Genomic DNA, 45,153 nt, shown 5'->3' on the forward strand with positions numbered 1-45,153 from the left:
GGTTCCAGCACCCTGCGTGCACGAAACAGGTTCCAGGTTCCTTGAAGGAACCTGGAACCTTTTTCGTGCACGCAGGGAGCTGGAACCCTCTGTCTAGTGTTTTGACGGGTGGAAGGTTTTTGGAGTTTGTGGGGAGGCGGGAAGGATTTTAGGCCGCTGGCGCGTGGCACTGGGCTTGCTCATTAGGGAGGTAGCTCAGGGGGAGTTATGAAAATATTCACTATCGTTTTTATCAGTGCTTTATTTGCTGGAAATGCTTTTGCTAAACCTAAAAGTCTTAGCGACGCCTTTCGAAAAGCCATCAATCAGTCCGAAGTTGAGAAAACTCAAACTAAAATCACTTTAGATATCGAGAAAAAAAGTCGTGCCTCCTCTTGGAAGGATCGCGGGAATTCTCCGTACTTAGTCAAAGTGGACTCCGACATCATCGCCGAAGCTCCAGTGACAATCATTCACACACGTAAGGCCCCTAAATTTGATTCTTCGGGTGAAGCTGAAAGAGCTCTCGCTCGAGAACTCAACGATCTTCAGTAAATTGAACTTTAAATCGGCCAAAATAGGGTGGGAACTATGAAATCAGTTTTAGCATTAATCACTGTATTGACGGTAAACCTAAGTCACGCGGACCTAGCGTCCGAGCTAGCCAGTGCTTTAAAACAATCAGCGGCGGATAAAGACGCCACTCGCTTAAATTTGCAGATCGACGACAGTTCGGTCGACGCCAAATGGAAGACGGCCGAAGTCAGCGTTTTAAAAGAGTCCTCGGTGATCGTAACTGAAGAGGTGGCGAGAGTGGATGCCAATACCTTTACTCCGGAATCTGAGGATGAAGAAGTCGTTGGGGATGAAGTGAGAAACATCGCTCGTGAAGTGAAAACCTCACAGGCAGTGGCCAGAGACGCCGTACAACCGAAGCCCGTGAGTGCTCGCTAAAATATTGACAGATTTTACCTCGTAAAACCGTCTCACTCTCGAGCGCACCTTAGCTCAAGTCCCATTCCTTAGAGATGGTCCTTGTGGCTGTTGATTATATATTCAGTTGTCCAAACTTTATTGTCTCAGAATCCATCTTGAGACACTAGGACACCTCTATACTGTTTTTAAAGTTGGTCCCTTCCTTGCTCATAGGTATTGGTAAGTGGGGTATCAATGAAAACTTTAATTCTTGTAATGACGATCTTAACTTCGAATATCTGTAAAGCCGATTTAGCAGCTCAATTAGCGGCGGCATTAAACCAGTCGGCCGAGGACAAAAAAGCGACAACACAAAACTTACAAGTGGATGATGGATCCGTCAAAGCATCATTCTCTCGCGGTGGCGTTTCTACCATTAAAGATGCAGAAACAGCAGCCCAAATTGAACAGGCTCCGAGCCAACTCTCTGCTGACAGTGAAGAGGTTGAAGTTCAAGACGGATTGCAAGAAACCATTGCTGCGGAAATTCAAGAGGCTCGCGCAGTGGCACTACAAAAAAATGGAAAATAGAATTTAAGTGATGGGGGGTCGCTGCCTCGACTCTGAATGGAGCGAGGCAGTGACAATCACTTTAAAATTGAATACCAAACCACTTAGGGGCCGTCAGATGACGGCTCTTTTTTTTAGGGAATCGCTTGGGAATCAGTGACAAGCGCTGTCCTCTTTTGGTACCGTCTCGGTATGAACTCTTTTATAGAAAAAGTACGTGTGGGATGGAAAACATCGGCGCTTTGCGTGGGACTTGATTCCGATCTGAATAAACTTCCTCCCCATTTAGGCCAGCAACCCTCGGCACTTTTCGAGTTCAATACAGCGATCATCGATGCAACTCATGATCTTGTCTGTGCTTATAAACCCCAGATCGCTTATTACGCCGCGATCGGTGCGGAAGAGCAACTTAAGAAAACTATTAATTACATTCATCAAAAGTATCCTCAGATTCCCGTGATTCTCGATGCCAAACGTGGAGATATTGAGGATACGGCCGAGATGTACGCGCGTGAAGCGTTTGAAGTTTATAAGGCGGATGCCGTCACCGTAAATCCCTACATGGGGGGAGACACTCTTCAGCCATTTCTAAAATATAAAGATAAGGGCATTATCATCTTATGCAAAACTTCCAATGCCGGGAGTGCTGAGCTTCAAAATCTAAAGGTGGGAGGTCAGCCACTTTACCAAGTGGTTGCGCAGAAAGCGGCCGGAGAATGGAATGCTCATAAAAACACGCTTCTGGTTGTCGGTGGAACCCATGCTTCTGAGCTCAAGGAGATTCGCAAAGTTGTAGGTGAAGAGATGATTTTCTTGGTTCCGGGAGTGGGAGCTCAAGGGGGATCAGCGAAAGATGTGATTCAAAATGGAGCCAATTCTCAAGGCCAAGGTTTGATCATCAATAGTTCGCGAGCCATCATTTACGCGTCCTCGGGACAAGACTTTGCCGAGGCGGCTCGCCAGGCTGCGCTGAAAACGATTGAGAGTTTTAAATTTTGAAATTTCTCCTCTGTAACATAATTCTTTTTTTAATGATGGACTCGTCGTTGGCGGCTCCGTTGTTGAGCTCTCAGGATATTGAAGAGAGCATCTCTAAGATAAAAGCTCAAAAAAGAATTCCCAATCACGCGGTGGATATCCTCTTTGATTTCTATAAGAACAATCGAGAAAGCACGGGGGATCGACTTCGGAATCCCTCTTGTGTTGAAAAACGAGACTACCGCATTCGTCACCAAGATCGCGGACTCAAGATCGCGGATCTCAAAAAAGGGATACGTAACGAAAAATGTCTTTGCGTTATGGATTACACTCAATCCAAAGATCAAAAGCGCGGTCACTGCATCTTCCTCGAGAAATCAAAGGATCCCACGATCGAGAGTTTTTTCGTGGCCCACGGAGCAGGTTCTCAAGAGTCCAAAGGCGTACCGACACTTTTTACGAATAAACTTTCATCGACCGGCACAACGCTCAGTGGGCTTCATCTCACGGCGGAGAAAATTTATCAGTTTCAAGGCAAAGCCAAGGCTTATGGACATTACACATCTCCGGGGTTAGGTCTCTACGGAGTGGAAAGTGTGAATTGGACGGCAGCCGCGGTGGGCAAGGTGACGCACGGGGCCCCTTATGTCAGCGATGATCCCAAAAAATTCTTTATTGGGCGATCTCATGGTTGTCCCGCCATGACCATGGAGCAAGCGAAAAGTATTCTACCACGGTGTGTGGGCGGTGCAGCTTGGCTGAATTATACTCGGGCCTCGGCGGCGCAAGTTCAAACAAAGTCGGCTCAATACTGTAATTAGTAAGCCCAAGCTCTGTAAAAGACCGATTTCAGCGACTCTATAGCAACCTGATTCCATTCGATGGCCAACTGACGTCCGATGGTTCCGCGAGGGTAAATTTGAATATTACGAGGAAAATGCGCTCGAAACGTTTTTAAAGAACGGTACATATGTAACCGTGACGTAATGAGGATCACGTCCTTACAGTTCATCGCTTCAATCAAAGGTAATGTTTGTTGAGCATTTCCATAGGTGGTCTTAGACGTTTTTTCGAGGATCACATCTTCGAGGTTGAGATCACCATAAAAAACAATATTTGGGAAAATCTCTTCGAGATGAGAGTCGGGATTAACGCCCGCGATGATCAGTTTACGAATTTGTTTTTGGTAAAGGAGATCGAAGCCTTCGTTGATGCGATTAGGTCCTCCTGTCAATACGATCGCGCAATCACTTTGCTGAAGGTCTGTCCAAGCGTTAATGGGATGGCTTATGACTCGTTTCATTTCCTCAAACCAAAGTTTGAGGAAAACACTCACCATTAAAATGCACAAAACGCCAAAGGCGAACGCAGCAAAACGTCTCATTATAGGCGACTTGCAATAACCTCGATTTCAACGTTTACACCCTTCGGTAAAGCTGAAACCTGGACGGTCGAGCGCGCGGGAGGAAGTTCTTTAAAATAAGTTCCGTAAATCGCATTCACCGTGGCGAAGTCCTGCATGTTGGTCAAAAAAATTGTTGTTTTGATCACATGATCCCAAGTGTAACCGCCACCTTCGAGCACCGCTTGGATGTTCTTCATGACCTGCTGGGTTTGACTCTCGACGCTTCCAGTGTTCACTTCGTTGGTTTCGGGAACGATAGCGATCTGACCTGAGCAATAGAGTGTGTTGTTCACTTCGATCGCTTGAGAGTAAGGACCGACGGGAGCGGGGGCTTTTGCGGTGTGAATCACTTTTTTCATAATAAACTCCTTAAGAATTAAAAATAGAAAACGATACCTGCGCGAAACGGGTGATCACCGATGGTGCGGAATCGACTTCCGCCATCGCCAGTCTGAACACTGATTCCAGTCTCGAAAGAAAAACCAAGACTATCTAAGCCGGTAAAGAAAAATTCTCCACCAATGAGGGCCATCATCTCGAAATTGGAGCGATCTTCGACAGTAGTTCCTGTCATGAGCTCGTGATTGGAATACCCTACCGCCCCGCCCATGTAAAAGTTCATTTGATTTTCGGCAAAAATAATTCGGTGGGCTTTGAGTAATGCGCCAAATTTGGATTCGTCTTTTTTGGTATCTATGCCCACTCCACCGGAGAGACCAAAACGGCTATTGGGATAGTAGTGCGCCGTGATCAGTGGGACTTCGGTGGCGCCGATCTGTTGAGAGTAGCCGAGACCGAGTCGATTCGCTAAGTCGACAGCGAAAACAGAACTCGCCATCAATGTGACAAAGGCAAAAGTAAAGAGGTGTTTAAGCATGAAAAATCCTTTTTGCGTCGCAATGCATTTGATGAAAAACTTGTACACCCATAGATAAAACAATCTTTCGCCGAGATTCAATCAAATTGTGGGTGCGTTTGATCTTTATTCGGGTCAGTAGGCCACCAAGGGCTAAACGAGGAGGGGATCGAGTCCGTCTTCCAGTTTGAAAACTCTGCGGGATCCACGCTTCTTTGGAGGATCGATCCCCAGTAATTGGCCAGAAATTGTTGGCGTTTTTGATCAATCTCTGCGCGTAGAGTTAGGTCTTGGTAGGATTGGGTTCTCATTACATCAATGTCGTAACCGAATTGCGCGACCTCCATCAGTCTCCAACAGGCGTATTTTGAGGACGGTTTGGCTTGCTCCTTAAGAGCTCTCGCCCATTCGTGGGCCGTCAGTTGATCGGTGTGCTCATGCTTCCAAAAATTCATCCCGTTTTTCTTAATCCAAGTGAAGCCGTATTTTTCGGCATTGCGATCAAATTCGCTCAGAAAAAGTCCGGTTTTATTTTTGGAAATATTGAGCCCGGTCCAATTGATTTGATGGGCTCCTTGATCGATCAGCCATTGATTGGAATCTTTAAGCTCTTCAAAAGTTTCTGGAGGGAGACCGGCAATCATCCCCACATTGAAGGCGACTTTTCGCTCCCACAACTGGTTCATGAGTTTGGGTAAAAACTCTTTTCCTTTTTGCGCGTGCCAAGCTTTTTTGATCAGCACTGAGGCTTTGAGATTAAACGTTTCGACACCGCAGAAGATGCCCCGAAGCCCTGACTCGTAGAGAACCTCTTCGCTCCCCGGGCGGCTGGCAATCAGATCCAGGCGGCAATAGCTCGAGTAATTAATTTTAAAGGGGAGTCGTCGGGTCACTTCCAGAAAACTTTTATTGCGCTCCAAGGAGGCGTTAAAAGTCTCGTCGAGCATGATGTAATTTGTGACACCCCATTTTTCGTAGTTGTGACGCAACTCTCTTTCGATGCAGTCGCAGTGGCGATCATTCACGTACATTTGTTTACCGGTATAAGGGTACGCGCAAAAGCGACAGGAGAAAATGCAGCCGCGAGAGAGCTCCAACGGCAGCGTCTCGCCCGGTTGAATGTGATCTTCGTCGCTCCACAGAAAATTATAGTTGGTCGGGGAGAAGCGAATGCGTTGAGGATCCGCGTTTTTCTCGGTGAGCGCCACATTCCCGGCGTTGAGTTCCGATTTCGGCGCAGGTCCCCCACGGTAGAGATGGTCGCACAGCTCGAGCAATATGTTTTCCGAAAAACCGGTGAAGACGTAATCAAAGAGAGTGCCGTTGGGATAGGCCGCCGAATTGATGGTGGCTGCGGGTCCCCCGGCGACAAACTTCACCTGAGGATAAGTCTCTCTGACCCAAGCAAAAAGAGCTTCGATTTTAGGTCGAATCCGCCGAAAGTCTTTGATATTGGCAATCATGCTGAGGCCCAAGAGGCGCGTCTGAGGAGTGAGGTGCTTTTGTAAGGCCTCTTGGAGGATGCCGATGGGTGCCGTGTTGAGAAAATTAAAGACTTTGGCCTGATAACCATGCTGGCGAAGATGCCATGCTAAGAGATGCGACCCGTAGGTTCGCTGCACCGACATCTTCGGCGTAAAACACCCTGTGAGAAATATCATATCCACAGGGTGAGTCTCTAGCAGGCTCGAGATTTATGCAATTTTTTATACGCTTCGACGCAGGCCATGCTGGCGGAAATCGGCATGGCGCATCTCTCATTTACGAAGCCTTTGCAGAGCTCCCTTTGAATATTTTTCGGAGCGCGGCGAGGCAGTCTCGATCCACGCGGCTACCATAAACGCGTTCGATGTGTTCGATCGCACCTAGTGCTGGTTTGCCAGTGGCTCCGTGTCCCGGCAAGGTGTGCTCGACAAAGATATTCGCGCATTGAAGAATTTTCGACAATGGATGTTGTTCCGAGCCCTTTTTTCCGTAGGGGAAACCGAGGCCCTCTTGCTCCTCGTGATGTTCCAGCACCACCTGGATGGCGTCCGTGGGAATATTGCCCATGGCCTCGAGAATCTCCTGGCTGCGAACCACATGGCTTTCGATGATTTTCCGTTCGTCACTACTTAATAGGTATCGGGGTTTATCGGTCAGGGTTTTGTCGATTTCCTTTTTCCCGATATCGTGAAAGAGGCCCGCGATGCTAAGTTTAAAAAGCACCGAATTGGACGTAAAGCCGATCTCTCGAGCGATCATGATTGCATAAATTGTAACTCCGAGGGCGTGCGCATAGAGATGATCGGAATGTGTATTCAGCACGTTGAGAAGGTCGAGGCTCTCTTTATTTTGCGTCAGCGTGCTCATCGTCATGTCGAGGAAGGCCCGAGTTTCGTAAAGCGTGGTTTTGTCGACGCCTTCGACAAACGTCTTTTCGAGAATTGTTTCGCCGGTGTATTTTAGAAAATTCATCTTTTTCTCAATAGAAATATCGTCTCGGTCCTTAATAAGGCGAGCCACTCCCATATTAAATTCAATGAGCTTTCCAAAATCTTCTTTAAGAATGTACAAATATCTCACGCCCTTAGACTTATACTGTTCGACTTTATCTCGAGGGATCTCCTGTCCTTTGTTGGCGATTTTAATGACCTTGGTGTCTGACAGCTTAATGTAAACATCAAAATCAATTTGCGGTTTTGCGACAAACTCATCAATAGAAACTTTGCAGTAAGTTTGTTCGCACTCTCCGATGAGATGTTTGGTGTCCTGAGACTCTTGGAGAATCGACGTGATGGCGGAGACGAGTTCGCTGGTTTTAAAAGGTTTTGTCAGAAATGCTTTTGCTCCCAGCTCAAAAGCGCTCTGGGTTTCAAGGAGCATACTGAATCCGGTCATTATAATGACCGGCACCTTGTGTCTCGATTTTGTCCATTCGAGGAGGTCAATCCCAGAATACTGTGGCATTTGAATGTCCGAGAGAACGACATCGATTTTTTGATGCGACAACACTTCCTTTGCGGCAGGAACTCCATCCACCTCGACAGTAGAGTATTTATTCTTGAGTATATCGCGGAGAGTATCTCGAAAAAATTTGTTATCTTCAACAATAAGCACTCTGGGTTTCAATTCGCACCTCCTGATGTGATGGATCGGCTTATTCTCGGAAAAGTTAATAGACTCCTAAAGAATTAATTTTTCTTAGCCATTCACGCTGCAGTCTTAAGTTTTCTAAACATATAAGGACTAACTATTTTTTTTAGTCGATTCATTATGTTTAGAAAATTTTCTTCCGATGGATGGAGGACAAAATGAGGTTGTAGGTATGAAGTTCGCCTTTTTATTTTGTGGATGGATCGCCGTTGTGGCGGTGGGAATGAAAGCTCGCGGTGCCGAACTCTATGACTCGGAACCATTAATGCCTATTCCTGAAATAACTCTGGAGGGAGATCAAGATAAAGTCCTATTGGGGGCACTCTTATTTTATGACAAACGTCTTTCAAAAGATAACACGGTCTCCTGTACCACTTGTCACGATCTCAACAAGGGCGGCGCCGACGGAAAAATTCACTCTCACGGTGTGAGCGGAAGTGAGGGTGAGATCAACGCTCCTACAGTGTTTAACAGCACTTTTAATTTTCGCCAGTTTTGGGATGGTCGAGCAAAAACCTTAGAAGAGCAGATCGATGGTCCGTTGCAAAATCCCAAGGAAATGGGCTCGATTTGGTCAGATGTGGTTTTAAAACTCAAAGCGGACCCCAAAATCCAACAGCTTTTTAAGCAACTGTATAAAGAAGGCGTTACCGCAGCCAATATTAAAAATGCAATTGCGACCTTCGAGCGCACTTTGATCACACCGCACGCCCGATTTGATAAATTCCTAAAGGGAGATACCAAGGCCCTGAGTGACTTCGAAAAGTTAGGCTATCAACGGTTTAAAATTTATGGTTGCGTCGCCTGCCATCAGGGAGTGAATGTTGGTGGTAACATGTTTCAAAATATGGGTGTCATGGGAAACTATTTTAAAGATAGGGGCACTCCTTTAACAAATTCCGATTTTGGTCGCTTTCGTGTCACCCGCGAGGAACAGGATCGTTTTGTTTTTCGCGTTCCTACACTGAGAAACATCGAGCTGACGCCTCCCTATTTCCACGACGGATCTGCGAAGACTTTAGAAGACGCAGTCACAGTGATGACCAAATATCAACTGGGGCGGAAAATATCCAAAGAGGAGCGAGACTCCATCGTCGCCTTTTTAAAAACATTGACGGGGCAACCGCCGAAGAGCCTTAAGCTCCTAAAGAGGGTGGAGCGCCCTTGAGGAATTATATCTACTTATCGATTTTTGTGACGGTATCACTGGGGGCTTTATTTTATTTCTTTCAACGCACTCAGAGCCGGCTTACGGTAAAGCATGAGCAAGTTCTAAATCTTCTCGCGTCAGCCCGCCAAGCTGAGGCGACTTTGGATAAAGATGTTTTAAAGTCTCGTGGTTTTTTTCATCTTAATTATGATCCTTTAGTGGCTAGTGAAAAAAGTTTTGAAGACGTATGCTCAAAATTAAAATCTTTAGAAAACATCTCTCCTGAACTCGCTCATGCATTGCAAGACCCGATCACAAAGTATTGCCTGGCTGCGGAGGCCAAACTTGCTCAAATCGAGCGATTTAAATCACATAATGCCGTCTATAGGAACTCCATCTATTTTATTCAAAAGCTAGCGACAGAGGACGCCGGTCGATTTCAGCTTTCGAGACGGACTCCGACGGATCGTTTAAAGAAGGTCTTGGTCAGAGTGAGCCTGGCCTATTCTGTGGTGTCCACCGATGATGCAAAAAAAGAACTTGAGACCCTATTAGTCAGGACTAAGGAGTATTCTTCTAATGAGGACCTTGATATCATCCACACTCACGCACGGCGACTCCTAACGGCGAAAGCCAAGCTTGATGAAATTACTTCCAGTGTGCTCCACTCGCCCTCCCCGCAGATTCTTGAAGAGATTCGAGTTAAATATTTTAAAAATTATAAATCTGCCGAAGCCTTTGCTCATTTTAATCGCAGGATGCTTTTGGGCATGTGCATTCTCTTCCTGTTGTTCATTTTAAGAAATATCGTGTTATTGTGGCGAGCCGCCCAAAAGCTCGCCGAAGCGAATTCGGATCTCGAACACAAAGTACATCTCAGGACGCGAGAGCTTGAAAAATCCAATGAGACCATCATTCAGCAGCAACAAAAAATGATCTTCTCCGCAAAAATATCGTCCCTAGGCGAAATGGCGGGAGGGATAGCTCATGAAATCAATACTCCCTTAGCTGTGATCGTAATGCGCGCCGATCAGCTTATGGATTGTGCCCAAGAGAGTGAACTTCACCCGGAAGAGGTGGTTCGTTCTTTAGAAATTATCCGACGAACTACTGATCGCATCGCAAAGATTATTAATGGGTTAAGATTTTTTGCCCGAGACGGAAGTAAATGTGTGGTGCAGGAGTCCTAGATCAATTCAATCATCGCTGACACTTTAAGTTTTTGTCATGAGAGATTCGCGGTACATGGGGTTCAACTCGAGTTCGTGGATGAAACGAGCGGTGACATTAAAATTCAATGCCGGTCGGTGGAAATCTCTCAGGTTTTTCTCAATCTGCTCGACAATGCCTTTGATGCCATTCATCAGTTAGAAGAAAAGTGGGTCCGTGTGGAACTTCGAGATCTCGATGAGTCTATTGAAATGAGTTTTACTGATAGCGGTTGGGGAATACCAGAGTGTCTCAAAGATAAAATCATGCAACCCTTTTTTACCACGAAAGAGGTGGGGAAGGGGACGGGGTTAGGTTTAAGCATTGCTCATGGAATCATCGAAGCCCATCAGGGTCAGCTGTTTTTAGATTCCACTTCGACTCACACTCGGTTTGCTGTCCGCCTCCCTAAACAACAAGGGTCCCTGTCGGCCCCGTCCGCCGCAGCATCCTGAAGTCCCCTGGTCTCGGGCGCTGAAAGTATGGATAGGCATTCACCGGCAATGCGTTGGGGAGCGAGTGTCGTTGCGGAGCTCCGTGAGCTCGGCTAAAAGTTGATCACGACACTCGATTTTGGCACATTCGTTCAATTCGACGGTCGAAGAGTATCAAATCCGTTGCATTTAATGACTAAACTCGTTAAGCCATTGGAGAAATTCGTCAGTAAGGGCGTGTAGCTCAGTTGGGAGAGCATCAGCATGGCATGTTGAGGGTCGCAGGTTCAACTCCTGTCACGTCCACCAATCCCTTCCTTTCCTCAAAACAGAAGCCTTTCTCCGGAATGCCGATTCAAGACTCATAAGTACGAAATGGTCTCCAGAAGTTGTAAATTGTAAATACAGATTATTTATAATGACTCAGAAAAATCTGATCAAAGGAGCCATCGTATTGCCACCAGAGAAGAACGGCGTCTCCGGCATTGTTCACGGTGCCGCGAGAAAAATCGATATAGGCATCGCCGCCGTCGGGAGAAATGGCATCCCCATCGACAGAAGATGGATGCGCCCACGAGTTGTTCGAATATTCGCTTTTTAAGATGCGAGTATAGGTGGCGCCAATCTGATCCCAATAGATGAGGGCCTTGGTTCCGTTTTTGTTTAGAGAAACATAGGGCTGGTAAACAACGGATGAACCATCTGGGCTGATGTTGTCGGTTAAGCTAGTGGGGTGGGTCCAAGTGTTATTTCGGTATTCGCTCTTAAATATCTGCGAATCGGAGCCAACATACTGAACCCACGCGATGAGGGAGTTACCAGCGTCGTCCATAGCAACGTCGCAGCTGTACCCACTTTGGCCGTCGGGGCTAATGTTGTCGTTTAAGTTTGCGGGATGTGTCCATGCTCCGTTTCTATACTCACTCTTAAAAATCTGCGAGCGAGTTCCGTCAGACTGGTACCAAACGATGATCGCGACACCATTGTTGTTCATGGTGACTTTTGGATACCATGCGGCTCGTCCATCGGGGCTAATATTGTCACTCAAGCTCGTCGGGTGAATCCAAGTTCCATTGCGGTATTCGCTTTTAAATATTTGGTAATCTCCCACAGAATCCTCTTGCATCCATGCGACGATGATATTCCCCGCTGCGTCGATAGCGCTCGAAGCGTAATAAGAAGGGGTTCCGTCCACCGAAATATTATCTGACAGGGCTTTGGGGTGATACCAGGCGGGAGGGACGGTCGGGGTATCGGTTGGTTCATCGGAGTTTGTTGGGAATAATCGAGTCTTGTTGAGTCCAATCCCGCCGAAAGCATCAGAGTTCTCAAATTGTTGTTTGCTTTTGATACATTTTTAATTCGACCGCGATCTTTCGTAGGCTAAAAGCCTCGGGAGATATGTGCCAAATTGGCTTTGAGAAAAAGTTTAATATGTATTAAACTGCGAGGCCTATGATGAAGGAGCAGGAATGAACACGTCTCATCCACCAGTGGTGATTATAGGGGCGGGCCTTGCGGGCTTAGCCTGTGCAATAACACTGCATAAAAGCAGTGTGCCTGTAGTTCTTTTAGAAAAATCAGATCAAGTTGGGGGGCGAGTGCGAACCTTCCGCGATCAAGGTTATTTGCTGGATCATGGTTTTCAGGTTCTGTTAACGACCTATCCTGAACTTAAAAATTTTTTAGATCTCGATCAGCTGGACATGAAGTATTTTAACTCTGGCGCGCTGATCTACACTCCCGACAAATTGCGGTTACTGGCAAATCCGCTGATACATCCGAGTCATCTGATCAACGAAAGTTTTTCCGATATCGTCAGCTTTAAAGACAAGGCTTTGGTTCTCAAGCTGATCACAAAACTACTGATGTTCTCAGACGATAACTCAAGGGAAATGAGGACCATCGATTTTTTGCGAAACTTTGGATTTTCCGACCACTTTATCGAAATTTTTTGGCGCCCTTTCCTGGCCGGTGTTTATCTTGATTTGGATCTGGAAGTTGATGCGGGATATTTTATGTTTCTGATGCGCAATTTTAGTAAAGGGCGTGTCGGTGTGCCCGCCCAGGGAATGCAGGAGATTCCGCTGCAAATGCTTGGTCAGCTTCCGAAATCTCAGGTGGAGGTGAATGCTCAAATCGAGTTCTTTTCAGCAAACGAGGTTCGCATGAGAGATGGGCGAGTGCTTCCCGCAAAAGCGGTTGTGGTCGCTCATTCCGAGGAGAAAGATTCTACAGATTCGATGACCAATCCAGCTTTTAGAGGAGTGGTAAATTATTACTTTAGCACAACTACGGATCTGAATTGGGACGCTTGGCTTCTGCTCGTTCCGCCCCAATTTGGATTACAAATCAATAATGTGAGTGTGATGAGCAATGTATCCGCAGACTACGCTCCTCCCGGTGAGCAACTGATCTCTGTGAGTTTGGTCGGCCATTCCGATCCCGGTCAGGAGGTCGTGAAGGCCGAGTTGCAAAAGATTGCGGGTGTTCCGGTTCCGCTGAAATTTATTCGAAAATTTCATATTAAAAAGGCTCTGCCAAAAAGTTATAGCGGCACTCACACCGAGATTAAAGACGGAGTTTATTTTTGTGGAGACCACTTAAGTAGCCCGTCACTTAATGGAGCTTTACAGTCGGGACGGCTCACGGCTCAAAAAATTATGGAGAATATGGGCCATCGAGTTTGAGGGCAGAGTGGAAGAGTCATCAATGAAAAGTGCCATTTGGTTTACCAACGATCTTCGGGTGTATGATAATAAGGTGGTCGCGAAGGCCATTGAGCAGAGCTCCAGCATGATCGGATTTTTTATTCTCCCAAACTTGCAATCGCAGCCTCAGAAGACGTTTTTAATGGAGTCTTTGGAGGATCTTGCCTTGCAACTTAAGGCAAAAGAGATACCGTTATTTTTGTTTAACGATGCGGAAGTTTCGGTCGTGGCCGATCTTGTAAGGAAAAATAACATCACTCGTGTTTATTCGGCCAAAGCACTCAACTCTCGAAAAAAGTCTTGGCAGAGGGAGGTGGTTCAAACAATTCCCGATGTGCAATTTAAAGAGCTTAGCTCCGAAATCTTACTGGATCTCCCCTCGTTAGAAATGTCTGAAAACAGCATCGACGATCATTTTACTTCGTTTCGAAAAAAAGTGGAGTCCCGCTGGTTTGTTCCCGCGTGCACGGAAACTCCAAAGTCGATTCCACAACCTTGGCCTTTGGATGACGATCATAAAAAGTATGTCGTTCTCCCTGGAGAGGTCAAACAAAGATCCCTCAGTTTTACCGGCGGCCGCAGTGCCGGACTGAACCGTCTTCATTATTACCTTTTCGAGTCTCAAAGAATTAAAACTTATAAAGAAACGCGAAATGGAATGCTGGCATTTGATGATTCCTCAAAGCTGTCGCCGTGGCTCGCACAAGGATGTATTTCTCCTCGGGAAGTGTATTGGGCGATCAAAAAGTTCGAGGGCGAAGTTCAAGCCAACGAATCGACCTATTGGCTGGTGTTCGAACTACTATGGAGAGACTATTTTAAATTTTTATCGGTGAAATACCAGGATAAATTTTTTCGCCGCCAAGGGATATCTTCGAAGCCTTATTTGTCAGAAAATTCGCAGGACAGTGAAAACGTCTTTGAGCTCTGGAAGGCCGGGAAGACAAAAAATGACTTTATCAATGCGAACATGATCGAGTTATTAAAAACCGGTTGGATGTCGAATCGGGGGCGTCAGAACGTGGCGAGCTATCTCGTCAAAACCTTAAAGATCGATTGGACTTGGGGCGCAGATTGGTTTGAAAGAAACTTGATGGATTACGATTGTGAAAACAATTGGGGAAACTGGCTTTACCAGTCGGGTCGGGGCACTGATCCTCGAGATCGGGTTTTCAATCCTGATTTACAAGCCGAGATGTATGATCCTCAAGGGGAGTACCGCAGAAAGTGGCTTCAGGGATGATCGGTGAGTGAGCCCTCTTTTAACTTTCTGGGGATCGACCAAACCGGAGCGGTGAATTCAAAAGGGAAACCCAAGCCCTTGCCCGCCTGTTTAATTTCTGGTGATGTTGTTTCCGTATTTTACATCAATTCATTTTCCAAAGAATTGATTAAAAGCTATAAGCCCGATCTTATTTGTTTAGATTGTGTCCTGGGGTTACCACTATCGACCTCCGTAGGCCTTCGAGAGGCCCTTACAAGAGCCGATCGGGTCGAAAAGTTCGGCCGCAGTGAGGCGCAGAGATTTTTTGCGGAGCTGGCGCAGGGGCGAAAACACACTCGTGGAGTTGAGGTGGCTTTAGGAGCCAATTCGGTTTTTACGGTTTATCCTTTTCAGAAAAATATCCAAACCGGGACCTTTCGCTTTTGGAAAGAGATGGCCGCCGATCCCCACTGGTTTTATTTTCCCGCTCTGCCTCGAGAGAAAAAGTATGCTGGCCGCCGAATTCCTATCGTCGAAGGATATCCTAGTTACTACTGGAACGTTTTATTTAAAGAAAAAAATCGAAATCCACTGAAAATTCTAGATCGGCTTCGTCTGTTTTATCCTCAGCTTAGAATCAGTCGCAAAGATAAAGAAATTCTTCTGAAGGATGTAAATTTAGCCGATGCGATTTTGCTGGCGCTCGCAGCGTATGAGTTTCGGCACGAAACTCATAGGACTTCGCATACCGAAGGATGGATTTTAGGTTATCATTCTAAAATCTAAACTGCGAGGCCGAAGATCGTGCCGATCCCAGCGGTGAGAGCCATGGCCAGAGCTCCCCAGAGACCGACCCTTGCGGCCCCTTTCCATACGTTGGCGCCACCCACACGGGCCGCGACAGCGCCAAGGATGCCGAGAAAAATGAGAGAAGCCAATGAAACAAAGGTGATCAAGTTTTTCTGAGGAGAGACGAGAACCAGGAGTAGGGGGAGCGCGGCACCGATCGAAAAAGCTCCGGCAGAGGCGAATGCCGCCTGAAGAGGGCGAGCCCGGAGAGGCCCCATAATTCCAAGTTCGTCGCGAGCATGACTTCCAAGGGCATCATGCTCCATCAACTGTTCGGAAACGCGGGCGGCGAGATCGGGGTCTAGGCCGCGCGAGATATAAATCTGGGCCAATTCCTCACGCTCAAACTCAACATTCGACTCCAGCTCAGCCTGTTCTTTGGCGAGATCCGCATTTTCTGTATCGGCTTGAGAACTCACAGACACATATTCTCCTGCCGCCATGGACATCGCACCGGCGGCAAGACCGGCAATCCCTGTCAGTAGAATACTTTGATGAGAAGAGTTTGCGGCGGCGACTCCGACAATAAGACTTGCCGTAGAAACGATTCCGTCGTTGGCGCCGAGGACCGCGGCGCGCAGCCAACCTATATGTTCGGAGCGGTGAGATTCTGGGAGCATCGGCGAGTTAGAGGTTTTCGATTTTGTGATCATTTTGGCGAGCCTATCTTAAATTTTTTAAACACGCATCCTTATAATAAATTGTGTTCGAAATCTCAAGACTGTCTCAAACTCGTCTCAAATTTGTCTCAAAACGGGAAGGGCTTCTGATCCTCTCTAGGGATCGTAAATTGTATGATAGTTTTAATAAACGCTGCAGATGACCGATAAGACTTTTATCTGTAACGTTTTTATGGGGGTAGCTTTGCAAAATTCACAAAAGAAACTATTATTTGGAATCACGATGACGTGTGCAACACTTGTGGCTCTCCTTGTGTTTCAAAACTGTGGGTCCAAGAAGTTCAATGGGAGTTCGTCGGAAGCCTCATTAGACGCGCCTTTGGATGAAAACGGGCAGCCTTACTGTCGCGAGGATCAAAGGCTCGTTTCTGGAATTTGCGTCAATTATAACTCAACGAAAGATTGCAATGCGACAGCCCTCGCTCGTTATCGTGCGGATGCCAAAACCAGCGACGATGCTAAGCTGACTTTTTCTTACTGCCATTTTTTAGGACGAATGCCAGAGAAAGAAGGGTATGACTTTTGGTTATCCTCTTTTTCGACGTACGGCCGTTCCTATCAGTTCGCGGGCCTGTTCGTAGGTGCAGGGATCAGTTGGGAAAAGTGTAAAAGTAAAAGTTCATCAAATCCCACATCACCGAATTCATGTAATGACAGTGCTTCGGTGGCTGTCGCCAACATGTACAATGTGGCTCTTAAGCGCAATGGAGCCTCTTCGGAGATTTCTTATTGGGTGAATCAGTGGCCCAATATTGGCTCGAACTTTCGCGAGCGAGCTGGAAACTTAGGGCTTAACTTTGCGAATTCTCCGGAATTTCAGAGTATGTACGGAGATGTGTTCTAGTTTGTTTAGAGATTAGAGGCTTTTTTTAAGGGGGACGTTTTGATTAAAAAAATCATTTTATTAATGGTTGTGTTGCCGGTCGGTGTTTCAATTTTCCAAAACTGCGGTCAGTTCAGTTCGAACAAAGGCTTTTCAAGCACTCAAGGCTTTGTCACGGATTACTCCCTTAACGAGATTGTACCAAACACGTCAATCCCGGTGGGTGTTCCGATGGCCAACAATAGTTGTGTGAACGGAAGCAAGTGGTTTACTGAGTTGGATACCAATGCATATACCGTCAACGAAAACGATCCCACCTGTTCTACTCAACAAGTTAAAGTGGTTTATGCTGTCGATGCCGAGTACGAATGTATTTTGGGTTCGGGTCAGCCCACTGGTCAAACTCGCCGCGGAAAGCGTCTGCGCACTTTAGGAGTGTGTTCAGTTCCCGTCAGTAATAACCCTGCACCCAAAGACTGTGTCGGTGCAAAACATAAAGAGATCATTCTTAAAGACATCGATCCTCAAAAACGCTCGGACAACTGCGGCGACGGTGGAGTGAGAGAAATTCTCGCACATCGCCAACAGCAGTATGTTTGTACGGATGGCGAATTGGTCCCCAACGGAAATATTATTGTTGTTAAAGAAGAGGTGATCAAGCAATGCGTGCAAGTTCCCCGCGATTGCCAGGGATTAGCGCACAACTCTCGCACCACGCTTTCGGTCGAGGATTTCCGCGAAACTCAAAAGTGTGCCAATGGCTCGGACAAAGTGGTCTTAAGATCGCAGACCGCCGAGTTCCAATGTATCAATGGTTCGATCATGAGGCTCACCAATAGCGAAAAATTAGGGGCTGTCCGTCAAACCATCACGCAATGTATGCCCGATCAACCGAAGCCAACGATGTGCGAAGGTGGGATTCTCCACGGAAATACGATTGAAAAAGATACGGATGGAGTTCAGTCTCAAGAGGCCTGCCTCAACGGACGCGGTAACTATCTATTTATTGATCTTTATAAGCAAACTTACCGCTGCGACAACAAGAAGCTGGTGAAGGTGGGATTACCTCGAAAAATTTCCCGAAAGAATTTAACCGAATGCGAAGACACTCCGGTGGATCCCGATGATATTTATGGAAACTGGAATGTCCAGTCGACAAACAACTTACCCAACCATCGTGGAAATTGGTCGACCTCCATTAACGCGGCGAAGCCCAACACACGTGTGAGCTATCAGCTTGCAGATTTAAAAATAGATAACATGACTCAAGCTGGGTTTAGCCGAGCGAAAATGGCTTTAGGTCAAACGGATAGTCAAGGCTCTCTCTATTGGGGAGGCTTTACTGCCGGTGGCTTTGATCAGAATGGACAGATGGTGCCTGGCTGTGGAATGGCACAGACGTGTGTCTTCACTTGGAATATCGAAGTCGAAGGCTATGCGCCAAAGCAGCTCACGGTGAGCGTGTTCCCATTGGCCTTTGAAGGGATGAGAGCGAATGGAGCGACGACCGGTACGGCGTCTTGGAGTATTTCAACTTCAAATAATGCATCTAACAACCGAGGAAAGTGGACCAATCGCATTTACAATGCGCGAGCCAACGCATCGGTTTATTTCACTCATACGCGTTTTCTGATTGATGGAAATCCTCAGCCCTTAGATTCCATGCGCTATCTTCAGGCCACGCCGGTCAACTCCAGTGGAGAGTACTATTGGGGTGGCTACATGCAAAGTTGCCCAGCGTCCTCAACTTGTGTGTACACTTGGAAAGTGGAAGTGGAAGGTCAAGGCTCTAAAGATATGACGGTGACTGTACATCCAGAGATGACGGCGTCTCCGGTGGCTTCACCCAACACTCCATCGACGCCGACGTCGAATCAGTATAAGAATTGGGCTCTCTCTGTGGTGAACAATTTGCCCAATGGTCGCGGTCAATGGACTTCGAGCATTACAGGGGCGCAACCGGGAGCCACCGCTTATTATAAGCACATCGTTTACAAACTGAATGGTGTCAGTCAACCGGTGACCCATTCGCGAACCGTCCTTGGTGTCATCGCTGGCGATGGGAAATATGTTTGGGGAGGCACGATCGCTTGTCCTGAGCAATCGACGTGCGAATATCAGTGGGAGATTGATATTCCCGGATACGGAATGAAAATTCAAACGGCGAGAATCACTCCGTAGAAATCTCGTTTTGAGTCATATCCAACGTGAAGGGCCTTCGGGCCCTTTTTCGTTTTAATGTGAAACACTTCTTGTGAGTTCAATTTGAGATTCCAAAATCTGGATCATCAATCATGGATCAATTTGTTTAAATTTCTTATTATTAAAAAAAACTGCCGAAAAGTCTTACATGAGTCAAATCAGCAAATTAAAGTATTTGAGTGTCGTATTTTTCAGTTTTGTCCTATTGAGCTGCTCAAAACAGATGGATTACGAAGATCTAAGATCGGGTGAGATCCAGTTTGGCTTAGAAAAAAGTATGTTCACAAATCAGTCCGAGGTGGAATTTGATGTGAACACGTCCCTCGCCGGTCACTTTGGCAAAGGCGATATTTCGCTGGCGGTTTATGAATCTGAAGACTGTACGGGTGAATTCGTAGAACAGTCGCAAGATTCTTTTAAACAGATGAGAGCTTCGGCCCTCCAAGATGGGAAAGTTTATTCCTTCCGAATTTTACTTGCGATCGAAAAAAAGAATTACCGATCTCCATGTACACCTTGGGTCGGCGTGGATCAACAGCCTCCCAATCCAGTGACTCCGGTGATGCCTCCCACTGATGGTTTTATTACAGAACGACGGATGACCGCGCGATGGAATCCCACCAATGATAACGGGATTTCTGGTCTCAGCGATAAGCCCTATAGAATTAAGCTGTTCGACCAAAATGGTTGTACGGGGACTGTTTTACGCGTGATCGATACGGACTCTCTTCTTGAGGAGTTTGCTGATCTTTCTCACGGGAACTTTTATTCTTATCAAGTGTTAGCTCTTGACCGAGCCAATAACGAAAGCCCAGTCTCTTGTTCTCCTTCGACAGAAATCGATATTTATGCTCCAGGAATGTCCATGGCAGATGTCGGTGCGGATTCGGGCTTTTCGAACTCGGTGACCGTGGATGTCAGTTTTGTGAACGACTCCTGGGCGGGTTATTGGTGTATTTCGACCGACTCCAATTTTGCTCCAACATCTCCCGCCGACGCGTGTCCAGGTGGGCAGGGGCCGAGCAATGGTTGGCACACCTCTCGACCGTCTTCCTACAATTTGACAGGGGCTGATGGTCTTAAGCAGATTTATTCCTATCTCCTCAATCAAGATGGAGATCCTCGGACCAATAAAGTTCCGATGGTGGCGATCGAATTGGATCGAGTGGCTCCAGCGGCATTTGCTATCACCGGAATTACGGGTGGAACAGATAACGTGCTCGACGCTTATTTAAATGATAACGACGATCCAGTGGTTCATTTTACGGCCTCTGCAGATCTTAAAAATTACACCGTCAGCATTTTAAATCCAGACACGTCGGTGAATTGCCAACGAGTGGTGAATGCGGCAGCGGTGGACGCTCTCCTTGAGAATTGCACTTTGACCAACGGAACGACTTACACCGCACGAGTGCGCGCTGTGGACTACGCCAGTAACGAAACATTAGCGACAGATTTTCCGTTCGTGGTCGACTTAACGCCTCCGGGTCCATTCACGATTTTGGGTGTTCGTAGTAATAATGACGGAAACGTCGATAATTGGGTGTCGGGAAGTCCTGATGTGGTGTGGACCGCGTCTTCCGATGCAGTGGACTATCAAGCCTCTATTCGTACGGCTGCCGGTTCTCTTGCGGTATGCCCTCAACACACGATTCCGAGTGTGAGTTTAAACTTTGATTTTAATAGTTTAGTGTGTGCACCTTGGACGGACGGTGAGAATTACGAAGCCATGTTGAGCTCTCGAGATGATGCCTCCCTATTTACAGCGGCGTCCAATCAACCGTTCGCTTTCCGTGCGGATTTGACTCCTCCGGTATTAGCCATCGACGCTTCGCCTGCGGCGCTAAATAACAACACAACAGCGACATATGATTTTAGCTACTCGGATCCTTTAAGTGGAATTCAGACAGTGGAATGTCGCTGGAATGCAGGCCCTTATGCGGATTGCATTTCTCCCTATATTCAAGCGAGTTTAGCTCAAGGTCACTATGATTTTGACGTCCGAGTTATCGATAATGTGGGTAACACTTCCATCCAGTCTCATAGTTTTGATCTCGATATTACGCCACCAACTGTCACGATCACTTCTGCTCCCGCATCGTATGTGAATGTCTCTACGGCCAACTTTACCTTTACGTCTGTTGATTCCGGCGCTGCCGGCGTCCTGGATATTGAGTGTCGTCTTGACGGTGGAATTTGGATGGTTTGCACTTCGCCTCATAGCGAAATGCTGCTGTCTGAAGGTCCTCACTTATTTGAAGTTCGCTCTCAAGATAATTTGAATCAAATGAGCGCTACGGTGTCGCACACTTGGAGTGTGGACGTGACTCCTCCGGTCATGAGTTTTACTTCAGTCCCTGCGGATTTAATTGGCGTGAATTCATCGAGCCATTCATTTACGGTGAGCGACGCTCTTAGCGGTATTGCTTCCGTGCAATGTCGAATCGACGGAGGGGCTTACAGTGCCTGTACCTCTCCGCGTGCCTACGGATCCTTATCTCATGGCAATCACACGGTGGACGTGCGGGCTGTGGATAATGTCGGAAACATCACTGTTATCACTGACACGTTCGAGGTGGATTTAAATCCTCCTACGGTGACAATTACAAGTGCACCTCCGACCTATACAAATCTGCCTGCAGCTTCATTCTCATTCACAGCGGTCGATTCGGGAAGCGCTGGCGTAGCGTCGATCGAGTGCAGTCTGGACGGCGGTGCATTTGCTCCGTGCACATCTCCGCATGCAGTGGTGATTGTGAGTTTAGGTTCGCATAACATGAGAATTCGCGCGAGTGATAACTTTGGTCGCATGAGCGCCATCGCTCAACACAACTGGAACTATGATACAACTCCTCCGAATTTAACGATCACGTCGAATCCAGGAGCATCAACAACGTCGACCTCCGCAACATTTACATTTAGTTCGTCCGATGCGGAATCGACCATCGTAAGTACGGAATGTCGTTGGAATGGTGGCTCTTGGACACCTTGCTCTTCGGGTGTCAGTCAGTCGAGCCTACCGGTGACCACGAACACATTTGATGTTCGGGTGACGAACGGTATCGGTCTTACTTCGACGGCCTCGCACACCTGGTTGATCTACTATACTTATAGCTGGTATCAGTCCGGTTGGTATGGCTGTACGGCGAGCCCGTACTGGTCTGGATATAGTGCGTGCAGTGCAGCCTGTGGTGGCGGTACACGTTCGCGCACTTGCATGAACGAGTGGGGCACCGAATATCAGACTGTTTATTGTTTAAGAAACGACGGAGCGTCTGTACCTGATGGCTTCTGCGGCGGTGGTAAACCGAGCACGTCTCAAAGTTGCTACGCCACTTGTAGTGGTGGAGCTTGGGACACTTGTAACAACTTCTCGTGTACCATCGGTGGTGGAAGTTGTACTCCCTATGCCTGCGGCGGAAATCCTAACCTCGGCTGTGGCGGAGGCTGGGAAGGCGCGACGTATTGCCCAAGCACTTGGTCCTTCTGGGGATCAGGTACAGGTGGTGGATGCTCATCCGGGTCATTAACCGTAATGTCTTCGGTACCATCGGGAATGACTTCGTTCGAATGCCGAATGAGTCCATAGTTATCAAGAGGGAGCACAAGTAAATGTACTATGCTCCAACCCAGTACTTGAATTCTCCATATTTTCAATTGCGTGTATCAATCTGATACACGCGCCTCCTTCGATCCCAGAGATGGAACAGTAAACCTTTTAAGAATATGTAAAAAAGTCCGATAAGATTACATACTTAAAAGAGGTGTGGCCTTGATGACGAAATCGAAAAATTTAATTTTCTTAATTTTAGTTTTGTCTCCAGGTTTTCTCAGCGCCCAGACGGTTCCTGCGAGTTTTACTTATCAAGGCCAGATCACTAAAAGTGGCGGAGTTCCCCTCGAAGCGAACCCGGTCATGTTCAACGTGCGCGTTTACTCTCCGGTGAATGATTGTTTGCTCTACGAAGAGCAGCACTCCATTAACATGACTGGAAGTGAAGGGATGTTTAGTTTAAGTGTGGGGGCTGGGATTCGGACTGGATCGGACTTTGAGGACAGTTCCTCTTTAATCAGTGTCATGCAAAATGGCGTCAACTTTACGGGAATCACAAATTGTAGTTCGGGCACGAGCTATAACGCATTGGTGGGACATACGCGCAAGGTCCGGATCAGCTATAACGATGGATCGGGCCTAGTAACTTTGGCTCAAGACTTTCACCTTCAGAGTGTGCCCTATGCTTGGTACGCGAATAGTCTTCAAGGATTGACCGCAAATAATTTTGTACAGATTGATCCTGCAAACAATGTGACTCAAGCGAATCTTCAGAATCTTTTAGGTGGATCGAACTACAACACGCTTTACAATTTAGCGAGTGGAACAGCGGTAACTCCGCTGAATATGAACAACCAACAAATCAAAAATATTGCGAATCCGACTTTACCTCAAGATGCGGCGACAAAAAATTACGCCGATACCAAAGTGGCGGGTTCAAATATAGATGTGAGTGGGATCGGTTCGGGAGTGGGTGACGGAAAAGTCCTCTCATGGAATGCGACTCAGAATCGTTGGGAGGCGGTCACTCCTTCGGCGATCACGGATTCGACAAAGTTACCACTGTCAGGTGGCACAATGGCCGGCAATATCAATATGAATGGCAATCAGATCCTCAATGTGGGTCATGTCACTTTACAAAGCTTATCAACCATAACTTTAGGTCGGTATGACAACGCTCAACAAGCGACGCTGGTGGGAAGTTTAAACGCCAGCCACCGCGGAGCGATTTGGTTTAATACCACAAGTGCGAAAGTCATATACTGGGATGGTACTTCCGCCGTGGAATTCGGAACGGGTACAGGAACAGGGGATATCGAAAGTGTCACTGCGGGAGCGGGGCTCTCGGGCGGTGCCACTTCGGGCGCGGCAAGTCTTCAGGTGGCGGTGGACGGAGTTTCCGTAGAAATCAACGGATCTAGCCAAGTCGCTCTTAAAGACGATGGTGTGACTAGTTCAAAGATTGCGGATGATGCCGTAACTAGTAGCCATATCTTCGACGGTACGGTAGCGACAGCGGATCTTGCGGATAGCTCTGTGACAAACAATAAGATTGCCAATATGAGCGTAGCAAAAATCACCAATGGCCCCGTGGAGTACTTCGGCTACATGCCGGGCGCTGTGGAGTGTGCCAATGGTGAAGTTCTCAAATGGGATGCCGTTGCCGATCGTTGGATTTGTGGCGCGGATGTGAATTCTGGTGGTGATATCACTGCGGTCAACACCACGGCACCTCTTGTGGGTGGGGTCGCCAGCGGCGTAGCTAACCTTACGTTAAGCTATGATGCCAACACACTCGCTGTGAATGGTTCTAATGAGCTTCAGGTTAAGGCCGCGGGGATAACCGCTAACGAAATCGCAACGAATGCCGTCACGACCGTTAAGATTTTAGATAACTCAGTCACTGATGCAAAAATTAATAGTGTATCGGTCGGAAAAATTTCAAGTGCCAGTGGGCAATACTTTACTTATCAACCCAATGGCGTTTCTTGCGCGAATGGGCAAGTGCTCAAGTGGAATAACGGCGCGTCTCGCTGGGATTGTGCCAACGACACAGACACGGATACGAATACAGATGCCGTTGCCAGTGTGTATGGTCGAATGGGTGCCGTGGTGGCTCAGGCCGGAGATTACTCCGCCAACCAAATTACGAATGTTCCGGCGGGGTCCATCTCTGCAGTGAATGCACAGGCGGCGATCGATGAGCTCGAGACTGAGAAAGTGGCAAAGAGTGGTGATACGATGACCGGATCGCTCACGCTCAACACGCAAAGCGAAGTGCGATTTGCCGACGCGGACTCTTCGAATTATGTGGCTTTAAGATCGCCTTCGGTGGTGGGATCGAACTTGATCCTCACGCTTCCGGCGGCCGATGGATCTAACGGTCAAGTTTTGGCTACAAATGGCTTAGGCCAATTAGTATGGGTGAGTAGCTCGGGTGGTGATATTACTGGAGTGACAGCAGGCAGTGGCCTTAGTGGCGGTGGATCCAGTGGAGATGTGACAGTGAGTGTAGCCACCGGTGGAATCACATCGACTCATATAAACGACGGTACGGTAGCGACAGCGGATTTGGCAGATAGCTCCGTGACCAGCGCAAAAATCCAAGATGGAGCCATTACCAATAGCGACATTAACGCTTCGGCCGCTATCGCTTGGAGCAAGATTGATAAAACCGGCGCCACAGCGGGAGATATTGGTGGAGTTCCTGCGACACGCAATATTGCGACAAACTCTGGCTCTGGACTGACTGGCGGTGGAGATTTAAGTGCAGATCGCTCTTTGGCGATCAATACCGACAACTCGACTTTGGAAGTCGCGACCAACACTTTGCAAATTAAAGATGCGGGTGTCGGTTCAGCGAAGCTTGCCGACAGTTCTGTCACCAGCGCAAAAATTAATGACGGCACAATTGCGACGGCGGACATTGGTGACTCTCAGGTCACTAGCGCCAAAATATCTTCTTTGAACATTACAAAACTTACCGCAGGGCCGACCGATTACTTTAGCTACATGCCCGCGGGAACCGAGTGTACCAATGGTTACACTTTAATTTGGAATTCTACGGACGATCGTTGGATTTGTGGGGCGCTACCATCAAGTTTATTAGCGTTAGCGGATTCCGACAATGATACTCGCATTCGTGTCGAGGCCGCTGCGGACGAAGATAAAATTCGTTTTGACACCGCGGGAACTGAGCGCATGATCATCGACGAAACCGGTCGCGTCGGTATTGGAACATCAAATCCAACAGCGTCGCTCACGGTAAAACAAGAGGTTCGTCTTATAGGCGCAACTTCGGGACACGTGGGATTAGCTGCAGCGACAAATGCAGGATCAACAACATACACGCTTCCATCGGCCGATGGCTCCACAGGACAAGTATTAAGTACGAATGGATCGGGAACACTGGGTTGGGTGGCCAACTCCGCGGGCTCTGTGACGAGTGTCACTGCGGGCTCCGGATTGAGCGGCGGAACTATTACATCCACAGGAACAATCGCCATTGCGGCAGGTGGTGTAGGAAACTCGGAACTCGCTAACAATGCGGTCACAAACGCAAAAGTGAATGATGTGGCATGGTCAAAAGTGACTGGAGCGCCTACGACTCTCTCTGGATTTAATATTACCGATGGTGTCCGCAATAAAGGGAATACTCCTGCAGTGTCTGCGGGGACAACTGTTCCATCATCTCCTGCCGATGGAGATATTTGGGTGGATACATCCAATGCGAAGATTCAAAGATATAATGGTTCGACTTGGGTGACGGTCGGAACCACGAGTGCGTCTGACTTGGGTAGCGGCACTGTGCCTTTTGGAAGACTTCCTGTGGGCACGGCTGCAAATACTGTTGCCGCGGGTAATGACTCGCGAATTATCGCTGCCGCGAATGCACTTCAAAGAGATGGATCTGTCACAGCTACGGGCGCTTTGAATATGGGAACCAATAAAATTTCGAATTTGGGTGTACCGACGACTGGCACCGATGCGACGACTAAGGACTATGTTGATGCTTCGGGTGGTGGCGGCAGTGGATGGTCCGTAACATGTTCAATGTACTCCAGCATTATGACTTGCATAAGGATTAACGGACAGACTGGTGCGACCGAATGTGCGTATAACACCAATTATGGATATAGCTCGTCTTGGACTCCGTGTGCGAATCCACCGTTTACAGGTGGCGCCGGCGGTGATGAGCTCCCTCGAGGATACTTTGTAAGTACTTATTTCACTTATAATGGAAATCTCGGTGGGTTAGCAGGAGCCAACGCGACTTGCCTTAATGAACTCACGAGTTATCCTTGGAAAGGTAAAGCGGACGCGGATTCTCGAGGCCTTTTAAATTCAACAAAAGTAAAAGCTTTTCTTTGCGACAGTTCTACATGTAATAATGCAGTTTCTTTCACTCGATATACCTTCGCGAGCGTTGGCAGCACTACAATTGGGGGAAGTACATTCACCACGGATATTAATGGTAGTGCTCCTCTCGACTCGTCTTCATGGAGTGGTTCCGGATATTTCAGTAACAGTTTTACGTATTGGAGTGGCCGAGACATGGCATCTACCTCAACAACGGCGTGGGGCACCACAGCATTTTCAAGCACCTGCAGTAACTGGAGCTCGAATTTAGGGACCGTTTACTCGAGTACGGGAAATACTTCGTCGACGAATCAGAATCGATGGATATCTCATAAATACGATAACGGTTATGGTTCGTTTTACTACAGCGGCTCGGGAAATGCGTGTAATACCAGCTATAAACTTATTTGCATAGTGCATCCCTAATTTATGAAGAACTTAATTATTTGCATCGTGATATCCATTGTAACTTCTGCTTTGACAACGGCTTCGCTGTTTTACCTCTCGGATCGGGTATTTTCGATTTCGGTAAATTTTAAGCCTATCCCTCGGGCTAGTGTATCAACGGCGCCAATTGCTGGTCAGCCGTTGAATGTGGATGTTGATCCCTGCCAAGACGACGCTGGGAAATTTTGTAGCGCAAGTAAAAATGAGCCGGGCGGAGTCAATGCGTGTTTGCTCGACTATATTGATCAAGTGCAACCGATGTGTGCGATCAAGCTCAATAACATTCTTAAAAAATGGGATCCTTGTCGCAGTGATATCGACAGATTGTGCTCAGGAGTCAGACCGGGTCGGCTCCGATGGTTGAAATGTTTAGAAGAAAAATTAAGTCAGACAACTCCGCAATGTCATGATCATTTGATGAGTATTAAAGGTAGAAACAAATAATGATGTTTCTGTTCGGACTTGTTTTTATATTTTCTGTAAACGCGGATTGCTCGGCAGACATCAAGATCAAAACAATCCGTGGAAATTCGATGAAAGGGCTTTACGAAAACGGGCAGGATATTTCGGTCGATCAAAATTATTACGGGTGCCATTCGCCACAGATGCATGATGTGGTGCTGGTTCAAAAAAAGGGCTTTAAAGCCCCGATCATCAAAGAGATTTTAGTCACTCCAGGTCAGCGATTTCAGTTGGTTCCTCAAGGTAAGGGGCATGTGATGCTCGTGGACGGTAAGGAGCTTGAGAACTCGATCCATAAAAAATATATCTTCTCTCGTGGAGCTTATAAAATGCTTTCTCTTTACGAAAAAGAGTTTAAAGGCCTGATGCCGAAAGACACTTATTTCATTTTCGGAACAGGACTAGCCGATTCGCGAGACTCAACTCGCTTTGGTCCAGTGCTGCGAAGTGAGATCATCGGAAAGGTGCTCGGATTAAAGAAGTGATCCGATTTGTTTCCAAAAACAGGATCAATTGTCGCGTCTCAAGGCGAGATTTGATTCATCTAATTATGTAAATCAACCGATCGGTAATAATGCCTAAGTCTCAATTTAACTTAATATTTCTCGTTTTTTTGCTCCCTTGGCGCTTTTGCGTTGCACCAAGGGCGTCGAGTATCAAGATTTGAGAACGGGCGATATTCAATTTGGGATGGAAAAAAACATCTATTCTAATCAATCGGAATTTGATTTTTCAGTGACAACCCATTTACCAGGACATTTTGCAAAGCCGGAAGTGACCCTTGCGGTTTATGAGTCAGGGGATTGCTCTGGAGAATATGATGAACAGTCTCAGGTCGGTTTTGAACGGGTGAGAGCCTCTTCCCTCCAAGATGGAAAAGTTTATTCTTTCCGTGTGCTCATTAGCGTTGATAAAAAGAACTATCGTTCGCCCTGTACTCCTTGGGTAGGGATCGATCAGCAAGCTCCCAATCCAGTGACTCCGGTGATGCCTCCTTCCGATGGCTTTACCACTGAATTACGAATGACCGCACGCTGGAATCCTACCGTCGATAACGGTATATCTGGCTTGAATGATAAACCTTATCGCATCAAGCTGTTTGATCAAAACGCCTGCACCGGGACGATTCTTCGCGTGATCGATACAGATTCTCTATTAGAGGAATTCGCTGATCTTAGCCATGGTAATTTTTATTCATATCAGGTACTAGCGCTCGATCGCGCGAACAATGAAAGTCCGGTCTCCTGCTCACCTTCGACAGAGATTGATATATATGCTCCTGGCTTTACGATGAGCGATCCGGGCAGTGACAGTGGTTTTACAAATTCAACAACGGTCGACGTCACATTTGTTAACGACTCTTGGGCGGGTTACTGGTGTATGACCACCGATGCCGCATTTGTACCCACGTCGCCGACGGATGCCTGCCCGGGTGGGCAGGGATCAACGAATGGGTGGCACACCTCTCGACCGACGAGTTATAATCTTGTTGGCGCGGATGGACTCAAGACAATTTATGCTCATCTCTTAAATCAAGACGGGGACCCGCGTACCAATAAAATTCCTTTGGTTGCTATAGAGCTCGATCGTGTAGCACCCGCAGCTTTTGCGATCACAGGAATCACCGGGGGAACGGACACGGTTCTCGATGCTTATCTTAACGACAATGACGATCCGTTGATTCATTTTACAGCGTCTGCCGATCTAAAGAATTATACGGTCAGCATTCTTAACGCCGACACGTCTTTGAATTGTCAAACAATCGTCAATGCCGCAGTAATCAACGCGACGCTTGAGAACTGCACTTTAACTAATGGCACCACCTATACGGCTCGCGTCCGCGCCGCCGATTATGCGGGAAATTCCACGGTCGCCGCCGATTTTCCGTTCGTCGTCGATCTGACTCCTCCAGGACCTTTTACAATTTTAGGCGTAAGAAGTAACAACGACGGCAATGTAGACACGTGGGCCTCCGGAAGCCCAGATGTGGTTTGGACATCTTCGGTGGATGCTGTTGATTACCAATCCTCGGTCAGAAACGCGGGAAGCCAGTTGGGCGTGTGCCCACAACATACAATTCCTAGTGTAAGTTTAAATTACGATTTTAACAGTCTGGTTTGTTCACCTTGGGTGGATGGCGAAAATTACGAAGTGCTTTTGCGCTCTCGCGACGATGCCTCGTTGTACACCACGGCTACCAATCAACCTTTTGCATTTAGAGCGGATCTCACGGCGCCTGCGCTCACGATCGATGTACAGCCCCTAAATTTAAATAACAGCACAACAGCGACTTACGTTTTTACGAACTCCGATAATCTCAGTGGTGTTCAAACGGTGGAATGTCGTTGGAACGGTGGGGCTTACTCTTCTTGCGTGTCGCCTTATAACCAAATGGGCCTTCCTCAAGGAAACTACACCTTCGATGTGAGAGCGATCGACAATGTTGGAAATAGTATTACGCAGAGTCACGCATTCGCTTTAGATATCACTCCACCAACGGTGACAATAACTTCTGGACCGGCTCCCTATGTGAACAGTGCCACGGCCAATTTTACTTTTACGTCTGTGGACTCGGGCGCTGCCGGCGTGCTAGATATCGAATGTCGTCTTGATGGTGGAATTTGGATGGTGTGCACATCTCCGCACACAGAACTTCTATTGCCCGAAGGGCCTCATCTCTTCGAAGTTCGCTCACAAGATAGTTTAAATCAGATGAGCGCGGTCGTTTCTCACTCATGGAGTGTCGACGTAACGTCTCCCGCTTTGTCCTTTACTTCTGTTCCCGCAGATTTAATTGGGGTGAATTCGTCTTCTCATAGTTTTACCGTGAGCGACGCTTTAAGCGGTATTGCATCTGTCCAATGTCGCATCGACGGTGGAGCCTACGGAGCGTGCACGAGTCCGCGGGCCAATGGCTCTTTAGCGCACGGAAACCACACCGTTGATGTTCGTGCGGTCGATAACGTTGGAAATATCGCATTGATCACCGACACCTTCGAAGTGGACTTAAATCCTCCGACGGTCACAATTACAAGTGGGCCTCCAGTGTATACCAATTTACCAGCGGCGGCTTTCACTTTTACCGCGGTCGATTCGGGAAGTTCTGGTGTGGCAATGATCGAATGCAGCTTAGATGGTGGTCCTTTTAACGCTTGCACATCTCCTCACCCTGTCGTTGTGGGAAGTTTAGGGGCGCATAACCTTCGCATCCGCGCCAGTGATAACTTTGGCCATATGAGTGGGATTGTTCAACATAACTGGAGCTATGATACCACGCCTCCGTCCGTCTCAATTACATCTCACCCGGGCGCTTCTTCGACATCCACTTCGGCGACGTTCACTTTTAACGCTTCGGATGCCGAATCCAGTATCGTCAGTCGAGAGTGCCGCTGGAATGGGGGAGCTTGGATGTCCTGTGTTTCGGGAGTCAGTCAATCGGGCTTACCTGTAACCACAAATACATTTGATGTTCGTGTGACAAACGGTATCGGACTTACAGCGACCGCGTCGCACACGTGGTTAATTTTCTACAGTTACTCGTGGCAAACGAGCGGATGGGGATCCTGCAGTGCTAGCCCATCTTGGAGTTACGGAAGTTGGTCTTCGTGTGTAAATACATCCTGCTCGGGTGGGTCGCAGAGTCGATCAGCCACCTGTGTGAATACGTCTGGCTCAGAGTCGCGAAGTGTTTGGTGCCAACGAAGTGATGGTGCAACGGTCGCCGACGGTTTTTGCGGAGGAGGACAGCCTTCATCCACTCAAGCTTGCTCTGCTTCCTGTGGAGGATCACCCACTACGACACAAGCCTGTGTGGGCGGAACTCCTTGTCGGTATAATCTAAGCCACATTACGATGCTCTTTACTGGATTCCTTTCGAACTCCTGCCGTCCTCATGGCTTCGAATTTCTACCGGGTTGTACTGCGAGTGCAGGAAATCCCTATGGTCAGACTTGCGAGACCACTGGAAATCAGTGTTACTACTTTTGGGCTGCAGGTCCAGTTTGGCAGGCGAGCAATCCTACTCTTTGCTCTGTGGGACAGGCTTATCTTGTAAGAAATGAATACACGTGTCAGTTCTGCCCGAGCGGAAACTGGGGGTCGGGAACTTACTCCACCTCGGAGCCGCATGTTGCGGGATCTTACACGAACCTTGGTTGTCAGCCGTAGGAGAGACTGGATCAACTTGATCCAGTCTTTGGTGAGAATAACCGTTTTGACGATCCAAAATCTGGTTCATAACCGTTAAAAATTGCTTAGAATCTTTCCATAAATTCCGATAAGTTAGAATGGTAAAATCCCTATTATTTCTGATTTTTAATTTCGTTACGATATCTTCAGTTTTCGCCCAGGTCCCTGCGAGTTTTGTTTATCAAGGTCAAATCACCAAAAGCGGCGGGGTGCCTCTCGAAGCCAATCCTGTGGTTTTTAACGTACGCGTTTACTCACCGGTCAATGATTGCTTGCTCTATGAAGAGCAACATTCAATCAACATATTGGGGAGCGAAGGTATGTTTAGTTTGAGTGTCGGTGGTGGGAATTCGCACCGGATCCGATTACGAAGACACGTCGTCGTTAGTGACGGTGATGCAGAATGGCTTGAATCTCACTGGAATTACAACTTGTGCCTCCGGAAATAGTTATAGTTCTTTAACCGGACATACTCGAAAAGTGCGCATCAGTTATAATGACGGGTCAGGGTCTGTAACATTAGCCCAGGACTTTCACCTTCAGAGTGTGCCCTATGCGTGGTATGCAAATAGCCTTCAGGGACTAATGCCGAATAATTTTGTGCAAATTGATCCTGCAAACAATATTACTCAGACCAATCTTGCGAATCTTTTAACAGGGACAAACTACAACACGCTTTATAATTTAGCGAGCGGCACACAGGTCAGCCCGTTAACCATGAACAACCAACAAATTAAGAATGTCGCGGATCCGAGTCTGCCGCAAGATGCCGCAACAAAAAATTATGCCGATACAAAGATCGCCGGGGCTAACATCGATGTGTCAGGTGTTGGTGCCGGTGTGGGTAACGGAAGAGTACTTTCGTGGAACGCCACACTGAATCGTTGGGAGGCAACGACACCGTCGGCGATCACCGACGCGACGAAGCTTCCTCTTGCCGGGGGAACAATGGCCGGCAACATCAACATGAATGGAAATCAGCTTTTAAATGCGGGCCATATCACTCTGCAAAACCTATCGACGGTGACTTTGGGGAAATACGATAACACCCAACAAAGCACCCTCGTGGGAACACTCACTCCGTCGAACAAAGGTGCGATGTGGTTTAATAGTCAGACCAACAAAATTATGTATTGGGATGGAGCTGCAGCCGCAGAGGCCGGCTCCGGAAGCGGAACGATCTCGGAAATCGTGACCAATGGAACATCGGCGCTCAGTGGTGGTGGAAATTCGGGGACCATTACACTGTCGGTGAATACCGATGGATCTACGCTGGAAGTGAATGGATCGAATCAGTTGAGAGTTCGCGACGGTGGTGTGACGGACGTTAAAGTGAATTCTGTGGGTGTTCAAAAAATTACAAGTAGTTTGGGTCAATATTTAACCTATCGTCCGAACAACGGGGCTTGCGCCGATGGACAAACATTAAAATGGAACACGCTCACGGGTTGGGAGTGTGCTAACGATAACGATGCGAATACTGATGCGGTTTCAAGCGTGTTTTCGCGCACAGGAGCTATCACCGCGCAAAATGGAGACTATACAGCATCGCAAGTGACAAATACTCCGGCGGGCGCAGTGGCCTCCACAAATGTTCAAGCTGCTGTCAATGAACTGGATTCAGAAAAACTGGGGATGACTGTGTCATCAGGGCCCCCGGTTCCTGAGCCAACGAAGGGAGTTAATGACGTTCCACTAATCTGTACAACTGATGACATGGTCGCCACGCCCGTTGAGAGATTGACGGTAATGTGTGCGGCTTGGAATTGGTTACTCGTATTTCGAAATACAAAAAGAAATTTTGTTTCTGATAGACGAGTTATAAAAAAATTTCCACTATTTGAGGGCGGTGTTAAGGAAGTTGTCACCGGCCAAACTGTAAATCCTGTTGCGGTGCCAGTAAGTACCGTGCTGGTTGTTCCAGCAAAGCTGACGCTGCAAAATACTAATGCATAAACGATGATGGATAGCTGTTGGGTGTACCTCATGCGTACTAATGTCATTCAATAGAATAGTAGCATCGTGGCGGATTTGCTGTCTAGTTTTTGAACAAGGAAGTCGATCCCCCCGTTTGGATCGACACTCGCGAGTCACATTAAAAGCACAAAGCGTTTACTGTACTCTAGAGAGGTCTCCGGTTTAAAAAAAGAGGAGCAGTTTATTTCAACTTCTCAATTTTACAGAATTCGGTAAAAGGTAAGATATGAATCTTGTCGGAAATAGTTCGAAAGGTTGTGCCTTGGTGAACCTGGTAGAATTTGGGTATAGGTGTTCGCTCGCTAAAGTAAGAAATATGTCTTGAAAGATTTTTTTCTCCAGTTTTGCACTCCACAGCAAATAGGGGCTTTTTGTTCTTTAACACAACAAAATCGACCTCTTTGGCTGTGATATCGCGTAAGAATCTGAGTTCCATCCGATCTCCCTGGGTGTCTTCGTGATAGTGACAAAATTTAAGAAGGTGGCTTGCCACTAAGTTTTCCCAGCGTGACCCAGGGGAGTCAAGTTCACTCCAGTCCCAAAGATAAATCTTCTGCTCTTTTTTTACAGCTTTGATTCGTGGAGCTCCATAAGGAGCGATTCGGTAACAGTAATAAACGTTTTCTAGAATTGAAATCCATTTTTCGACAGTTTTAAAGTCGACTTCTAGGTCTTCTGCTAAGTTCTTTCGTGAGAGAGGGGAGCCCACTCTGTCTGGAAGAGCTTCCATTAAAATCTCTATGTTTGATATTTCTTTGACGTTCTCGAGATCGCGAATGTCAGAATAAACGATCCGTTCCCGCCTTTGCCTATGCCATCTCTTAAGTTGTTGGGCTGAGGCATTGATATAAGGTTCTGGAAACCCTCCAAACTCTAAAAGTCTTTGGAGAATCCTGTGTTCGCAAGATTTAGAAACTTCGCAAAGTGTAAATGGGTGCATTCGATAGTAATGATATCGTCCAAGTAAAGAATCCCCGCCTTTTCTGTAGTAATCGAGGCGAGCGGATCCAGTAACCAGGAATTGGTGAGTATTTTTCAACTTATCGAAGAAGCCTTTGACGAGAGATCGCCATTTTACAAATTTGTGAATCTCGTCGAGGATTATAAGCTTTTGTTTGGCATCGAATATTCCAGCTTTTATTTTTTTTCGATCCTCTAGGTCATCCCAGTTTAAGTAACTCGTGTGACCATCTTTATAACTTGGAATAAGTGACTGAGCGAAAAAGGTTTTCCCTACCTGCCGTGGTCCTCCTAAAAAGACCATTTTCCGGGTAAGATCAGTCTCAACGTTCTTCATGAGGTATCTGTGTAAAGTAGACATAGTTCCACTTTACATTTAAGTAAAGTAGAGTCAAGTCTACTTTACTTGGTTTTGGCTTAAAGGTATATTGATCGAGAATTCCTGATCCATTCGACAAACTCAAGCCAGTTTTTAAATGGGATGATTGCTGGACAAAAATCTCAATTGGGGTCGCGTCAAATTGGATAAGGACTCGCGACTCTACCTTGGCTTAGTATAAAACCAATTCGCGGGGTCAAATCAGCGCTCCAAAAATTGGTTCAGCAAGGTCAATGCCAATGCCAACTGAATCCTTATTTTTCCAACAAATGAGCCGATAAGGAACTATGGCCAAGGGTTCCCTTGTGATTATTATCTTAAATTTAATGATGATTTCCTCGAGCTTTGCTCAGGTTCCTGCGAGTTTTGTGTATCAAGGGCAGATCACTAAAGCAGGAGGAGTACCTCTTGAAGCGAACCCGGTCATTTTTAATGTTCGCATTTACTCTCCGGTGAATGATTGTTTGCTTTACGAAGAGCAACATTCGGTAAATATGTTAGGGAGCGAAGGTACGTTTAATCTGAGTATCGGTGGAGGAATTCGCTCCGGCACTGATTACGAAGACACCTCGTCTCTTGTGAATGTGATGCAAAATGGATTGAACTTCACAGGGATTACGAGTTGTGCGTCCGGTACAAGTTATAATTCAATCACTGGTCACACCCGCAAAGTTCGGGTGAGTTACAACGATGGCTCGGGTCTTGTGACTTTGGCTCAAGACTTTCACCTTCAGAGTGTTCCTTACGCGTGGTATGCGAATAGTCTCCAAGGGATGACCGCCAGCAATTTTGTGCAAATCGATCCCGCAAACAACATGACTCAATCTAACTTACAAAATCTTTTCGCCGGAACGAATTACAATACGCTTTTGAATTTAGCGAGTGGCACTCCTGTCTCTCCTCTCTCCATGAATAATCAGCAGATCAAAAACGTGGCGAATCCGACATTACCTCAGGATGCAGCGACAAAAAACTATGCAGATACACGGATTGCTGGGGCTAACATTGACGTGTCTGGAGTGGGTGCGGGCGTGGGTAACGGGCGAGTGCTTTCGTGGAATGCGACACTCAACCGTTGGGAAGCGACGACTCCTTCCGCGATTACTGATTCTACAAAGTTACCATTGGCGGGTGGAACGATGGCCGGCACTATCAACATGAATGGGAATCAGATTTTAAACGCCGGGCACGTGACTCTGCAGAATCTATCGACGGTGACGCTGGGTAAGTATGATAATGCTCAACAGGTCACTCTCGTGGGAACGCTCACTCCTTCCAATAAAGGGGCCATGTGGTTCAATAGCCAAACCAATAAGATCATGTATTGGGATGGAACGACCGCAACCGAAGCGGGCTCCGGAAGTGGAACGATTGCAGAGATCGTGACCAACGGGACGTCAGCTCTTTCAGGAGGAGCCGCCTCCGGTACAATCACTCTTTCCGTGAACACGGATGGAAGCACGATCGAGGTCAATGGTTCCAACCAACTTCGAATTCGCGACGGCGGAGTGACAGATGTAAAGGTGAACTCGGTGGGAGTTCAAAAAATAATGAGCAGTTTAGGTCAATACTTAACTTATCGCCCCAACAATGGGGCTTGTGCGGATGGACAGACTTTAAAGTGGAATACGTTAACCGGTTGGGAGTGCGGCAACGATAATGACGCGAACACGGATGCGGTGTCGAGCGTGTTTTCAAGAACAGGTGCTATCACTGCCCAGGCCGGTGACTATACGGCTTTACAAATTACCAATACTCCAGCAGGTGCTGTGGCCGCAATCAACGTACAAGCGGCAATCAACGAACTCGATACAGAGAAAGTCGCAAAATCTGGCGACTCAATCACTGGCGCTCTGATTTTAAATAACACTTTGACCGCCAACGGGGCGGTGACAGCGACCTCATCTGTGACACTCAATGCTCAGAACGAAATCCGATTTGCAGATACCGACTCTTCGAATTATGTAGCACTTCGTGCACCAGGGACTGTAGGGGCAAATGTCGTTTGGACTTTACCTTCCGCAGACGGAGCGTCGGGATCTGTATTATCCACCAATGGTGCGGGCGTATTGAGCTGGGTGAGCGGCAATTCCGGAGACATTACTGGGGTCACGGCGGGGAGCGGTCTCGCCGGTGGGGGGTCGAGTGGGGATGTGACATTAAGCGTGGCGACAGGTGGAATCACAAGCACGCATATTAGTGACGGTACTCTAGCGACGGTGGACCTTGCCGATGGAGCGATTACCACTGTAAAGCTGGGTGATGCTCAAGTGACAAATTCTAAAATTGACTCGGTGATGGTGGGTAAAGTGTCGAGCGGAGCCTCAGAGTACTTTAAGTATAAGCCAAACAATGTCAATTGCGCCAACGGCGAAGTTTTAAAGTGGAATAACACTCTTGAGCAGTGGGAGTGCGGAACGGATAACAATTCAAACGCTGTGACCTCTGTTTTTTCGCGCACAGGTGCAGTGGTTTCTCAGAATGGGGATTACACGGCATCGCAAATCACCAACACGGCTGCGGGCAACATGGGCGCCGCCACGACTCAAGCTGCAATCAATGAACTTGATGCCGAAAAGGTCGCAAAGTCGGGCGATACGATGACCGGGGCATTGACTTTCAATGCGCAAAACGAAATTCGTTATGCAGATAGCGACTCTTCGAATTACGTCGCGATACGTGCGCCGTCGGTGCTGGGATCTAATATTACATGGACTCTGCCAACGACCAATGGAACGGGGAACCAAGTTCTTCGAAACGACGGGACCGGAATTCTTTCTTGGGTCGACGCCGCGACGAGCACGGCTGATATTGAAGGCATCACAACAAGTACGACATCGGGATTGAGTGGAGGCGTTACTTCGGGCACCGCCAATCTTCAAGTTGTGGTCGATGATTCCACGATCGAGATCAATAGCGGTAACAACCAACTCCGTGTCAAAGATGCGGGAATCGCCGCCGCTAAAATCGCAAACGACGCAGTGATAACAACAAAAATTCTCAATGCGAACGTCACTAATGCAAAACTTGCTAGTGACTCAGTAACAACAGATAAAATTTTGGACGGTACTATAGCGACAGCGGACATTGGCAATAATCAAGTAACGAATGCGAAAATCGATAGTGTGAACATCAGCAAAGTGGTCTCAGGAGTTGATTACTTTACGTATGCTCCTGGCGGCTCCGCGTGTACAAACGGATTTACCTTAGTGTGGAACAACACTTTAAATCGTTGATTGTGCGGAGCCATGCCGACGAACTTCGTCATGCTCTCAGACACAGACGCCGATACTCGAATTTACCTCGAAAAAAACACCGATGAAGATCGCATCCGTTTTGACACGGCAGGCACGGAGCGCATGGTGATCGATAACTCTGGAAATGTAGGAATAGGAACTTCGTCGCCAGCTCAAAAACTATCTGTGGTCGGAATGATTGAATCCACGTTGGGAGGGGTTCGTTTTCCTGATGGGTCAACTCAAACAACCGCCTTCACCGGTTCGTCAAACAACTTAACAACTATAACGTCAAATACCAACGCTACTGTAAATTCAGCGTATCTTGTGAGTAGTGGCTCGCAGGTCGCCGTAACGCTTCCGGCGAGCTGCTCAGTGGGGCAAACTGTAAAGTTGATCGGCTTTGGGGCTGGTGGCTGGAGGTTGATTGCCAATACGGGCCAGTCGTTTCATGATTCGTTGGGCGGTCAAAGCCAGACTGCCGCGAGCATATATTCAGTAGGGACACGAGATACTATGGAAGTGACGTGCGTTCAGGCAAATACCGCATGGATGGTAACATCTGAGACGAACCGCCACAGCAGCCTTCCTACTGTTGGTGTCAATGGTGCAAGCTATAGCGGGGGTCGTGTCGTACTGAATGGGTATGGTGTCCTCTACTATATAAATACAACTGCTGCTTTCCAAGATTTTACATTTAACGTACCTCCAGGAGTTTCTTCTCTTGATGTTACAGTCTTAGGGGGTGGCGGTGCTAACACGAGTGGAGGCAGCGGTGGCGGTCCTGGAGGCGGTGGTGCGCGTTCCGTTATAACGGTAGGTGCCGCAAGTTACAGTTTACGCGTTGGAGGTGGAATGAATACCCACTGGGATTCGAGTACGCATGGTTCAACTGGTAACTCTACTTCAACCCCCTCATTAACTTGGTTCGGAAACTCAACATTACTTTATGCTACCGGCGGAGGCGGTTCTGGAGGGGCCCCTGGCCAAGGCTACAACGGTAACGTACACAACTCGCGAGAGGATCCTCTAGTTCCACGGGAGTAGCCGTCATCACTTCTACGGGCGCATCGTATGCGACGATACTCGGCGTCGATACCACTTTTGAGGGCGATGCTGGAGGTAGAGGGCAAGGTCTGAACGGATTCACAGGAGAAGCGCCAACATCTGGAATTGGTCTAGGAGGCGGAGGTGGAGGTCAAAATGCATCTAATTACGGAGGATCTTCAAGTGCTGGGGTTGGAGGCAGGTATGGTTATAGCGGTGGAATTCAAGGTCAGAATGGTGCCGGCCCTTCACCGGGCACGCAAGGAACCGGTTCAACAGGGAGTTACCGCAACGGTGGTGGTGGTGGATCGTTTGGGGCCGGAGGTGGTGATGATGGTTCAGGAGGTTCAGTCATTGGAGATGGCGGCGGCGGCGGCGGCGGCGCAATTTTAATACGTTGGGACACAACAATGGGCGCGTTCGTTAGTGGACGTCCAGGATTCCCATAGTTATCCAATGATTCTGTCGGACGGGGCGCCCGTCCTTTTTTCTGCTCCACCTCTTGGTTCAGATTCTTTAAGGTTTTCTCACAATCCTTCCATAAACTCCGATAAGTGAGCATGATCAAATGTTTGGTGGGCGTTATCTTCAGCCTTGTACTGTCGACTTGGAGCTATGCTCAAGTGCCCGCAAGCTTTGTGTATCAGGGGCAGATCACGAAGGGTAATGGTGATCCGCTCGAGGCCAATCCTGTCGTGTTTAACGTTCGCATTTATTCTCCGGTGAATGACTGTTTGCTTTACGAAGAGCAGCACTCGGTCAACATGTTGGGGAGCGAAGGTATGTTTAGCTTGAGTATCGGCGGAGGAACCTAGGGAATTCGCTCGGGCACTGATTACGAAGACACCTCGTCTCTTGTGAATGTGATGCAAAATGGATTGAACTTCACAGGGATTACGAGTTGTGCGTCCGGTACAAGTTATAATTCAATCACTGGTCACACCCGCAAAGTTCGGGTGAGTTACAACGATGGCTCGGGTCTTGTGACTTTGGCTCAAGACTTTCACCTTCAGAGTGTTCCTTACGCGTGGTATGCGAATAGTCTCCAAGGGATGACCGCCAGCAATTTTGTGCAAATCGATCCCGCAAACAACATGACTCAATCTAACTTACAAAATCTTTTCGCCGGAACGAATTACAATACGCTTTTGAATTTAGCGAGTGGCACTCCTGTCTCTCCTCTCTCCATGAATAATCAGCAGATCAAAAACGTGGCGAATCCGACATTACCTCAGGATGCAGCGACAAAAAACTATGCAGATACACGGATTGCTGGGGCTAACATTGACGTGTCTGGAGTGGGTGCGGGCGTGGGTAACGGGCGAGTGCTTTCGTGGAATGCGACACTCAACCGTTGGGAAGCAACGACCCCGAGTGCCATCACAGATACGACAAAGCTTCCCCTTGCAGGTGGGACAATGAGCGGTAATATCAACATGAACGGGAATCAAATATTAAACACCGGCCATGTGACAATGCAAAACCTATCAACGGTGACTCTTGGAAAGTACGACAACACTCAACAAGCGACTCTAGTCGGAACATTGACAGCGTCCAACAAGGGAGCCATGTGGTTTAATAGTCAGACGAACAAGATCATGTACTGGGACGGGTCTGTAGCTGCGGAAGCCGGCTCGGGAAGCGGAACAATCTCTGAAATCGTAACCAACGGAACTTCCGCACTTTCTGGTGGAGGAACTTCTGGCACGATTACCTTAAATGTGAATACTGATGGATCAACACTTGAAGTGAACGGATCGAATCAACTTAGAGTCCGCGATGGCGGGGTCACAGATGCAAAAGTGAATTCCGTGGGAGTTCAAAAAATCATGAGCAGCTTAGGTCAGTATCTAACTTATCGCCCGAATAATGGCGCGTGCGCGGATGGCCAAACCCTTAAGTGGAACACGTTGACGGGTTGGGAGTGTGGCAACGATAATGACGCAAACACTGACGCGGTTGCCAGTGTGTTTTCGCGCACGGGTGCAGTCGTTGCGCAAGCCGGTGACTATACCGCCTCGCAAATTACAAATTCGGCTTCTGGAAATATCGCTGCTGCTACGGTACAAGCTGCAATCAGCGAACTCGATACAGAAAAGTTAGCTAAGTCCGGCGATACAATGTCTGGCGCCTTAGTATTGACTAATACGCTAACTCTGAACGGAGCTGCGACGGCAACGTCTTCGGTGACTTTAAACGCCCAAAACGAGATGCGATTTGCGGATATCGATTCTTCAAACTATGTCGCGCTCAGAGCTCCTGGAACAGTCGGAGCGAATGTGACATGGACTTTACCGGCAACAGACGGAGCTTCCGGCTCAATGTTGTCCACCAATGGCACGGGAGTTCTCAGTTGGGTGAGTGGGAATTCAGGAGATATTACGGGTGTCACGGCGGGAAGTGGACTTTCTGGCGGTGGTGCAGGGGGTGATGTGACTTTAAGTGTGGCCACAGGTGGAGTTACCTCGACTCATATAAATGACGGTACAATAGCGACGGTAGATATGGCTGATTCCTCGGTCACCACAGTAAAAATTGGTGATAACCAAGTGACTGACGTAAAGATTGATACGGTCAGCGTGGGTAAGGTGTCTAGTGCCTCGTCTCAATACTTTAAATATAAACCAAATAATGTAAATTGCGCGAACGGCGAGGTTTTAAAGTGGAACAACACTCTGGAACAGTGGGAGTGCGGTGTTGATAACAACACCAATGCCGTTACTTCGGTCTTCACGCGTACGGGTGCAGTGCTTGCTCAAAACGGCGATTACACAGCATCGCAAATTACAAACGCGGCAAGTGGAAGTGTATCGGCGGTGACAGCTCAAGCGGCAATTAACGAGCTCGACACAGAAAAAGTAGCAAAGTCTGGCGATACGATGAATGGGCCTTTAACTCTCAACGCCCAAACAGAAGTGCGGTACGCGGATAGCGATTCATCAAATTATGTGTCGATTCGTGCACCGTCTGTTGTTGGCTCAAATATCACTTGGACGCTTCCTGCGACCAACGGTACAGGCAACCAGGTATTAAGAAACGATGGCACAGGAGTATTATCCTGGGTAGATGCAGCGACAAGCACTGCGGATATTGAGGGCATTACTACAAGTGCGACATCTGGACTCAGCGGCGGGGTCACAGCTGGAACAGCAAACCTGCAAGTCGTCGTCGATGATGCCACAATCGAAATCAATAGCGCCAATAACCAGCTCCGTATTAAAGATGCAGGCGTCGTTGCTGTAAAAATCGCAAATGATGCGGTAACTACGGCTAAAATTCTAAATGCCAACGTGACTAATGCCAAGCTCGCTAGCGATGCAGTGACCTCTGATAAGATAATGGACGGTACAATAGCGACGGCGGACATTGGTAACACTCAAGTAACCAACGCTAAGATTGATACAGTAAATATCAGCAAGGTTGTATCGGGTGTCGATTATTTTACTTACGCACCAGGCGGTTCGGCGTGTACCAATGGATTCACGCTAGTGTGGAACAACTCTCTTAACCGGTGGCTTTGTGGAGCGATGCCGACGAACTTCGTCATGCTCACTGACACTGATGCAGATACGAGAATTTACCTCGAAAAAAATACCGACGAAGATCGCATTCGTTTTGATACGGCTGGTTCTGAGCGCATGATTGTCGATAACGTGGGTAATGTAGGTATCGCTACTAGCTCACCCTCCGCCCGGTTAGACGTCAACGGTGCCGTCGGAGTAAATTCGTTATTTGAAGGGATCTCGAATTATGTGAATAGTTCAAGCGCCTATACGATTCCAGACACTTCATTAAACTTACGTCGGATCAATCTAACTGCTGACGCAACAATCACATTACCCGCGTTTGTGGCTCCTGCTGCGAAAGTTTACTCTATGACTTTATTTCTAAGACAAGATGCGACCGGCTCTCGAACTGTGACGATAGTGGGAAATGGTTCAGACACTATTAAATGGGATTCCGGTACGGCCCCAGCTATAGCGACGGCAGCCAATAAAGTTTCTGTCATTCAATTGATGAAACCTTCAGATGAAACAAATTGGTATGGGTCTTTAGTTTGGAGTGAAACTCCAGCGGGACCGACCTGTGCTTCCGGAAGCACTACAATAAATTATTCTGGTGGCATAGTGAACTTTACGGTGCCCGCAGGTTGCTCTTCGTTGACTATTGAAGCTTGGGGTGCGAGGGGCGGTAGTGGGAACGGTTTTCAGAGTGGTCTAGGTGCATATATCAAAGGGACCATTTCAACTTCCGGTGGAACAGTCTACAAAGTTCTTGTCGGTCAAAAGGGTGGCGACGGTAGTATAGCGGGCGGAGGCGCTGGGGGAACTTTTGTAACGACCACTAGCAACGCTCCGGTGATGATCGCGGGTGGTGGTGGCGGTGCCTATCCAACGACTGGTCAAAGTGGAGTGACAACAACGTCGGGTGGTTCGTCAAACTTCTCGGGAGGATCATCCGGGAATGGGGGCTCCGCAGGCACTGGTGGAACGAGCGGCGCTGGCCTGTTAACAAACGGCACAGTAGGTACCGCCGGTGCGAGCGCTCCTTTAGCATTCGTGAACGGCGGGACGGCAGGCGGAGCTTGCTCTCCAGGAAACGCAGGAGTTGGTGGGTTTGGCGGTGGCTCTGGAGCTGAATGGTGTGTCTGTGGTGCTCCAGGAGCGGGCGGCGGGTATTCAGGAGGTGGTGCTAGTAGTGCTGGCTGCGGAGGTTCGACGTCCGGCGCTGGCGGTGGTTCTTTTAATTCTGGGAGCAACCAAACGAATACTTCTGGTGTCGATGCCGGGGCTTCTGGAAATGGGAAAGTTATCTTCACTTATGGGCCGTGATCGAAATGAAAAAAGTAGTTTTAATGGTAAAAGGGCGGTTTAATCTTGAGTATCATTAAGTCAATAATTCTGATTGGAATATTTTTCTCTCTATCTTCCGAGGCCTGGGTCGGAACACGGATTCGAAAAAGCAAAGTTTCTATTCCAATCCCTCCACCGACTTCTGTAAATTGTGTCGGTGCGCAAGCTTCAACTGCGAACTCTTGCACATTTTCGGCTTCCGGCACGTATACGGTGACAATCACGGGAAGTGTTGCATTGACTGTTCGCTCATGGGGCGCGGGAGGTGGAAGTAACCGCGATGCAGGCTCAGGGGGTGGAGGAGGATTTGCGCAAGCTATCATAGCAACAACTTCTGGATCGTACACGATTTATGTCGGAGGGGCCGGCGGCGGGAATAATAATCTCAACGGCGGAGCAGGTGGCTCGCCGGGTAATGGTGGTAATGGTGGGACTTCTTCGAGTTACGGCGGTGGCGGCGGCGGCGGATTCTCCGGTATTTTTTTAAATTCGACCCCTATATTAATTGCGGGTGGAGGTGGTGGTGGGGGGGGACGATTCGTCCGCAGAGGCCGGTGGGGGAGTTTCGGGTAATTCAGCTTGTGGATCTGGA

32 protein-coding genes, 1 tRNA gene and 1 pseudogene are annotated in these 45,153 nt (G+C 47.8%); 26 read left to right on the top strand and 8 right to left on the bottom strand.

The genetic code is table 11. The features are described 5' to 3' along the window. The first annotated feature begins 207 nt into the window (after positions 1–207). The 5 genes from K2Q26_08055 (at position 208) to K2Q26_08075 (ending at position 3,263) form a co-directional block, all read left to right on the top strand. Positions 208–534, top strand: a complete 327-nt coding sequence (locus K2Q26_08055) for a hypothetical protein (protein ID MBY0315458.1) — start codon at positions 208–210, stop codon at positions 532–534. A gap of 36 nt (positions 535–570) precedes the next feature. Continuing rightward, complete coding sequence (locus tag K2Q26_08060) at positions 571–933, top strand: hypothetical protein (protein MBY0315459.1); 363 nt, start codon at positions 571–573, stop codon at positions 931–933. A gap of 216 nt (positions 934–1,149) precedes the next feature. Continuing rightward, on the top strand, positions 1,150–1,485 hold the full coding sequence (locus tag K2Q26_08065; protein ID MBY0315460.1) for a hypothetical protein: 336 nt from the start codon (positions 1,150–1,152) through the stop codon (positions 1,483–1,485). 135 nt (positions 1,486–1,620) lie between these two features. Beyond that, positions 1,621–2,463, top strand: coding sequence for an orotidine-5'-phosphate decarboxylase (pyrF, locus tag K2Q26_08070; protein ID MBY0315461.1), 843 nt, complete (start codon positions 1,621–1,623; stop codon positions 2,461–2,463). Beyond that, complete coding sequence (locus K2Q26_08075; GenBank protein MBY0315462.1) at positions 2,460–3,263, top strand: murein L,D-transpeptidase catalytic domain family protein; 804 nt, start codon at positions 2,460–2,462, stop codon at positions 3,261–3,263. Before pyrF ends, K2Q26_08075 begins: the two co-directional genes overlap by 4 nt. Here the strand turns inward: K2Q26_08075 and K2Q26_08080 are convergent. The 5 genes from K2Q26_08080 to K2Q26_08100 all read right to left on the bottom strand — a co-directional run bounded on the left by K2Q26_08080 (position 3,260) and on the right by K2Q26_08100 (position 7,814). After that, entirely contained in the window at positions 3,260–3,745 is a 486-nt protein-coding gene (locus tag K2Q26_08080; GenBank protein MBY0315463.1) for a YdcF family protein, read from the bottom strand. The two genes, K2Q26_08075 and K2Q26_08080, sit on opposite strands and share 4 nt — an antisense overlap. 80 nt (positions 3,746–3,825) lie before the next feature. Beyond that, positions 3,826–4,206 carry a RidA family protein gene (locus tag K2Q26_08085; GenBank protein ID MBY0315464.1) on the bottom strand — a complete coding sequence of 127 codons (381 nt, stop codon included), beginning with the start codon at positions 4,204–4,206 and terminating at the stop codon, positions 3,826–3,828. Between the two features lie 17 nt (positions 4,207–4,223). Beyond that, positions 4,224–4,724 carry an organic solvent tolerance protein gene (locus K2Q26_08090; protein MBY0315465.1) on the bottom strand — a complete coding sequence of 167 codons (501 nt, stop codon included), beginning with the start codon at positions 4,722–4,724 and terminating at the stop codon, positions 4,224–4,226. A gap of 77 nt (positions 4,725–4,801) precedes the next feature. Continuing rightward, entirely contained in the window at positions 4,802–6,370 is a 1,569-nt protein-coding gene (locus K2Q26_08095) for a hypothetical protein (protein MBY0315466.1), read from the bottom strand. 94 nt (positions 6,371–6,464) lie between these two features. Then, positions 6,465–7,814, bottom strand: coding sequence for a response regulator (locus K2Q26_08100; GenBank protein MBY0315467.1), 1,350 nt, complete (start codon positions 7,812–7,814; stop codon positions 6,465–6,467). Between the two features lie 196 nt (positions 7,815–8,010). Here K2Q26_08100 and K2Q26_08105 point away from each other — a divergent pair, with 196 nt between their 5' ends. From K2Q26_08105 to K2Q26_08120, 4 genes are all read left to right on the top strand, one after another. Further along, entirely contained in the window at positions 8,011–9,006 is a 996-nt protein-coding gene (locus tag K2Q26_08105) for a cytochrome-c peroxidase (protein MBY0315468.1), read from the top strand. Further along, positions 9,003–10,178: a hypothetical protein gene (locus K2Q26_08110; GenBank protein ID MBY0315469.1), complete on the top strand. Its 1,176-nt coding sequence runs from the start codon at positions 9,003–9,005 to the stop codon at positions 10,176–10,178. Before K2Q26_08105 ends, K2Q26_08110 begins: the two co-directional genes overlap by 4 nt. Before the next feature lie 75 nt (positions 10,179–10,253). After that, positions 10,254–10,652: a GHKL domain-containing protein gene (locus tag K2Q26_08115; protein MBY0315470.1), complete on the top strand. Its 399-nt coding sequence runs from the start codon at positions 10,254–10,256 to the stop codon at positions 10,650–10,652. Positions 10,653–10,864: 212 nt separating this feature from the next. Further along, positions 10,865–10,940: transfer RNA gene (locus tag K2Q26_08120), tRNA-Ala, on the top strand. Positions 10,941–11,040: 100 nt separating this feature from the next. On the opposite strand, the gene K2Q26_08125 is transcribed toward K2Q26_08120, so the two are convergent. Next, on the bottom strand, positions 11,041–11,826 hold the full coding sequence (locus K2Q26_08125; protein MBY0315471.1) for a hypothetical protein: 786 nt from the start codon (positions 11,824–11,826) through the stop codon (positions 11,041–11,043). A gap of 277 nt (positions 11,827–12,103) precedes the next feature. On the opposite strand from K2Q26_08125, the gene K2Q26_08130 reads away from it, so the two are divergent. The 3 genes from K2Q26_08130 to K2Q26_08140 are packed head-to-tail and all read left to right on the top strand — an operon-like array spanning position 12,104 to position 15,332. Beyond that, on the top strand, positions 12,104–13,321 hold the full coding sequence (locus tag K2Q26_08130; GenBank protein MBY0315472.1) for an FAD-dependent oxidoreductase: 1,218 nt from the start codon (positions 12,104–12,106) through the stop codon (positions 13,319–13,321). A gap of 22 nt (positions 13,322–13,343) precedes the next feature. Next, positions 13,344–14,585: a DASH family cryptochrome gene (locus tag K2Q26_08135; protein MBY0315473.1), complete on the top strand. Its 1,242-nt coding sequence runs from the start codon at positions 13,344–13,346 to the stop codon at positions 14,583–14,585. A gap of 3 nt (positions 14,586–14,588) precedes the next feature. Then, positions 14,589–15,332 carry a hypothetical protein gene (locus K2Q26_08140; GenBank protein ID MBY0315474.1) on the top strand — a complete coding sequence of 248 codons (744 nt, stop codon included), beginning with the start codon at positions 14,589–14,591 and terminating at the stop codon, positions 15,330–15,332. Here the strand turns inward: K2Q26_08140 and K2Q26_08145 are convergent. Then, positions 15,329–16,015 (bottom strand): VIT family protein, encoded by a 687-nt coding sequence (locus K2Q26_08145; GenBank protein ID MBY0315475.1) that lies wholly within the window; start codon positions 16,013–16,015, stop codon positions 15,329–15,331. The two genes, K2Q26_08140 and K2Q26_08145, sit on opposite strands and share 4 nt — an antisense overlap. A gap of 244 nt (positions 16,016–16,259) precedes the next feature. Between K2Q26_08145 and K2Q26_08150 the strand changes: the two genes are divergently transcribed. The 8 genes from K2Q26_08150 to K2Q26_08185 all read left to right on the top strand — a co-directional run bounded on the left by K2Q26_08150 (position 16,260) and on the right by K2Q26_08185 (position 34,065). After that, on the top strand, positions 16,260–16,919 hold the full coding sequence (locus K2Q26_08150; GenBank protein MBY0315476.1) for a DUF4214 domain-containing protein: 660 nt from the start codon (positions 16,260–16,262) through the stop codon (positions 16,917–16,919). A gap of 39 nt (positions 16,920–16,958) precedes the next feature. Continuing rightward, positions 16,959–19,079, top strand: a complete 2,121-nt coding sequence (locus K2Q26_08155) for a hypothetical protein (protein MBY0315477.1) — start codon at positions 16,959–16,961, stop codon at positions 19,077–19,079. 169 nt (positions 19,080–19,248) lie between these two features. After that, entirely contained in the window at positions 19,249–22,689 is a 3,441-nt protein-coding gene (locus K2Q26_08160; GenBank protein ID MBY0315478.1) for a hypothetical protein, read from the top strand. Between the two features lie 186 nt (positions 22,690–22,875). After that, positions 22,876–27,438: a hypothetical protein gene (locus K2Q26_08165; protein MBY0315479.1), complete on the top strand. Its 4,563-nt coding sequence runs from the start codon at positions 22,876–22,878 to the stop codon at positions 27,436–27,438. Between the two features lie 3 nt (positions 27,439–27,441). After that, complete coding sequence (locus K2Q26_08170; protein MBY0315480.1) at positions 27,442–27,903, top strand: hypothetical protein; 462 nt, start codon at positions 27,442–27,444, stop codon at positions 27,901–27,903. Beyond that, entirely contained in the window at positions 27,903–28,406 is a 504-nt protein-coding gene (gene lepB, locus K2Q26_08175) for a signal peptidase I (GenBank protein ID MBY0315481.1), read from the top strand. The genes K2Q26_08170 and lepB overlap by 1 nt, the downstream gene beginning before the upstream one ends. A gap of 205 nt (positions 28,407–28,611) precedes the next feature. Next, positions 28,612–32,088, top strand: coding sequence for a hypothetical protein (locus K2Q26_08180; GenBank protein MBY0315482.1), 3,477 nt, complete (start codon positions 28,612–28,614; stop codon positions 32,086–32,088). Between the two features lie 354 nt (positions 32,089–32,442). Beyond that, a complete protein-coding gene (locus K2Q26_08185) occupies positions 32,443–34,065 on the top strand; it encodes a hypothetical protein (GenBank protein ID MBY0315483.1) in 1,623 nt (540 codons plus the stop codon). Between the two features lie 202 nt (positions 34,066–34,267). Here K2Q26_08185 and K2Q26_08190 read toward each other — a convergent pair whose 3' ends face one another. Further along, a complete protein-coding gene (locus K2Q26_08190; protein ID MBY0315484.1) occupies positions 34,268–35,407 on the bottom strand; it encodes an ATP-binding protein in 1,140 nt (379 codons plus the stop codon). A gap of 305 nt (positions 35,408–35,712) precedes the next feature. Between K2Q26_08190 and K2Q26_08195 the strand changes: the two genes are divergently transcribed. The 6 genes and pseudogenes from K2Q26_08195 (at position 35,713) to K2Q26_08220 (ending at position 44,993) form a co-directional block, all read left to right on the top strand. After that, positions 35,713–38,661, top strand: a complete 2,949-nt coding sequence (locus tag K2Q26_08195) for a hypothetical protein (GenBank protein ID MBY0315485.1) — start codon at positions 35,713–35,715, stop codon at positions 38,659–38,661. A 12-nt stretch (positions 38,662–38,673) separates the two neighbouring features. Next, positions 38,674–39,708 carry a hypothetical protein gene (locus tag K2Q26_08200; protein MBY0315486.1) on the top strand — a complete coding sequence of 345 codons (1,035 nt, stop codon included), beginning with the start codon at positions 38,674–38,676 and terminating at the stop codon, positions 39,706–39,708. Positions 39,709–39,864: 156 nt separating this feature from the next. Beyond that, a complete protein-coding gene (locus K2Q26_08205; GenBank protein MBY0315487.1) occupies positions 39,865–40,101 on the top strand; it encodes a hypothetical protein in 237 nt (78 codons plus the stop codon). Between the two features lie 167 nt (positions 40,102–40,268). After that, on the top strand, positions 40,269–40,523 hold the full coding sequence (locus tag K2Q26_08210; GenBank protein MBY0315488.1) for a hypothetical protein: 255 nt from the start codon (positions 40,269–40,271) through the stop codon (positions 40,521–40,523). A 51-nt stretch (positions 40,524–40,574) separates the two neighbouring features. Then, complete coding sequence (locus K2Q26_08215) at positions 40,575–44,540, top strand: hypothetical protein (protein ID MBY0315489.1); 3,966 nt, start codon at positions 40,575–40,577, stop codon at positions 44,538–44,540. Between the two features lie 234 nt (positions 44,541–44,774). Next, positions 44,775–44,993 (top strand): annotated as a pseudogene (locus K2Q26_08220) (hypothetical protein). Positions 44,994–45,153 lie beyond the last annotated feature (160 nt).

This window comes from Bdellovibrionales bacterium, assembly GCA_019750295.1.
In the GTDB taxonomy this organism is placed as follows: domain Bacteria; phylum Bdellovibrionota; class Bdellovibrionia; order Bdellovibrionales; family JAGQZY01; genus JAIEOS01.

Bases quoted from the DNA above. Each gene is read 5' to 3' on its own strand.
- K2Q26_08055 (MBY0315458.1), top strand. From the start codon at position 208: ATGAAAATATTCACTATCGTTTTTATCAGTGCTTTATTTGCTGGAAAT.
- K2Q26_08080 (MBY0315463.1), bottom strand. From the start codon at position 3,745: ATGAAACGAGTCATAAGCCATCCCATTAACGCTTGGACAGACCTTCAG.
- K2Q26_08200 (MBY0315486.1), top strand. From the start codon at position 38,674: ATGCCGACGAACTTCGTCATGCTCTCAGACACAGACGCCGATACTCGA.
- K2Q26_08085 (MBY0315464.1), bottom strand. From the start codon at position 4,206: ATGAAAAAAGTGATTCACACCGCAAAAGCCCCCGCTCCCGTCGGTCCT.
- K2Q26_08105 (MBY0315468.1), top strand. From the start codon at position 8,011: ATGAAGTTCGCCTTTTTATTTTGTGGATGGATCGCCGTTGTGGCGGTG.
- K2Q26_08170 (MBY0315480.1), top strand. From the start codon at position 27,442: ATGAAGAACTTAATTATTTGCATCGTGATATCCATTGTAACTTCTGCT.
- K2Q26_08065 (MBY0315460.1), top strand. From the start codon at position 1,150: ATGAAAACTTTAATTCTTGTAATGACGATCTTAACTTCGAATATCTGT.
- K2Q26_08205 (MBY0315487.1), top strand. From the start codon at position 39,865: ATGCATCTAATTACGGAGGATCTTCAAGTGCTGGGGTTGGAGGCAGGT.
- K2Q26_08180 (MBY0315482.1), top strand. From the start codon at position 28,612: ATGGAAAAAAACATCTATTCTAATCAATCGGAATTTGATTTTTCAGTG.
- K2Q26_08145 (MBY0315475.1), bottom strand. From the start codon at position 16,015: ATGCTCCCAGAATCTCACCGCTCCGAACATATAGGTTGGCTGCGCGCC.
- K2Q26_08130 (MBY0315472.1), top strand. From the start codon at position 12,104: ATGAACACGTCTCATCCACCAGTGGTGATTATAGGGGCGGGCCTTGCG.
- K2Q26_08190 (MBY0315484.1), bottom strand. From the start codon at position 35,407: ATGTCTACTTTACACAGATACCTCATGAAGAACGTTGAGACTGATCTT.
- K2Q26_08160 (MBY0315478.1), top strand. From the start codon at position 19,249: ATGAGTCAAATCAGCAAATTAAAGTATTTGAGTGTCGTATTTTTCAGT.
- K2Q26_08210 (MBY0315488.1), top strand. From the start codon at position 40,269: ATGATCAAATGTTTGGTGGGCGTTATCTTCAGCCTTGTACTGTCGACT.
- K2Q26_08090 (MBY0315465.1), bottom strand. From the start codon at position 4,724: ATGCTTAAACACCTCTTTACTTTTGCCTTTGTCACATTGATGGCGAGT.
- K2Q26_08060 (MBY0315459.1), top strand. From the start codon at position 571: ATGAAATCAGTTTTAGCATTAATCACTGTATTGACGGTAAACCTAAGT.
- K2Q26_08165 (MBY0315479.1), top strand. From the start codon at position 22,876: ATGACGAAATCGAAAAATTTAATTTTCTTAATTTTAGTTTTGTCTCCA.
- lepB (MBY0315481.1), top strand. From the start codon at position 27,903: ATGATGTTTCTGTTCGGACTTGTTTTTATATTTTCTGTAAACGCGGAT.
- K2Q26_08135 (MBY0315473.1), top strand. From the start codon at position 13,344: ATGAAAAGTGCCATTTGGTTTACCAACGATCTTCGGGTGTATGATAAT.
- K2Q26_08215 (MBY0315489.1), top strand. From the start codon at position 40,575: ATGCAAAATGGATTGAACTTCACAGGGATTACGAGTTGTGCGTCCGGT.
- K2Q26_08195 (MBY0315485.1), top strand. From the start codon at position 35,713: ATGGCCAAGGGTTCCCTTGTGATTATTATCTTAAATTTAATGATGATT.